Genomic DNA, 53,284 nt, shown 5'->3' with positions numbered 1-53,284 from the left:
GCTCGCGACGATCCTGATCGTGTTCTCGACGAGCCTGCTGCTCGCGCTCGAATGGCTGCGCGGGCGTCAGGCGCGGCGCGCGGTGGCGTAACGCGGAAGAGGCGAGGGACGCGGGAGACACAGGCGTCGAGCGCGGCGCGAACCCAGTGCGGCGCGAATGCGCCGGCCGCGCGTAACAGGCACCGCAGCACGCCGCACCTCGCGACGACAGTTGCGTGCGCAACGGCTACGATCGCACCGCGATCGCGCACAATCCTTTCGTTTCGCTGACGAGCGACGCGGCCGCCTGCACGTTTGATCGGGCTCTGCAACAATACGGGCCGCGACGCCGCGCGTCCTGCTGCTTCCACTGGAGTGCGGGCCCGACGTCGCGCCGTTCAATCCGCGACGCCATGCGTCGCCCGTCTGCCGAACCGATCGTGTCCGAACTCGCTTCTCCTGCCGGTGCCGCCGAACCGGCCGTCAACTGGCGCGCGATGGCCGCCGTGCTGCTCGCCGTCGCGCTCGCGACGCTCGATACGGCGATCGCCAACACCGCATTGCCCGCGATCGCGACCGACCTGCACGCGTCGCCTGCCGCATCGGTGTGGATCATCAACGCGTATCAGCTCGCGATGGTCGCGACGTTGCTGCCGTTCGCGTCGCTCGGCGACATCGTCGGGCACAAGCGCGTGTACGTCGGCGGTCTCGCGGTGTTTACGCTCGCGTCGCTCGGCTGTGCGCTCGCGTCGACGCTGCCGCAGCTCACCGCGGCGCGCATCGTGCAGGGCTTGGGCGCGAGCGCGATCATGAGCGTCAACATCGCGCTGATCCGCAACCTGTTTCCCGCGCATCGGCTCGGGCGCGGCGTCGGCTTCAATGCGCTCGTCGTCGGCGTGTCGTTCGCGGTCGGGCCGACGATCGCATCGCTGATACTGTCCGCCGCCGCATGGCCCTGGCTGTTCGCGGTCAACGTGCCGCTCGGCGTGCTCGCGCTCGCCGTCGCGATTCCGTCGCTGCCGGAAGCCGTGCGCGGCAAGCATGCCTTCGATCCGCTCGCCGCGCTGTTCAACGTGATCGCGTTCTCGGCGCTGATCTTTGCGCTCGGCGAATTCGCGCAGCGCGGCCCGCTGCGCGTCGTGCTCGCGGCCGCCGCCGTCGCGCTCGCATTCGGCGCGCTGCTGATCCGCCGGGAGGCCGGCCACCCGGCGCCGATGCTGCCGGTCGACCTGTTTCGCCGGCCCGTGTTCGCGCTGTCCGCGGTGACCGCCGTCTGCGCGTTCGCGGCGCAAGGGCTCGCGTTCGTGTCGCTGCCGTTCTACTTCGAGACGGTCCTGCACCGCAGCGCGGTCGACACCGGTTTTCTGATGACGCCGTGGTCGGCCGTCGTCGCGCTGGCCGCGCCGATCGCCGGACGACTGTCCGATCGCTATCCGCCGGGACTGCTCGGCGCGATCGGACTCGCGTTGCTCGGCGCCGGGATGGCGTCGCTTGCCGCGTTGCCGGCCGCCCCGAGCGCGATCGACATCGGCTGGCGGATGATGCTGTGCGGCGCCGGCTTCGGCTTTTTCCAGTCGCCGAACCTGAAGGCGCTGATGTCGAGCGCGCCGCCGGAACGCAGCGGCGGTGCGAGCGGCATCATCGGCACCGCGCGGCTGATCGGGCAGGCGACGGGCGCCGCGCTCGTCGCGCTGTCGTTCGGCATTGCGGGACATCACGGGCCGACGCTCGCGCTGGTGCTCGGTGCCGCGTTCGCCTGCGCCGCGAGCGTGGCGAGCGGACTGCGGCTGTTTGCGCGCTCGCATCGCGCGGGCGTTGCCGTCGCGTCGGAGCGCGCGTCGAAGTAGCCGCAATGTCGTGCGGCGCGCACGTGCGCGCCGCGTCCCGTGCCTGCGCGTCGCTCAGAAGCCGCCCGACTGGATCAGCTTGTTCAGGTTCGCGATGTTCAGGCTGCCGAAGCCGGTCGGGTAGTCCCATCCGGTGCCCGCGGTGTAGCCGTAGCCCTGATAGCCGTTGTTGCCCGACACGACGTCGTAGCGCACGAGCGACGGGTTCGCCGGAATCGCGCGATAGAGGTTCGCGGCCGGAAAGCCGAGCCCCGTGCCGTTCGCGGCGAGCAGCCGCGCCCAGAAGCCCGTAAAGATCGGCGCGGCGAGACTCGTGCCGCCGATCTGCTGCAACTGGCCGTAGTTGTAGATATACGCGCCGGTGCTTTGCGCGGCATCGAAGGACACGTCCGGCAAACGGCGGTTGCTGCCCGACTGCCATGCCGGCGCGGGCAGCAGCGTGCTGACGCCGCCGCCCGTTGCCCATAGCTTGCCGTTGCTGTCGAGTCCCTCGTTCCAGACGGTCTCGCTCGAGAACGCGCCCGCGGACGTGGTGTACAGCGTCGTGCCGCCGATCGCGAGCACGTGCGGCGACGAGGCCGGCCACGACACCGTGTAATTCGCACCGTCCGGATAGCCGCGGTTGTTGCATTCGTACACGCCCTCGTCGCCGGACGACACGGAGAACGTCTGGCCCTGCGCGGCCGCCGTCGTGAAGATCTGTTCCTCGGCATCGAGCGTGCCGTCCGCGTTCGCGTCGGTCTCGCACCAGCCGAGCGACACGTTGATCACTTTCGCCGTGTTGTCCGATACCGCGCGGTTGAACGCTTGCGTGAGGCCGGTGTTGCCGGGCGCGTTCAGATCCGCCATGTAGAACACGAGCTTGCCGACCTGGCCGCCGGCCGCGCCGACGATCGACTGGCTGTCGAGATCCCATTCGCCCTGACCGTCCGGGTCGTCGGCGTAGCTGCCGCTCGTGCCGGTGCCGTTGGTCTTGACGGTCTGCGTCGCGACCGTCGCGTAGCCGTTGCTCGACGCGAAGCGCTTCAGGTCCTGCAGCGTCTGCGATACGCCGCCGATCGTGATGATGCCGACCGTCACGCCGGCTGCGCTCGGCACGCCGGTCGCGTTGTACAGGCCCGGGAATTCCTTCGGATAGTGGCCGGTCGCGGTGCCGGCCGCGAGCGTCTGCGGCTTCGACACGTTGCCGATGCGCAGCATCGGATGGGCGCGCGCGACGTTCTGCAGCCCGAGCACCGAACCGACGACGTCGCCGAGCGCGCGCGGCACCTGTGCCGTCGATGCGTTCGCGAAGCCGGAACGGCCCGCGTACTGGAAGCGCACGAGCGACGTGTTGAACGCGGTCTTCACGGTGCCGGCCGTGCCGCGTGCGGAGACGAGCAGCCGGTTCGGCGCGACCTCGATGTTCACGAAGCCGCTCTTGCGCAGATAGTCGACGACCGACTTGACCTGCGCTTCGGTCGGCGCGTAGTCGGCGAGGAACCGTTCGGGCGTCAGATACTGGCGATAGCGGGCGCTGCCCGGACGGTTCACGTCGCGCGCGAGCTGCTTCAGCTGATCGGCGTTGCGCAGCTTCAGGCTGACGACGACGTCGGTCGTCTCGCCGGCCGCCAGTTCGAGCGACGAGGCCGCGCTGCGCGCCATCAGCTGCGGGCCGGTCAGAAAGGCCTTGGTATGGGTGTCGACCCAGTCGGTCGCCGCATGCGCGGCGCCGGCCGCGACGAGAAGCGGCCACGCATAGGCGATGCGGCGGGGCGACGGAAGGGGAAGGGCAAACCGCACGTTCCTTTTCATCGGGCATCCTTTTGAGGAGAGACGACGTTGCTGGAACCCCGACCCTTTTGGGGTCGCGAGCGGTGACGAGCGTAGGAGCGCCGATGCGATTCAGATAGCTGCCAGTTTCCATAGCTGTCAGTTCTGACATCGGCGGGCGCGCGCTCGCGCGAATCGCACGCGCGAGCGAGGCGCTGTGCGGCGCGCAAACGGAACCGGTTCGCGGTGCGCCATCGTGAGCCTGCGCGACGCCGATGCGCACGTGCTGCGCGCGCCAGCGACGGAATGCGCGCGATCGCGGCGGTCGGCGGCGTGCGCGCATGGCGCGCGTAGCGCGATCGCGTTCGGCATCGCGCACGGCCGTGTCGCACTATGTGATCACCGTCGACGCGATCGCATGCATGCCGGCGCACGGACGCACGCGCCGGTCGGCGATGCCAACGCGCGCGGCGCCGCATTTCCCGAACTGTGGAACGACGCGACGCGCAGCCTTGCAGCCGGCTTTCGATCGACGCGGCCGAACGCACGTTTGGAGCGCGTGCTCGAATCTGCCGCGCGCGGCCTGTCGACGTTCTCCTTGACTCTTGGCGATGGCCGGCTATGCTTCGACGCATAACCCGTGAGTTATGAATCTGAATGTCCGCTGCTCAAGACCTGCTGTTCAGGACGCTTGCCGACCCGACGCGCCGCGCGCTGTTCGAGCGGCTGTGCGAGGAAGGCGAGTTGACCGTCGCTGCGCTGACCGCGCATGCAGGCGTGTCGCAGCCGGCCGTGTCGAAGCATCTCGGCGTATTGAAGCAGGCCGGCCTCGTGATCGATCGTCACGAAGGGCGGCAGACGCATTACAGCGCGCGGCCGCATGCACTCGCGCCGCTCGCCGACTGGACGAACCGGATGGCCGGTTTCTGGCAGGACCGGTTCGACGCCCTCGAGGATCTGCTGAAAAGGATGGATCAATGAATGCCGATCGCCGCACCGAAACGCGTTCCGTCGTCGTCGAACGGGAACTGCCGCATCCGCCGGAGAAGGTCTGGCGCGCGCTCACGCAACCGCATCTGCTCGAAGCGTGGCTCATGGCCAGCGACTTCGAGCCGGTCGAGGGCCATGCGTTCCGCTTTCGCGCGGACTGGGGCGAGGTCGACTGCGAGGTACTGACGATCGAGCCGCAGCGTACGCTGCGCTACACCTGGGCTGCGTACGGTCTCGAAAGCATCGTCACGTGGACGCTCGCGCCGACGTCTGCCGGCGGCACGCATCTGCGGATGGAGCAGACCGGCTTCCGCACCGATCAGGAGCAGGCATACCGCGGCGCGCAGGCCGGCTGGCCCGCGTTTTTCGACGCGCTCGCGCAGCTGCTCGCGCGCGGCGACGACGACACGCAGGCACGCGCATGACGGCCGCGGACACGAGCGCGCAGGCGCGCATCGACGCACTGATCGCCGGCATCGCCGACTGGCGCGGCGCCACGCTTGCCGAACTGCGGCGGACGATCCTCGCGGCCGACGCCGGCATCGTCGAGGCATGGAAATGGATGGGCAGCCCCGTGTGGGAGTGCGACGGGACGATCGCGGTCGCGAACGCGCACAAGGGCAAGGTGAAGCTGACGTTCATGCACGGCGCGCAGCTGCCCGATCCGCACGCGCTGTTCAACGCAGGCCTCGAAGGCAATGCGCGCCGTGCGATCGATTTCGTCGAAGGCGACCGGATCGACACGCGCGCGCTGAAGGCGCTCGTGCGCGCGGCGATCGACTACAACCGCGCGCATCTGAAGAAGAACGCGCGAGCGGGCGCCGGCTCGGGCGCCGGCGCGAAAGCGGCGCGAAGCCGCAACGCGGCGTGATGCGCTAGCCGCAAGCCGGCGCGCGCATCGGCGCCATGTCGCGCGCGAAATGGGCAGGCAAAAAAAACGCCGACACGAGGTCGGCGTATCCAAATCGGCCGTCACCGCCCGCGAGGCGGCAACGGCACCTGCAAAGCGGCGCGCTTATGCGGCGAGCAGCGAGCGCAGCACGAACGGCAGGATGCCGCCGTGCTTGTAGTAGTCGACTTCGATCGGCGTATCGATGCGCAGCAGCACCGGCACGCGCTGCGTTTCGCCGTTCTTGCGATGGATCACGAGCGTGACGTCCTGCTGCGGCTTGAAGTCGTCGCCGAGGCCTTCGATGTCGTACGTCTCTTCGCCGGTGATGCCGAGCGACTGCACGCTGTCCGCGCCCTTGAACTGCAGCGGCAGCACGCCCATGCCGACCAGGTTCGAACGGTGGATGCGCTCGAAGCTGCGCGCGATCACGGCCTTCACGCCGAGCAGCTGCGTGCCCTTCGCGGCCCAGTCGCGCGACGAGCCCGTCCCGTACTCTTCGCCGGCGAACACGACGGTCGGCGTGCCTTCGTCGATGTACTTCATCGCCGCGTCGTAGATCGACAGCTGTTCGCCGCTCGGCTGATGGATCGTCAGACCGCCTTCGACGCGCGTGCCGTCTTCCTTCGCCGGGATCATCAGGTTCTTGATCCGCACGTTGGCGAACGTGCCGCGCATCATCACGTCATGGTTGCCGCGGCGCGAGCCGTAGCTGTTGAAGTCGGCCTTCTGCACGCCGTTTTCCTTCAGCCACTTGCCGGCCGGCGAGTCTTCCTTGATCGAGCCTGCCGGGCTGATGTGGTCGGTCGTGACCGAGTCGCCGAAGATGCCGAGCGCGCGGGCGCCCTTGACCGACGCGATCGACTCGGCCGGCTGCATCGAGAAGTCGTGGCCGAAGAACGGCGGTTCCGCGATGTAGGTCGACTTCGGCCAGTCGTAGACCTGGCCCGATTCGCCCTCGATCTTGCTCCACAGATCGCCCTTCTTCGTCAGATGCGCGTAGTTCTTCTCGAACTTTTCCGGATCGAGCGCGAACTTCAGCAGCGACTGGATTTCTTCGCTCGACGGCCAGATGTCGCCGATGTAGATGTCCCGGCCGCCCTTGCCCTTGCCGACCGGCTCGGTCATCAGGTCGCGCGTGATGTTGCCGGCGATCGCGTAGGCGACGACGAGCGGCGGCGACGCGAGGAAGTTCGCGCGGATGTTCGGGTGGATCCGCGCTTCGAAGTTGCGGTTGCCCGACAGCACGGCCGCCGCGACGATGTCGTTCTTCGTGATCGCCTCGTTCAGTTCCGGCGTCAGGTCGCCCGCGTTGCCGATACAGGTCGTGCAGCCGTAAGCGGCGACTTCGAAGCCGAGCTTCGCGAGATAGGGCAGCAGGCCCGTCTTCGTCAGGTATTCGGTCACGATCCGCGATCCCGGCGCGAGCGACGTCTTGATGTGCGGTGCGACGGTCAGCCCGGCCTCGACGGCCTTCTTCGCGAGCAGGCCGGCCGCGAGCAGCACGCTCGGGTTCGACGTGTTCGTGCACGACGTGATCGCGGCGATCAGCACGTCGCCGTTCTTCACGGTGATGCCGTTGCTCGTCTTGTACTCGGCGTCGAGATCCTCGGCCTTCTTCGCGAAGCCGTTTTCCGCGACGGGCTTCGAGAACAGCTCGCTGAACGTCGACTTCACGTTGCCGATTTCGATGCGGTCCTGCGGACGCTTCGGGCCTGCGAGCGACGGCGCGACCGTCGCGAGGTCGAGCGTCAGCGTCTTCGTGTAGTCGATGTCGCCGGCCTTCGGAATGCCGAACAGCTTCTGTGCCTTGAAGTAGTTCTCGAATGCAGCGATCTCCGCCTGCGTGCGGCCCGTGCCTTCGAAGTACTGGATCGTCTTCTCGTCGACCGGGAAGAAGCCCATCGTCGCGCCGTATTCGGGCGCCATGTTCGCGATCGTCGCGCGGTCCGGCACCGACAGCGACTTCGTGCCTTCGCCGAAGAATTCGACGAACTTGCCGACGACCTTCTCCTTGCGCAGCATTTCGGTGATCGTCAGCACGAGGTCGGTCGCCGTCACGCCTTCGCGCAGGCGGCCCTTCAGTTCGACGCCGACGACGTCCGGCGTCAGGAAGTACACCGGCTGGCCGAGCATGCCCGCTTCGGCCTCGATGCCGCCGACGCCCCAGCCGACCACGCCGATGCCGTTGATCATCGTCGTGTGGCTGTCGGTGCCGACGAGCGTGTCCGGGTAGTAGATCGTGTCCGCGCCGTCGCTCTTCTTGTGCACGCCGCGCGCGAGATACTCGAGGTTCACCTGGTGGACGATGCCGACGCCCGGCGGCACGACCTTGAACGTGTCGAATGCCTGCATGCCCCACTTCATGAACTGATAGCGCTCGTTGTTGCGCTGGAATTCCAGCTTCATGTTCAGGTCGAGCGCGTCCTTCTGGCGGAAGTAGTCGATCTGGACCGAGTGGTCGACGACGAGATCGACCGGCACCAGCGGCTCGATCTTCTTCGGATCCTTGCCCGTGCGCTGAGCGACGCCGCGCATGGCCGCGATGTCGGCGAGCAGCGGCACGCCCGTGAAGTCCTGCAGCACGACGCGCGACACCACGAACGGAATCTCGTCGACCCGCTTCGCCGTCGGCTGCCAGTTGGCGAGCTGCGCGATGTGCTCTTCGGTGATCTTCTTGCCGTCGTAGTTGCGCAGCACCGACTCGAGCACGACGCGGATCGACACCGGCAGGCGCTCGATCTTCGTCTTCAGTTCCTTGCCGAGCTGCGGCAGCGAATAGAACTTGCCTTTGCCGGAACCGCTGTCGAATTCCTTGAGGGTCTTGTGCAGATTGTGGGCCATGGTGATTTTCCTGGGTTAAGGCGAGGAAAGAAGAGCTCCTGTTTGTTCTGTACCTGACGGCTAGATCATATACAGATCGACGTATTCATTGACCGGCATCGCTTCGAGCTTTGCCTGGTCCAGCGACACGTCGAGAATCGCTTGTTGCTGCTTTGCCGGAAAGCGGCGCGCAAGGTTCGTGCGGAACTTGTCGACCAGCAGCGGGATGCCGTCGGCGCGGCGCCGCCGGTGGCCGATCGGATATTCGACCGCGACTTCGGCAAGCGTCGATCCGTTCGCGAACTCGATCGTCAGCGCATTCGCGATCGACCGCTTGTTCGGATCGTGGTAGTCCTTCGTGAACTGCGGATCTTCGACGCAGATCGTCTTCGCACGCAGCGCGTCGATGCGCGGGTCGGCCGCGACCGCGTCTTCGTAGTCGGCAGCGGTCAGCCGGCCGAACAGCAGCGGCACGGCAACCATGTATTGAATGCAGTGGTCGCGGTCGGCGGGATTCGCGAGCGGCCCCTGCTTGTCGATGATGCGGATCGCGGCGGCGTGCGTGCGGATCGTGATCCGCGCGATCTCGTCGGTCGAGCGGCCGGCCGCGGCCAGCGCATCGTGCAGTTGCAGCGCAGCCTCGACGGCCGTCTGCGCATGGAATTCGGCGGGAAACGCGATCTTGAACAACACGTTTTCCATCACGTAGGTGCCGTACGGACGCTGAAAGCGGAACGGCTTGCCGCCGAACAGCACGTCGTAGAAGCCCCACGTGCGCGCGCTCAGCGCGGACGGATAGCCCATTTCGCCCGTCTTCGCGATCAGCGCGAGGCGCACCGCGCGCGAGGTCGCGTCGCCGGCCGCCCACGACTTGCGCGAACCGGTGTTCGGCGCGTGGCGGTAGGTGCGCAGCGGATGTCCGTCGACGAACGCGTTCGATACCGCATTGATCAGCTCGTCGCGCGTGAGCCCGAGCAGCCGCCCGACGACGGCCGTCGAGGCGACCTTCACGAGCAGCACGTGGTCGAGCCCGACCGCGTTGAACGAATTTTCGAGTGCGAGACAGCCCTGGATCTCGTGGGCCTGAATCATCGCGATCAGCACGTCGCGCATCGCGAGCGGCGCCTTGCCGGCCGCGACGGCGGTGCGGGACAGCCAGTCGGCCGTCGCCAGGATGCCGCCGAGGTTGTCGGACGGATGGCCCCATTCGGCGGCGAGCCAGGTGTCGTTGAAGTCCAGCCAGCGGATCGTCGCGCCGATGTCGAACGCGGCCTTGACCGGGTCCAGCTGGAACGAGGTGCCGGGCACCTTCGCGCCGTTCGGCACGATCGTGCCGGGCACGACGGGCCCGAGCAGCTTGGTGCAGGCAGGGTAGGACAGCGCCTCGAGTCCGCAGCCCAGCGTGTCGATCAGGCAATGCCGCGCCGTCTCCAGCGCGAGTGCGCTGTCGATTGCACCGGCATTCAGCACGTAGTCGACGATGTCGACGAGTACCGTATCCGGAGCGGGGCGGACGTTGGAGACCGGAGCGGACATCGAGGCGCCTGTGCGGAGCGTCCTTAGTCGACGGCCGGCTTGAGCTCGTTTGCCTGCGTCGGTGCGGCGCCGCCTTGCGCCATTTCCGGCGTCACGCATTCGTCGGCGAGACGCTCGCCGCCGTTCGCGTCGGTAAACAGCATCGCCTTGCTCGGGATCACGACGAGCTTGAAGCCCGCTGCCGGATCGTAGAACGTGTCCGCGCCGGTCGTCGTCGCTTCGCGCGGCAGCTTGTAGTTCTTCTTCGCCCAGTGGACCGTGACGACCTGGTCGCGTTTCATGTCGCCGGCGAGGTCGAACGACAGCCCGTCCTTGCACGACCACTTGACTGCGCCGTCCGGCACCGGATCGACCTTGGCGGCTGCGCGTGCCTGCGCCTTCTTGCTGCGCGGGATGATGCGCTTGGCCGGCGCGGGGCGCTTGGCCGTCTTCTTCGCGGTCGTGCCCTGTGCGAACGCGCTCGGCGCCGAGACCAGCATCGTGGCGGACAGCGCGCCGATGACGGTGGCGATCAGGAGTTTCTTCATGGAGTCAGAACCTTTCGATAATCAGTTGACAAAGGCCGGCAGGTCGAGCTGCCGGCCGGTTTGAAACTGCACGCGCCCCGAAAGCGCGCAGCGGCCGCTATTTTCACCTATTTGGCCGCGCATATTTCAGGTTTTCGGGCTCCGTTACGTTTTTTGTCGTTTCGCAAACCGGCGGGCCGATCGTGCGCCGTCGACGCGCGGAAATCCGCGGGACGCGCGGGCCCGCGAGCGGCCGCTCACGTGGCGTCTCCGGCGGCCGACGAACCGAACAGCGGCGCGGCTTCGGGCGGCACCGGCTGGCCCGTCGCACGCGCGCGACGCAGCACCGACCAGTAATAGCGGTAGCTCGCGCGGTCGTGCAGCGTGTCGCCGTGGCGCGTCGGCCCCCAGTCGGCCGCCTGCGCGGCCAGCAGGATCTCGGCGGCGAGCGCGATCTCGTCGGTGCGCGGCGCGAACGCGTCGACGATCGGCCGGATCTGCGCGGGATGGATGCTCCACATCCGCGTGAACGCGAATTCGTCGCGCGCGCGGCGCGCATCGCCGGCGACGACGCTCATGTCGCGCACTTCGGTGGTCACGTTGTGGGACGGCGTCTTGCCGTGCGCATGGCATGCGGCCGCGATCTCGAGCTTCGCGCGGCGCACGAGCGGATGCTCGAACTGGCCGGGCGAGCGCATCGCGGTATCGGGAATCGCGCCGTGGTGCGCGGATACGAAATCCATCAGCCCGAAGCTCAGCGTGCCGACCATCGGCAGCGCGGCGAGCGTCGCGGCCTGCACGAGCGCGCCGTGCGTCTCGACCAGCACGTCGACCGGAATCGGCTGCGCGATGCCGAGCTCGCGACGCGTGCCTTCGATGAACGCGCACATTTCGGCCGCATCGGCGGCGTTCGCGATCTTCGGCAGCGTCAGGTAGGCGGGCGCACGCGCCGCGCGCAGGATGATGCGCACGTCGTCGCGCCAATGCGGATGGGAGAAGTCGTGGATGCGGGCGCCGACGCGCCCGAAGCGGTTCTCGGCGCTGCCGAGCAGCTCGGCGACGAGTTCCGCGTGCGCGGCTTCGTGGCCGACGGCCGCGCCGTCCTCGCAGTCGAGCGTGATGTCGAACACCGGGCCCAGCTCGGCCTGCAGCGCAAGCGACTTGCGCATCAGTTTCTCGCTGCCCGCGTAATGATCGCAGCATGGCAGGATCGCGGGCGGCGACGCACCGTCGTACAACACTTGTGCAGGAGTAAGCGCGGGCATCTCTTCTACGTCAGGAAGCGGGCAACGTGGAGAATATCGGATTCGGACGCGTTCTGCGCTGACGCGCGACGGCAAAACGCGTCCGGATCGGATGGCCGGCGCGGCGGCGTGCCGGCCGGCCGTGCCGGGCCGCGCGCACGCGGCCCGACAGGCGCTCGATGCCGCCTGCTTAGTTCTTCAGCAGGTGAGCGACGCCGTCGCGCTCTTCGAGCAGCTCGGCGAGCGTCGCGTCCATCTTCTCGCGCGAGAACGCGTCGATCTCGAGGCCTTCGACACGCTTGTATTCGCCGTTTTCGCAGGTGACCGGCACGCCGTAGATGATGTCTTCGGGAATGCCGTACGAGCCGTCCGACGGAATGCCCATCGTGACCCACTTGCCGTTCGTGCCGAGCACCCAGTCACGCACGTGGTCGATCGCCGCGTTGGCCGCCGACGCCGCCGACGACAGGCCGCGCGCTTCGATGATCGCCGCGCCGCGCTTGCCGACCGTCGGGATGAACGTGTTGCGGTTCCATTCGTCGTCGTTGATCAGCTTCAGCAGCGATTCGCCTTCGGCCGTCGCGAAGCGGAAGTCGGGGTACATCGTCGGCGAGTGGTTGCCCCACACGGCGAGCTTCTCGATCGACGCGACCGGCTTGCCCGACTTCGCCGCGAGCTGCGACAGCGCGCGGTTGTGGTCCAGACGCAGCATCGCGGTGAAGTTCTTCTTCGGCAGATCCGGCGCCGACTTCATCGCGATGTAGGCGTTCGTGTTCGCCGGGTTGCCGACGACCAGCACCTTCACGTCGCGGCTCGCGACTTCGTTCAGCGCCGCGCCCTGGACCGTGAAGATCTCCGCGTTCGCCGACAGCAGATCCTTGCGCTCCATGCCCTTCGAACGCGGACGTGCACCGACCAGCAGCGCGACGTCGGCGTCCTTGAACGCAACCTTCGGATCGTCGGTGATCACGACGCCCGCGAGCAGCGGGAACGCGCAATCGTCGAGTTCCATCACGACGCCTTTGACGGCGGCTTGGGCTTGCGGGAGGTCGAGCAGTTGCAGGATGACCGGCTGGTCCTTGCCGAGCAGGTCGCCGTTCGCGATGCGGAACAGCAGCGAGTAAGCGATTTGACCTGCGGCGCCGGTGACGGCAACGCGCTTTGCGGGCTTAGCCATTGAAAATCTCCAGGACGGGATGAAGCGATGGACGCTAGGTAAAACGCCATTCTATGCGCGTTACACGAAGCGTTGCTTTGAAAGCAGGGCGGAGGACTCGCGAGGCAGGCGCGGTGAACCTGGAGACGGCCGTGGCACGTAGCCGGGGACGCGCTGTCAGCACCCGCGAACCCTTGCTCGCCCCGGAGTGTAGGAGCCGACAGGCGCAAAGTCAAACGGTATCATATGTCTTATATAAGACAGATGTTTTGCGCAATTTGAGTGGACGGAAAACTGCGGTTTGTGATGAAATGCGCGCCATGACATCGAACCAGGCGAATACCGCGAATCCGACCGGCGCAGGCAGCCCAGGGCAGCCGGGCGCGAGCGATTCCGCGCCTGCATCCGCGGCCGCGCAGTCGCCGACGTTCAGCCCGTTATACCAGCAGATCAAGGCATTGATCACGCAGAGCCTCGAAAGCGGCGAATGGAAGCCGGGCGAGATCATTCCGAGCGAAGTCGAGCTCGCGGCGCGCTACAAGGTCAGCCAGGGCACCGTGCGCAAGGCGATCGACGAGCTGGCCGCCGAAAACCTCGTGGTCAGGCGGCAGGGCAAGGGTACGTTTGTTGCGACGCACAATGAGGAGCGCGCGCAATTCCGTTTCCTGCGGCTGCTCGCGGACGACGGCGCCGAGCACGCGCACGTGAGCCGGCTGCTCGAATGCCGGCGCCTGCGCGCACCGGCCGAGATCGCGCGCCAGCTCGAGCTGAAGCCGGCCGATCCGGTCGTGCAGGTGCGGCGCCTGCTCGAGTTCGAGGGCGAGGCGACGGTGCTCGACGAGATCTGGCTGCCGGGCGCGATGTTTCGCGGCCTCACGTTCGAGCGGCTCAGCGAGTACAAGGGGCCGCTCTACGCGATGTTCGAAACGGAGTTCGGCACGCGCATGATCCGGGCGTCGGAGAAGATCCGCGCGGTGGCGGCGGAGCCGACGGTGGCCGACCTGCTGCACGTGCCCGCGGGCTTTCCGCTGCTGTCGGTCGAGCGTGTGTCCTATACCTATGGCGATCGGCCCGTCGAAGTGCGGCGCGGCTGGTATGTCACGACCGGGTACTACTATCAGAACGACTTGAGCTGACGACGTATCGGCGCAAGCGCCGTGCATTCGCGTTCGACACGTTCGCGAAGCACGTTTCGGGCCGCCTTTGTTCTCGTTCGCGTAACGATCCAGAGCAGACTTTCGCTGCAGCGCGATATAAAAAGGCGCTAAAATTGCGGATTAGTGTGACAACATAAGTAGGGGTCTAGCATGACTGACGCAGTAAGAAAACCGAGGCCGGAATACCGGAACATCGGATTCGGCGACATCACGATGAATTATCGCCTGCCGCTGGCGGCGAAGTTGTCGATCCTCCATCGAGTCAGCGGCGCGCTGCTGTTCCTGTTCCTTCCGTTCCTGCTGTTCCTCTTCGATCAGAGCCTCACGTCCGAGCTCAGCTTCGAAGTCTTCAAGGCCTTCCTCTCCAACATCGTCGTCAAGCTGATCGTCCTCGTGTTGTCCTGGGCGTTCTTCCACCATTTCTGCGCCGGCATTCGCCACCTGCTGATGGACGTCAACCACGACGCCGTCTCGAAGGAAGGCGGCAAGCGGACGGCAGTCGTCGTCTTCGTCGTCTCGATCGCGCTGACGATCGCCATGGCACTCAAACTGTTCGGAGCATTCTAAGAAAATGGCAGCCAACAACCGAATCGGCTCGAAGCGCCTCGTCGTCGGCGCGCACTACGGCCTGCGCGACTGGCTCGCGCAGCGCGTCACCGCCACGATCATGGCGGTCTACACGGTCATTCTGCTCGTCCTGTTCTTCGGCGCGCACGACTTCTCCTACGAAGGCTGGGCGTCGATCTTCTCCGCACAATGGATGAAGCTCGCGACCTTCGTGACGCTGCTTTCCCTCTTCTATCACGCATGGGTCGGCGTGCGCGACATCTGGATGGACTACGTGAAGCCCGTCGGTGTGCGCCTGCTGCTGCAATCGCTGACCATCGTCTGGCTGCTCGCATGTGCGGGCTACGCCGCGCAGATTCTCTGGAGAGTGTAAAGAATGGCTGCAATCAAAACTTCCCTCCCGCGTCGCAAGTTCGACGTCGTGATCGTCGGCGCGGGCGGCTCCGGCTTGCGCGCGGCGCTGCAACTGTCGCGCGCGGGCCTGTCGGTCGGCGTGCTGTCGAAGGTGTTCCCGACCCGTTCGCACACGGTGGCCGCGCAAGGCGGTATCGGCGCGTCGCTCGGCAACATGAGCGAAGACAACTGGCACTTCCACTTCTACGACACGATCAAGGGCTCCGACTGGCTCGGCGACCAGGACGCGATCGAATTCATGTGCCGTGAAGCGCCGAACGTCGTGTACGAGCTCGAGCACTTCGGCATGCCGTTCGACCGCAACGCCGACGGCACGATCTATCAGCGTCCGTTCGGCGGCCACACCGCGAACTACGGCGAAAAGCCGGTCCAGCGCGCCTGCGCGGCCGCCGACCGTACCGGTCACGCGCTGCTGCACACGCTGTACCAGCAAAACGTCGAAGCGAAGACGCAGTTCTTCGTCGAATGGATGGCGCTCGACCTGATCCGCGACGCGGACGGCGACGTGCTCGGCGTGACGGCGCTCGAAATGGAAACGGGCGACGTCTACATCATGGAAGGCAAGACGACGCTGTTCGCGACGGGCGGCGCAGGCCGGATCTTCGCGGCGTCGACCAACGCGTTCATCAACACCGGCGACGGCCTCGGCATGGCGGCGCGCGCAGGCGTGGCGCTGCAGGACATGGAGTTCTGGCAGTTCCACCCGACCGGCGTGGCCGGCGCGGGCGTGCTGATCACCGAAGGCGTGCGCGGCGAAGGCGGCATTCTGCGCAACGCGAACGGCGAGCGCTTCATGGAGCGCTACGCGCCGACGCTGAAGGATCTGGCGCCGCGCGATTTCGTGTCGCGTTCGATGGACCAGGAAATCAAGGAAGGCCGCGGCGTCGGTCCGAACAAGGACCACGTGCTGCTCGACCTGTCGCACATCGGCGCCGAGACGATCATGAAGCGTCTGCCGTCGATCCGCGAGATCGCGCTGAAGTTCGCGAACGTCGACTGCATCAAGGAGCCGATCCCGGTCGTCCCGACGATCCACTATCAGATGGGCGGCATCCCGACCAACATCCACGGTCAGGTCGTCGGCACGTCGCGCGATCACAAGGAGCCGATCAATGGCTTCTACGCAGTGGGCGAATGCTCGTGCGTGTCGGTGCACGGCGCGAACCGCCTCGGCACGAACTCGCTGCTGGACCTCGTGGTGTTCGGCCGCGCGGCCGGCAACCACATCGTCGAGCAGGTGAAGAAGCAGAAGGAACACAAGCCGCTGCCGGCCGATGCGGGCGAATTCTCGCTGGCGCGCCTGAACAAGCTCGACAAGTCGAGCTCGGGCGAGTACACGCAGGACGTCGCGAACGACATCCGTGCGACGATGCAGAAGCATGCAGGCGTGTTCCGCACCTCGGCGCTGCTGAAGGAAGGCGTCGAACTGATGGACGGCCTCAAGCAGCGCGTCGAGCACATCCATCTGAAGGACAAGTCGAAGGTGTTCAACACCGCGCGCGTCGAAGCGCTCGAGCTGGAGAACCTGATCGAAGTCGCCCGCGCGACGATGGTCTCGGCCGAGGCGCGCAAGGAAAGCCGCGGCGCGCACGCGCACAGCGACTACGAGCACCGCGACGACGAGAACTGGCTGCGTCACACGCTGTGGTACAGCGAAGGTGACCGCCTCGACTACAAGCCGGTTCAAATGCAGCCGCTGACGGTCGAGTCCGTGCCGCCGAAGGCGCGTACGTTCTAAGCCGAATCAAAGGAATCTGAAATGGCAAAACGCATTTTTGAAGTCTACCGCTACGATCCGGACAAGGACGCGGCGCCGCGCATGCAGACGTACGAGCTCGAGATCAAGCACGAGCGCATGTTGCTGGACGCGCTGGTCAAGCTGAAGGCGCTCGACGAGACGCTGTCGTTCCGCCGTTCGTGCCGCGAAGGCGTGTGCGGTTCGGACGCGATGAACATCAACGGCAAGAACGGGCTCGCGTGCCTGACGAACCTGAACGACCTGCCGCAGAAGATCGTGCTGCGTCCGCTGCCGGGCCTGCCCGTCGTGCGCGACCTGATCGTCGACATGACGCACTTCTTCAACCAGTACCACTCGATCAAGCCGTACCTGATCAACGACGCGCCGCCGCCGGAGAAGGAACGTCTGCAGTCGCCGGAAGAGCGCGACGAACTCGACGGCGTGTACGAGTGCATTCTGTGCGCAAGCTGCTCGACGTCGTGCCCGAGCTTCTGGTGGAACCCGGACAAGTTCGTCGGCCCGGCCGGCCTGCTGCAGGCGTACCGCTTCATCGCGGACAGCCGCGACACGGCCACCGGCGAGCGCCTGGACAACCTGGAAGACCCGTACCGTCTGTTCCGTTGCCATACGATCATGAACTGCGTCGACGTCTGCCCGAAGGGCCTGAACCCGACGAAGGCGATCGGCAAGATCAAGGAACTGATGGTCCGCCGCGCGGTTTAATGATGATGACCCCCAAGCTCACTTCGTTCGCCGCCCCCCGACGGGGCGTCGACGCCCTTGGGGCTGCCCTGCGGGTGCCTTTGTGATGAGCGACCACTCGCACCAATCCGACCCGCACCGCCGCGCGCGCCTTCGCTGGCGCGCCCGGCGGGGTCTGCTGGAGAACGACATCGTCTTCGAGCGTTTCTTCAGCCGATACGAGCATGACCTCACCGATGCAGACGTGGGCGCGTTGTCGCGCCTGCTCGATCTGAGCGACAACGACCTGATGGACTTGCTCCTTGCGCGCAAGGAACCAGAAGGCGACCTTGACAGCCCCGACGTTCACCGGCTGTTGGAGATGCTGCGCAACGTGTAACGCGTTACGCCCGTTATCGAATCCCGTTTCTTTATTTCGATTGAGGATGTGCCATGACTCCGTCTGATGTTAAAGCCACGCTATCGTTCAGCGACAATTCGCCGAGCGTCGAACTGCCGATCTACAAGGGCACGATGGGCCCGGACGTGATCGACATCCGCAAGCTGTACGGCCAGACCGGCAAGTTCACGTACGACCCGGGCTTCATGTCGACGGCGTCGTGCAATTCGGCGATCACGTACATCGACGGCGACAAGGGCGAGCTGCTGTATCGCGGCTACCCGATCGACAACCTCGCGCAGAACGCCGACTTCCTCGAGACCTGCTATCTGCTGCTGAAGGGCGAGCTGCCGAACGCAGCGCAGAAGAAGGAATTCGTCGACACCGTCACGAAGCACACGATGGTGCACGAGCAGATGCACTTCTTCTTCCGCGGCTTCCGCCGCGATGCGCACCCGATGGCGATCCTGGTCGCCGCGGTCGGCGCGCTGTCGGCGTTCTACCACGACTCGCTCGACATCAACGATCCGCGTCACCGTGAAGTGTCGGCGATCCGCATGATCGCGAAGCTGCCGACGCTCGTCGCGATGGCGTACAAGTACAGCATCGGCCAGCCGTTCGTCTATCCGAAGAACGATCTGTCGTACAGCGCGAACTTCATGCGGATGATGTTCTCGAATCCGTGCGAAGAGTATCAAGTCAACGACGTGCTCGTCCGCGCGCTCGACCGCATCCTGATCCTGCACGCCGATCACGAGCAGAACGCATCGACCTCGACGGTCCGTCTCGCGGGCTCGTCGGGTGCGAACCCGTTCGCGTGTATCGCAGCCGGTATCGCGTGTCTGTGGGGCCCGGCGCACGGCGGTGCGAACGAAGCCGCGCTGAACATGCTCGAGCAGATCGGCACGCCGGAAAACATTCCCGAGTTCATCAAGCAGGTGAAGGACAAGAATTCGGGCGTGAAGCTGATGGGCTTCGGCCACCGCGTGTACAAGAACTACGATCCGCGCGCGAAGCTGATGCGCGAAACGTGCTACGAAGTGCTGAACGAACTCGGCCTGCACGACGATCCGCTGTTCAAGCTCGCGATGCAGCTCGAAAAGATCGCGCTGGAAGACGAATACTTCGTGTCGCGCAAGCTGTACCCGAACGTCGACTTCTACTCGGGCATCGTTCAGCGCGCGCTGGGCATCCCGACGTCGATGTTCACCTGCATCTTCGCGATGGCACGTACGGTCGGCTGGATCGCGCAGTGGAACGAAATGATCGCCGATCCGGAGCAGAAGATCGGTCGTCCGCGTCAGCTGTTCATCGGCGACACGCCGCGCGAAGCGAAGCCGCTGAACGCACGTTAAGCCGTGCACGACGCGAGCCGGCCGGCAGGCCGCTCGCGTCCGGCGTTTGCCGCATGCCGCACCCCGGTGGGTCATCCCGCCGGGGTGTTTTCATTTGCGCGGCGTGCGTTTGCGCCGCTCGAGCGACGGCGGGCGCGTGTCGAGCGGCGGTGCGTCGGCGTCGGTGTCGGGCGCGCGGCCGCGTTGCGCGAAGCACTGCCGGTACGCGCCGGGCGTCATGCCGCGCGCCGCGAGAAACTGGCGATTGAAGTTCGCCGGATTCGGAATCCCGCAGCGCGCGGCGACCGTCGCGATCGGCCAGTCGGTCGCGACGAGATGGCGGCACGCGTGCGCGATGCGCAAGCGCTGCACGTAGCGGCCGACGCTTTCGCCGAGATGGCGGACGAACATCCGCTGCAGCGTGCGTTCGGACAGATGCGCGACCGCGGCGAGCGCGCCGATGCGCAGCGGTTCGTGAAAATGGCGGTCGATCGCATCGAGCACGCGGTCGAGGCGTTCGGCTTCGGGCGCGTCCGCGTCGCTGGCCGCGCGGCCGTCGTGCCGCTCGTAGGCCTGCGCGGTCGCGAGCGGTTCGCCGCCGGCTTCGGCGAGATCGGCCAGCGTATCGAGCGCCGCGGCGAGGCGCACGCGCGGCGACGGATCGAGCAGTCGCGGCAGCCTCGCGCGCATCGCGCGCGCGGTCTCCGTATCGAAGCGCAGGCCCGGCGCCGCGCGCCGCAGCAGCGAGCGCAGCGGCACGTATTCGGCGCAGCAGTCCGCGAGGCGGCGTACCCAGTCGCCGTCGAACCAGACGACGAGCGCGACTTCGGGCGCATCCGGGTCGATGCGCGCGTTCGACGACCAGGTATGCGGAAGATTCGGCGGCACGAGGACGAGATCCTCGTCCGCATAGCGCGCGACGTGATCGCCGATGAAGCGCCGGCCGCGGCTGTTCAGCGTGAGCGTCAGCTCGTATTCCGGATGGCGGTGCCACTCGAACGGAATACGCGCGAGCTGCCGGTGATACACGCGGATCGAACAGCCCGGGGCGAACGTCACGTGTTCGTATTGCGGTTTCATCGCGGGCTCCGGGCGAGGGCGGTCGCGGCGTCGTGGCATGATCGGATCGATCGTCACGACGGAGCGAAGCCATGTTTTCACATGTTTGCGTAGGCGTCAGCGACACCGCGCGCGCGTACGACTTCTATGCGCCGCTGTGCGCGGCACTCGGACTGCGGCTCAAGTTTCGCGAGCCCGACGGCTGGTGCGGCTGGATGCCGGCCGATACCGCCCGTCCGCTGTTCTTCTTCGGCCGGCCGCTCGACGGCCGCGCGCCCGAACCGGGCAACGGCTACACGATCGCGTTCGACGCGCCGACGCGCGCGCACGTCGACCGCTGCCACGCACTCGCGCTGCGGCACGGCGGCAGCTGCGAAGGGCCGCCCGGCCTGCGCCCGCACTATCACCGCGACTACTACGGCGCGTATTTCCGCGATCCGGACGGCAACAAGCTCTGCGTGGTCTGTCATCGGCCGGCGTGACGCAGTGTTGTCAGGATTGTATCGATTGTTGGCCGGATAGCGGTGAACATCGCGCCGCGCCGGGCTTACGCTGACGACTCATCACGACACGCTTGAGCGAGGAGACAGCCATGCCCCTGACGATCGACGATCTGCCCGCCGCGATCCGCGCGGCAAAAAGCGCGCTGCGCGCGAAGCTGCCCGAGTACGCGTCGGCGTTTCGCGAACTCGAAGGCGACATCGCGCGCCAGGTCGACGCGATTCGACGTGCGCATGCACACGGTCGCGACGTGATTCCGGTGCTGCAGTACACCGACATCGCGAACGGCGCGGTCGATCCGCACGCGATCGCGGCGATTCGCACGCATGGCGCGGTCGTCGTGCGCGGCGTGTTCGATCCGCGGCAGGCGCGCGACTGGAACGACGAGATCGGCGCCTATCTCGACGCGAACCGCTTTGCCGAGCGGCTGCACGCGCGCGCCGAAGACCGCTATTTCGGCAATCTCGCGTCGGGCAAGCCGCAGATCTACGGCGTGTACTGGTCGAAGCCGCAGATCGCCGCGCGGCAGTCGCCGGCGCTCACGCAGGCACGCATTTTCCTGAACCGGCTGTGGCGCCATGCGGACGGCGCACGCGTGCACTTCGATCCCGACCGCGTGCCCGCGTATGCGGACCGGATCCGGCGCCGGCCGCCCGGCTCGACGTCGCTCGGGTTGTCGCCGCACGTCGACGGCGGCTCCGTCGAGCGCTGGCTCGGCGCGAATTTCCGGCAGGTCTATCGTCACGTGCTGGCCGGCCGCTGGCGCGACTACGATCCGTTCGATGCGGCGTTCCGGCCCGATGTCGAGGAGATTCCGTCGCCGGCCGTGTGCTCGATGTTCCGCACGTTTCAGGGCTGGACCGCGCTGACGCCGCAAGGGCCGGGCGACGGCACGCTGCAACTGATTCCGGTCGCGAACGCGATGGCGTATGTTGTGCTGCGTGCGCTGCAGGACGACGTCGCCGACGACGACCTGTGCGGTGCGCGCCCAGGCCGCGCGCTGTCGATCCTGCCCGAGTGGCACGCGCTGCTGCTCGATGCGCTTGTGCCGATTCCGCACATGGACCCGGGCGACGCGGTGTTCTGGCACGGCGACGTCGTGCATGCGGTCGAGGACGCGCATCGCGGCAGCGGCGACAGCAACGTGATGTACATCGCGGCCGCGCCCGGCTGTGCGATGAACGATGCGTACCTGCGGCGTCAGTGGCCCGCGTTCGTGCGCGGCGAGAGCCCGCCCGATTTTCCGGCCGATCATTTCGAGGTCGAGTTCGACGGCCGCGCGCGCGAAGCCGATCTCAGCACGCTCGGCCGCGCGCAGATGGGGGCCGATCTCGGAGCGTAGTCGGCGCGGCGCCGTCTCGTCCCGGCCGATCGTACGAATGCGCACCGCGTGTCCCGGACGGTGGCTGTTCGTCTCCGCCCGCCGTACCAGGCGGCGGGCGGGGCCCCATGCACAGGCACCCGCCGAATCGGCTGCGCGCCGCGCGCAATTCGACGCAATCGGCTGCGGGCGCGCGCCAAATCGACGCGAATTGCGCAATTTGGCTTCCGATAATGGTCCGACACAACGCAAGCCGTGCCGCGCGACGCGATGCGCGGCGATGACCCTGGAGAAGCCGATGCAATTCACGCAAGCGATCGTTCGCCGCCCCGCGCCGACCTGTGGCGCGGGTCTCACCACGGCCGCGCTCGGCGCGCCCGACTACGACAAGACGCTCGCGCAGTTCGACGCGTACTGCGACGTGCTGAGCGCGCTCGGCGTCGCGGTGACCGAGCTGCCGCCGTTGCCCGCGTTTCCCGATGCCCATTTCGTCGAGGACGTCGCGGTCGTGACGCCCGAGTTCGCGGTGATCACGCGCCCCGGTGCGCCTGCGCGGCGCGGCGAGACCGTGCACATCGAGGCGGCGCTCGCCGCGCATCGCGATCTGCTGCCGATGCGCGCCGGCCGCCTCGACGGCGGCGACGTGATGCTCGTCGGCAAGCGCTTCTATATCGGCCTGACGAGCCGCACCGACGCGGAAGGCATCGCCGAGTTCGAGTCGCTGGTGTCGCGCTACGGTTATTCGGTCGTCGCGGTGCCGGTGGCCGCGGGCCTGCATCTGAAGTCGGTCGTCAATGCGCTCGGCGACGACACGCTGCTCGTCACCGAAGCGCTCGCCGCGCATCCGGCCTTCGCCGGGTATCGACGGATCGCGATCCGCGCCGAGGACGAATATGCGGGCAACACGCTGCGCGTGAACGGCACGCTGATCACGCCGGCCGGCTATCCGCGCGTGCACGACGCGATCGCGCCGCTCGGCCTGCCGCTGCACGTGATCGACACGAGCGAATTCCGCAAGATGGACGGCGGCCTCACGTGCCTGTCGCTGCGGTTCTAGCCGATTGGCGCGCAGTCGCTTCGGCCGGATAATGTGGCCCGCGCGGGACCGGAGCAGGCGTTCCGCGCACCAGCCACGACCCGACCGGAGCGAATGCGGATGACCGACAAGAAGATGCAGCTCGACAAGATCGATCTCCGGATCCTCGACATCCTGCGCACCGACGGCCGGATTTCCTACCGGAAGCTGTCGGAACTCGTGAATCTCACGCCGCGTCCGTGCCAGGCACGTGTGGAACGGCTCGAGGCGCTCGGCGTGATCGCGGGTTACCGCGCGGTGATCAACGCGCCGCGCGCGACCAAGCCGATCGTCGTGATCGCGCAGATCGTGCTGGCCGATCACGGGCGCTCGCAGGCGCCGTTCGAGGACGAGATGCGCGCGAATCCGGCCGTGCTCGATTGCTGGCTCGTCAGCGGCACGTTCGATTTCGTCGTGCGGATCGCGTGCGAGGATCTCGACGAATACCGCCGAATCGCGAATGCGTGGCTCGACAGCCCGCGCTTCCGGATCGAGAAGATCGTGACGACGGCCGAGCTGCAGGCGATCAAGCGCAGCGTCGTTTGACGCGACCGTGCGCGCCGCGCCGTCGTGCATGGAGCGCGCGGCGGGATGGAAGCGCGCCGGGTTCGATTCGACCAACCGGCACGATCATCGATCTGCATTCCGAAGCGAATCGATCGGGGCCGAATTCAGTCAGGGTGAATACGATGGATGCGATACAAGCGGCGACGAAGGCGGCCGCGCCGGCCGCAGCGGGGCTCAAGCGCCGGTTGCAAAGCCGCCACATCGCGATGATCGCGATCGGCGGCTCGATCGGCACGGGGCTGTTCGTGGCATCGGGGGCGTCGGTGGCGCAGGCGGGGCCGGGCGGCGCGATCGCCGCGTATGTCGCGATCGGGATCATGGTGTATTTCGTCGTCACCGGCCTCGGCGAGATGGCCGCATTGATGCCCGTGTCGGGATCGTTCGCGATCTACGGCGAGAAATACGTCGACAAGGGTTTCGGCATCGCGCTCGGCTGGACCTACTGGTATAGCTGGGCGGTGACGATCGCGATCGAGCTCGTCGCCGCGCAGATCGTGATGCGCTACTGGTTTCCGGCGGTGCCGGGCGTGTGGTGGGGCGCCGGCTTTCTCGTGCTGATCTTCCTGCTCAACACGTTGTCGGTGCGCGGTTTCGGCGAATCCGAGTACTGGTTCTCGCTGATCAAGGTCGTTACCGTCGTCGCGTTCATCGCGGCGGGGCTGCTGATCGCGGCCGGCGTGATCGGCAGCGGGCATCCCGTGGGCTGGCGCAATTTCACGACGGGCGATGCGCCGTTCGTCGGCGGCTCGCATGCGATGATGAGCGTCGCGCTGATCGCGGGATTCTCGTTTCTCGGCACCGAGCTCGTCGGCATCACGGCCGGCGAATCGGCGAACCCGCGCCAGACGATCCCGCGCGCGGTGAAGCAGATCTTCTGGCGCATCATGCTGTTCTATGTGCTCGCGATCTTCGTGATCGGGCTGCTGGTGCCGTACACCGATCCGAACCTGCTCAAGAGCGACGTGACCGACATCGGCGTGAGCCCGTTCACGCTCGTGTTCAGCCATGCGGGCTTTCCGCTCGCCGCCGGCGCGATGAACCTCGTGATCCTCACGGCGGTGCTGTCGGCCGGCAACTCCGGCACCTATGCGGCGACGCGGATGCTCTACAACCTCGCTGCCGAGGGCCGCGCGCCCGTGATGTTCGCGACGCTGTCGCCGGGCGGCGTGCCGCGCAATGCGCTCTACGCGACGATGGCGGTCGGCGGGCTCTGTTTCCTGACGTCGCTGGCGAGCAACCAGAGCATCTATCTCTGGCTGCTCAATACGGTCGGCATTACCGGTTTCATCGCGTGGCTCGGCATCGCCGTCTGTCATTACCGGTTCCGCAAGGGCTTCGTGAAGCAGGGGCACCGGCTCGACGAACTGCCGTATCGCGCGAAGTGGTTCCCGTTCGGGCCGCTGTTCGCGATCGCGGTCTGCATCGCGATCTCGCTCGGGCAGGATTACCAGGCGTTCTTCGCGGCGCGCATCGACTGGATGGAAGTGCTATCGATCTATGTGTGGATTCCGCTGTTCGTCGCGATCTGGTTCGCGTATCGCCGCGCGCACAAGAGCCGGCTCGTGCGCTACGACGAGATGGAGATCGGCCCGTGGCTGACCCGCGCGGTGGACGAGCGCGCGGCAACGCAGGCGCGCGCGGACGGCGCGTAACGTTCGGCCGCCCGCCGGCAGCGCTACGCGTCCAGTTCCGGGTAGTGCCGGAAGATTCCCATGTCGTTGAACGGAATGCGGCGTTCCGACGCGAGATAGCGCGCAATCGGCGGATGCTGCTCGACGCGATCATGCAGCGCGACGAGCCCGGCGATTTTCTTCTCCTCGCGCTTCATCGCCTTCGGGAACGCATAACGCAGCCCTTCGATCAGCTGGAACGTCGACAGATCCGCATAGCTGAGCGCGTCGCCGGCGAGGTAGCCGCTCTGGTGCGGATTCTGCGCGAGTACGCGCTCGAAATAACCGAGAAACTTCGGCAGGCGATGCGCGAGGAAATCGGCCGAGCGCTCGGCGGCTTCCGCCTTCTGATCCTCGTAGTACAGACCGCTGCCGATCGGGTGGTGCGTATCGTGAATCTCGGTGACGAAGTCGGCGATGGTCAGCTGCAGCTGATGCACCCACAACCGTCCCGCTTCGTCGTCGGGCGCGAGGCCGAGCCGCGTGCCGAGAAACAGCAGAATGTTCGCGGTCTGCCCGATCACGACGTCGCCGGCCTTCAGAAACGGCGGCGCGAACGGCACGCATTCGGCTTTCGTGCTGTCCATCATCCGCATCATGGCCGACACGCCCATGCCGCGTCCCGACTCGCGCGCGACGTCGATGTAGTCCGCTTCGGCCGCTTCGAGCGCGAGCCGCACATATTCGCCTCGGCCCTGGATCTCGGGCCAGTAATAGAGTTCATATCGCATGCCGTTCTCCTGCCCGACGCCGCGGGCGTTGCGAAATCGTGATGGCGCGGCGCGCGTGCGCCCACGCCGTGCGAATAGACAGTCTAGGCAATCGCAAAAAAATTGCTGCACGCGCGACGACGTGCGATGCGTCGCGCTCGCCGCCGATGAAACGAATGCGCGCGTGCTCGCCATATGTGGAGCGCGTGTGTCCACCGGCGAAACGATCGAGCGATTGCACGCGTGGGATCGCCCGCTTCACCGCAATTTAACAAACGCCGACTACGATGCCGCGTCGTCGATCGAAAGAGGTGCAGCGATCCGGTTCGCCCTGCGCCTTGTCTTCCGTCGCTCGAACATGCGACTCCCCGATTGTCATTTCCCGTGGCCGCGAACGCGACGCCGACATCTATCCGGCCGGTGTCATTCGCACGACTTCGCATTTTTCATGAAGCAGAATCCATTGACTTCCTCACGCAGAAAATTCCTGGCGGTTGCGCCGGCCGCGGCGGCCGCGCCGCTGCTGAGCGCATGCGGCGGCGACGACGTCGCATCGGCGCCCGTCACCGATGCCGCGCTGGCTGCACAGATGTCCGCGAAGCTGAACGCGCAGCTCGGCGATGCCGCAACGGTCGACGCGATGCTGCCGGCGCTCGCCGACGCCGGCTTCGCCTGGGCACTGCCGACGATCCCGGCGGCGCAGGTCGGCGCGATCGTCGCGTACAGCTTCGGCAATCGCCCGAATGCCGCAAGCGGCAACACCTCGAGCACGGGCGGCAACCAGTCGGCGCTGCCCGATCCGGGGCCCGTCAACGAAGCGCTGGCGGACGCCGTCTACCGCATTCGCCAGCTCAAGCCCGTCAAGGTCTACGCGCAGTGGGAAATCGCGCGCTTTCTCGTGTCGAAGTACGGGATGGGCACCGATGTGCTGACGTCGATCGAACCGGTGATCGCGAGCGACGGCTCGATCGTCTACCTGAGCACGGCCGGTGTCGCGGCCGCGGCCGTGCAGCGCGCGGGCGGCGCGGCCGCGATGGGCAACGTCGCGGTGGTCGGCCATCGCGATCACGCGAAGCGCTGCATCCAGACGTCGCAGCAGGCGGGCATGCAGGCGGCTGCGGTCGCCGAGGTCGCGTTGCCGACCGTGTACGACCCGCAGTCGGGCCAGCCGTGGACGCGCAACCGCAGCCTCTATCTCGTGCACGACATGTACGCGCAACTGCTCGGCCGCGCCGCAGCCGCGACGATGCAGGCGTTTCCGAAAGGCTGACGCCTTGCGTTTTCCCACACGAATCTCACGACCATGACGACCCGCCGCCATTTCCTGACGTCCACTTCGTTGTTCGCCGCATCGTGCGCTGCCGCTGCGCCTGTCTTCGCAAGCGATGTCCCCGCTTCGGATGCGGAGCTGCAGCGCCAGATGCTCGGCAAGCTGACGAAGGAGCTGAACGATTCCACAGTCGCTGCCGACGAGACCGGTTACTTGTTCGACACGTTTTTCTCGTGGACGCCGCCGACCGTCGAGGCTACCGCCGTCAACACGATCACCGCGTTCAGCTTCGGCAGCCGCGCGGCGGCATCCGGCGCCGCGCCGGTGCCGGGCCCCGTGAACGAGGCGATTGCCGACGCCGTGTTTGCGCTCCGGCAAAAGCTGGCCGTGCCCATCTATGCGCAGCAGGAAGTCGCGAGCGTGCTCGCGTCGAAATACGGTCTGACGGCCGGCATCACGTCGATCGCGACGCCGGCTCCGAGCGCCGGCAACCCGATACCGACGCCTGACGGCGTTGCGGCCGCGATCGTCAAGCAGGCCGGCTCCGCCGCTGCGCTCGGCAAGGTCGGCGTGATCACGCATCTGGATCAGGCGTCGCTCGCCGTCCGCGTGTCGAAGGCGGCGGGCATGCAGGCTGCCGTGCCGGCCGGGCTGACGCTGCCGTCGCTCTACGACACGGCCGCGCAGGTGCCGGCCATGCGGCGCCGCGATCTGTACCTGCTGAGCAACGCGGGCGTGCAGCTCGGCATGCTGCGGCTCGAGCTGATCAATCGCGAATACCCGAACGGTTGAGATGCCGCGCAGATACGGCACATCGCTTTCCTCCACCCACTTCATCTCCGGAACCGTCATGTCCCTTCACCTTTGGATGCGTGCCGCACTCGTCGCCGCGCTCGGCTCGCTCGTCGCACTGATCGTCGCGGCGTGCGGATCGTCGTCGATGCAGGCGAGCGGCCAGCAGCAGATTCGCCACGTCTTCGTGATCACGCTCGAGAACGAGAACTACGCGACGACGTTCGGTGCGAACACGAAGGCGCCGTATCTCGCGACGACGCTGACCGCGCAGGGTGCATTCGTCCAGCAGTACTACGGCACCGGCCACGTGAGCCTCGACAATTACATCGCGATGATCAGCGGCCAATCGTCGACGGCCGATACGGCGAACGATTGCATGACGTACGCCGACCTGAAGCTGACCGGCATGACGTCTGACGGTCAGGCGATCGGCACCGGCTGCGTCTATCCGGCGAGCATCAAGACGCTGCCCGATCAGCTCACGGCGGCCGGCTTCACATGGAAGGGCTACGAGGAGGACATGGGCAACGATCCGTCGCGCGAAGCGGCGACCTGCGGCCATCCGACGCTGAACACGGTCGACCTGACGCAGGCCGCGCAGGCGCCGAGCGCCGCGGTGCCGGCCGGCGACCAGTACGCGACGCGGCACAATCCGTTCGTGTATTTTCATTCGATCATCGATTCGCCCGATTGCGCCAGGAGCGTCGTCAACCTGAACAATCTGGCGAACGACCTGAAGTCGATTTCGACCACCGCGAACTTCAACCTCATCACGCCGAACCTGTGCAACGACGGGCACGACGCGCCGTGCGTGGACGGCCAGCCGGGCGGTCTGACGAGCGCGGATGCGTTCCTGAAGAAGTGGGTGCCGCTGATCACGTCGTCGCCGGCGTTCCAGCAGGACGGGCTGCTGATCATCAACTTCGACGAAAGCAGCTACGCGAGCGTCACGCAACCGTCGCCCGGCGTGACCGACCTCACGTTCTCGGGCACCACCTGCTGCAGCCAGCAGCCGGGGCCGAATCTGCCGGCGTTCCCGCAGACCTCGTCGCTGAGCTACAAGGGCGCGACGATCAACCTGACGAAGCAGAGCTTCGGCGGCGACCAGACGGGTGCCGTGATGATCTCGAAGTTCATCAAGCCCGGCACCGTGTCGACGGTCGCGTACAACCACTACGCGATGCTGAAGAGCATCGAGGATATCTTCGGGCTCGATCACCTCGGCTATGCGGCGCAGCCGGGCCTGCAGGGTTTCGGCAGCGACGTGTTCACGAATCTGTGACGGCGGCGCGCATGGGATGGGCGGCAGCGGGGCGCAGCGGATGGCGAACGCTGGGCGTCGCGCTCGCGCTTGCAATCGGTTTCGGCGCGATGCAGGTCGCGCCGGGCGCGGCGGCGCCGTCGGCCGACGCAGACGGCGCAGCCGACGCACGCGAAATGGCCGCGCTCGGCAAGCTGATGTTCTTCGATCCGTCGCTGTCGGCGTCGGGCCGGATGTCGTGCGCGACCTGTCACAGCCCTGCGCACGCGTACGGGCCGCCGAACGGTCTCGCCGCCCAGTTCGGCGGTGCGGACCTGAAGCGGCAAGGCACGCGCGCGGTGCCGAGCCTGCGTTACGTGCTGAGCCGTACGCCGGCCTGGTCGCATGCGCAGGCGGCCAGCATGGCCGAGCGGCTGACGGAAACCGACAACGCGCCGATCGGCGGCTTCGGTTGGGACGGCCGCTTCAACCGGCTGCGCGACCAGGCGAGCTTTCCGCTGCTGAATCCGGACGAGATGGCGAACCCGAGTGCGGAAGCCGTCGTCGCGAAGCTGCGGCGCGCGCCGTATGCGGATCGCTTTCGCCGCATATTCGGCGCGCACGCGTTCGACGATCCGACCCAGGCGTTTGCGAACGCGACGCGCGCGATCGAGCGTTTCGAGCTCGACGATCCGAGCTTCCATCCGTACACGAGCAAGTTCGACTACTACCTTGACGGCAAGGTCGCACTGAGCGCGCAGGAACTGCGCGGCAAGCGGTTGTTCGACGATCCCGCGCGCGGCAACTGCGCGTCGTGTCACATCGATCAGCCGGGCGTGAACGGCGCGCATCCGCTGCTGACCGATTTCACGTTCGAAGCGCTCGGTGTGCCGCGCAACCGCGAATTGCGAGCGAATGCGAATGCCGCTTACTACGATCTCGGGCTATGCGGCCCGTTGCGGACGGACCAGACGGCCGACCGTGCGAACTGCGGGCTATTCAAGACGCCGTCGCTGCGCAACGCGGCGTCGCGCCGCGTGTTTTTCCACAACGGCCGCTTTCACACGCTGAAGGACGCGCTGCGCTTCTACGTGCAGCGCGATACCGATCCGGCGAAGTGGTATCCGGCCGACCGGCGGGGCCGCGTCGTCCAGTACGACGATCTGCCGCCGCAGTTGCGCGTGAACGTCGACCGGACCGACGAGCCGCTCACGCGCAAGCGCGGCGAGCGCCCGGTCTGGAGCGAGCGCGATATCGAGGACGTCGCGGCGTTCCTTGCGACGCTCGATGACGGATACGTGTTGCCGGTCCATACGGCGGGCCGGCGGCTGTCGCCGTGATGCCGGGGGCGCGCTGCGCGCGGCAGCGTCGGCTGCGTTGCGCGCTTCGCGCCCCGTTTGCCGGGTAATGCCGATACAGGTATTGGCACTACCATCCAAACCACTGTTTTTAATGGGTTTTTCGGCGTTTCGCGTGCGCCGTTGCGCGTTCTGCGTGGCATAATCGACCGCATCCGCAAGGCTTGATGTCACAACGACCCCGCATACCCATGGCACAGACTCTCTACGACAAACTGTGGAATTCCCACGTCGTCCACACCGAGGAAGACGGCACGGCATTGCTGTATATCGACCGTCAACTGCTGCATGAAGTCACGAGCCCGCAGGCGTTCGAAGGGCTGAAGATCGCGCAGCGTCCGGTGTGGCGCATCAGCGCGAACCTGGCCGTGTCCGACCACAACGTGCCGACCACCGATCGCAGCCACGGCATCGCCGATCCCGTCTCGAAGCTGCAGGTCGACACGCTCGACGCGAACTGCGATGCGTTCGGCATCACGCAGTTCAAGATGAACGACGTGCGTCAGGGCATCGTGCACATCATCGGGCCGGAGCAGGGCGCGACGCTGCCGGGCATGACGATCGTGTGCGGCGATTCGCACACGTCGACGCACGGCGCGTTCGGCGCGCTCGCGCACGGCATCGGCACGTCCGAAGTCGAGCACGTGCTCGCGACGCAGACTTTGCTGCAGAAGAAGAGCAAGAACATGCTCGTCAAGGTCGAGGGCGCACTGCCGCGCGGCTGCACAGCGAAGGACATCGTGCTCGCGATCATCGGCAAGATCGGCACGGCAGGCGGCACCGGCTATGCGATCGAATTCGGCGGCTCGACGATCCGCGCGCTGTCGATGGAAGGCCGGATGACGGTCTGCAACATGGCGATCGAAGCCGGCGCGCGCGCGGGCATGGTCGCCGTCGACGACACGACGATCGACTACCTGAAGGGCCGTCCGTTCGTGCCGACCGGCGCGGAATGGGATCAGGCCGTCGAATACTGGCGCCAGTTCAAGTCGGACGAAGGCGCGCATTTCGATCGCGTCGTCGAGCTGAACGCGGCCGAGATCGTCCCGCAGGTCACCTGGGGCACGTCGCCGGAAATGGTCACGTCGATCGACGGTCGCGTGCCCGATCCCGAGCGCGAGAAGGATCCGGTCAAGCGCGACGCGATGGAGCGGGCGCTCGCCTACATGGCGCTCGAACCGAACACGCCGATCGAATCGATCAAGGTCGACAAGATCTTCATCGGCTCGTGCACGAACGCGCGCATCGAGGACATCCGCGCGGCCGCGTACGTCGTGAAGAAGCTGAACCGCCGCGTCGCCTCGAACGTGCGGCTCGCGATGGTCGTGCCGGGCTCGGGCCTCGTGAAGGCGCAGGCCGAGCGCGAAGGCCTCGACAAGGTGTTCACCGATGCGGGCTTCGAATGGCGCGAGCCGGGTTGCTCGATGTGTCTCGCGATGAACGCCGACCGCCTCGAGCCGGGCGAGCGCTGCGCCTCGACGTCGAACCGCAACTTCGAAGGCCGGCAGGGCGCGGGCGGCCGCACGCACCTCGTCAGCCCCGCGATGGCGGCGGCCGCGGCGATCGAAGGCCATTTCGTCGACATTCGCAAGCTGGGGTAACGCGTGACGGCATCGAAATGGGTTGCGCGGCTCGCCGCCGCGCTGGCGCTCGCAGGGCTCGGCTTCGGTCTCGCGGGCTGCAACACCGTCCGAGGCTTCGGCGAGGACGTCAATGCCGCCGGCAGCGCACTGAAGCGCGCCGCGGAGTGACCCCGCCGAGAATTTGTCGATGTGCGCCGGCCGCGGGCCGGCCCTTCAACCGGATAGACGGATCATGGAAAAATTCACAGTGCATACCGGCGTCGTGGCGCCGCTCGATCGCGAGAACGTCGACACCGACGCGATCATTCCGAAGCAGTTCCTGAAGTCGATCAAGCGCACGGGCTTCGGTCCGAACGCGTTCGACGAGTGGCGCTATCTCGATCACGGCGAGCCCGGCCAGGACAACTCGAAGCGTCCGCTGAACCCGGACTTCGTGTTGAACCAGCCGCGCTACCAGGGCGCGTCGATTCTCGTCACGCGCAAGAACTTCGGCTGCGGCAGCTCGCGCGAGCACGCGCCGTGGGCGCTGCAGCAGTACGGCTTCCGCGCGATCATCGCGCCGAGCTTCGCGGACATCTTCTTCAACAACTGCTTCAAGAACGGGCTGCTGCCGATCGTGCTGACCGAGCAGCAGGTCGATCATCTGATCAACGAGACGGTCGCGTTCAACGGCTATCAGCTGACGATCGATCTCGAGGCGCAGGTCGTGCGCGCGCCGGACGGCCGCGACTATCCGTTCGAGATCACCGCGTTCCGCAAGTACTGCCTGCTGAACGGTTTCGACGACATCGGCCTCACGCTGCGTCACGCGGACAAAATCCGCCAGTTCGAAGCGGAGCGGCTCGCGAAGCAGCCGTGGCTCAACAACAAGCTGGTCGGCTGAAGTCGTCCTTCGGGCGGGCGCGCGCGCCGCGCGTTCGCCCGCCAGCCATCACCCCTTATTCAGTCAGGAACAACGCATGAAGATTGCAGTGCTGCCGGGCGACGGCATCGGTCCGGAAATCGTCACCGAAGCGGTGAAGGTGCTGAACGCACTCGACGAGAAGTTCGAACTCGAACAGGCGCCGGTCGGCGGCGCGGGCTACGAGGCGAGCGGTCATCCGCTGCCGGACGCGACGCTGAAGCTCGCGAAGGAAGCCGACGCGATCCTGTTCGGCGCGGTCGGCGACTGGAAGTACGACTCGCTCGAACGCGCGCTGCGTCCCGAGCAGGCGATTCTCGGCCTGCGCAAGCACCTCGAGCTGTTCGCGAACTTCCGTCCGGCGATCTGCTATCCGCAGCTCGTCGACGCGTCGCCGCTGAAGCCCGAACTTGTCGCGGGCCTCGACATCCTGATCGTGCGCGAACTGAACGGCGACATCTATTTCGGCCAGCCGCGCGGTGTGCGCGCGGCACCGGACGGCCCGTTCGCGGGCGAGCGCGAAGGCTTCGACACGATGCGCTATTCGGAGCCGGAAGTGCGCCGCATCGCGCACGTCGCGTTCCAGGCCGCGCAAAAGCGCGCGAAGAAGCTGCTGTCGGTCGACAAGTCGAACGTGCTCGAGACGTCGCAGTTCTGGCGCGACATCATGATCGACGTGTCGAAGGAATACGCGGACGTCGAGCTGTCGCACATGTACGTCGACAACGCGGCGATGCAGCTCGCGAAGGCGCCGAAACAGTTCGACGTGATCGTGACCGGCAACATGTTCGGCGACATCCTGTCGGATGAAGCGTCGATGCTGACGGGCTCGATCGGCATGCTGCCGTCGGCGTCGCTCGACAAGAACAACAAGGGTCTGTACGAGCCGTCGCACGGTTCGGCGCCGGACATCGCGGGCAAGGGCATCGCGAATCCGCTCGCGACGATCCTGTCGGCCGCGATGCTGCTGCGCTATTCGCTGAACCGCGCCGAGCAGGCCGACCGCATCGAGCGCGCGGTCAAAACGGTGCTCGAACAGGGCTACCGCACCGGCGACATCGCGACGCCGGGCTGCAAGCAGGTCGGCACGGCGGCAATGGGCGACGCGGTGGTCGCGGCGCTCTGAGCGGCCGGCAAGTCACGATGTAGAAAGGGCGCGAACGGGCCGAAAAAAATCGGTTCGTTCGCGCACGGTTGGCCGTTGTGCGGGCAACCGGCTTTGTGTAGACTCGAACGATGGCGCTGATTTCCCTGATCTCCCCGGTCCTGAAACTCCACGGCAACACTGCCCGTGCGGGTGCGCGCGCCATCGTCATCACGAAAACCATTACCACGAAAACGATCATTAAACGCTGATCGTCCGTCGTGCCCGCCTGTTTCCCCGCGCGGTCACGCCGGGGGCGGAAATGGCGGGGAAGCTCCATTCAAAGGGTTAGTCATGAACGTAGGTCTCGTAGGTTGGCGCGGCATGGTCGGCAGCGTCCTGATGCAGCGCATGCAGGAAGAGGGCGATTTCGACCTGATCGAACCGGTGTTTTTCAGCACCAGCAACTCGGGCGGCAAGGCACCGTCGTTCGCGAAAAACGAGACCACGCTGAAGGACGCGACCAACGTCGACGAACTGAAGAAGTGCGACGTCATCATCACGTGCCAGGGCGGCGACTACACGAACGACGTGTTCCCGAAGCTGCGCGCGGCGGGCTGGAACGGCTACTGGATCGATGCGGCTTCGTCGCTGCGGATGAAGGACGACGCGGTCATCATCCTCGATCCGGTGAACCTCGACGTCATCAAGGACGCGCTCGTCAAGGGCACGAAGAACTTCATCGGCGGCAACTGCACGGTCAGCCTGATGCTGATGGCGCTCGGCGGCCTGTTCCGCGAGAACCTCGTCGACTGGATGACGGCCATGACGTATCAGGCCGCGTCGGGCGCGGGCGCGCAGAACATGCGTGAACTGCTGTCGCAGATGGGCGCGCTGCACGGCGCGGTGCAGCAGCAGCTCGCCGATCCGGCATCGGCGATCCTCGACATCGATCGCCGCGTGCTCGCCACGATGAACAGCGACGCGATGCCGACGAGCCATTTCGGCGTGCCGCTCGCGGGTTCGCTGATTCCGTGGATCGACAAGGATCTCGGCAACGGCATGTCGAAGGAAGAATGGAAGGGCGGCGCCGAAACGAACAAGATCCTCGGCAAGCCGGCGATGGGCGAGCCGGGCTCGATTCCGGTCGACGGGCTGTGCGTGCGGATCGGCGCGATGCGCTGCCACTCGCAGGCGCTGACGATCAAGCTGAAGAAGGACGTGCCGCTCGACGAGATCAACGGCATTCTCGCGTCGGCGAACGACTGGGTGAAGGTCGTGCCGAACGAGCGCGAAGCGTCGATGCACGATTTGTCGCCGGCGAAGGTCACCGGCACGCTGACCGTGCCGGTCGGCCGTCTGCGCAAGCTCGCGATGGGCGGCGAATACCTGTCGGCGTTCACGGTCGGCGATCAGCTGCTGTGGGGCGCGGCCGAACCGCTGCGCCGCATGCTGCGCATCCTGCTCGACAAGTAAGACGAGATCGTGCGCCGGCCGGCGCGCGATGCGACGCGCCTGCGTGCCTTCAACGGGCTGCAGGCGCGTTTTTTATCGGCGGGCGCCGTGCCCGAAAATGCGAAAGCCCCGAACCGCTCTCCCGGCCGGGGCTTTCTTGCATCGATTCCTTTGGCACGAGGAAGTGACGCGGTGCGCAGTATAAGGCACGCAGTCGGTCTGCATGTTGATAATGTTGTCGGGATTTACATCAATTGATGCTCGGTTTTTGATAATGGCGTGCGGCGCGCAGCGGCGCATCGGTCGCCTGTTCCGGGTCGTGCGCGCCGACGAATTCGGCCCGAACGCGATCGTGTGAAGTAAACTACGCGGTTACGACGCGCAGACCGGCCGAAAGCGTCGCGTTCAGCGCGACGCTTTTGCATTTCTGCGGCGACTTTACTGACGCTTCCAAACGCGAATCCCAGCTGCGCACGCGCGCGGCGATAGAGCCAACGATGTCCCGAATTTCCTTGTTTCCGCGTCGATCCCGTCTGTCGCGCGCCGTCTGCGGCGCGCTGGCGGTGCTGGCGCTCGGCGCGGCCGCCTCGACGTGGGCGGCCGGCACCGGCGATGCGCCTGCGCCTGCCGTCGCATCCGGCAATCCGGCGCCGCTGACCGTGACGGTCCAGCCGGGCCAGTCCCTCAACGACATCGCGATCGCGGCGACGCAGTCGCACGATCCCGCCGTGCTCGCGCGCGCGGGCCGCGCGCTGTTCGACGCGAACCCGCAGGCGTTCATGAAACGCGATCCGAGCCGGCTGAAAGTCGGCGCGACGCTGACGGTGCCCGCGCTCGACGCGTCGGGGGCCGCGGTCGCGGCGGGCGTGGCCGCGCCGGCGGCGGCATCGGGGGCAGCGAGCGCCGCTGCCGCGTCGGGCGCTGCGGCGGCCGTGCAGCACGCTTCGGCCGCTACGCACGGTGCATCGGCGCCCGCAGCGGCCGCGCCGATTCAGCATCCGGCCGCATCGGGTGTCGCGCATGGCGCGAGCGCGCCGGCCGGTGCGTCGTTCATCGCGCCGTCGTCGGACGCGGCGGCCGCGCGTGGTGCGTCCGCGGCCGATACGGCTTCTGCGGCCGCGGCGGCGGCCGGCGCGAGCGGTCCTCACATGTGGAGCGGCACGATTCAGCCGGCGCCGTCGTCGGCGAGCGATGCGACCGCGCAATCGTCCCAATACGTGCCGCCGACGTCCGGCGCGCATGCGCCGGCCGGTGCGGCGCCTGTGGCCGCCGCGTCGCAGCCGCGGCCGTCCAGTCTGCAGCAGCTGCTTGCACTGAAAAATCGCGTGCTGATGGAACTGCAGAAGCACGGCATCGGCAAGCCGGCCGCGACGACGGCGCCGGTTGCCCCTGCACCGACCGCGCCCGTCACGCCGCGTGCGTCGGACGACGCGGGCGCGTCGTCGGCCGCTGCGGCATCGGGCGCGGACGCGGCGTCGGGCACGGCCGCGAGCGCGGTCTCGCCGGCGTCGACGTCCGTGCAGGCGAGCGCGCCGGTTGTCGCGACACCGCCGGCAAATCGCGGCGAGCCGATCGACTGGCGGCCGGCTGCACTGGCCGGCGCGGCCGTCGTCGTGCTCGCGGGCGGGCTCGTGTGGCGCAAGCGCCGCAAGCATCGTCACGCCGAGGCGGTAGCGGCCGGTTCCGCGGACGACGCTTCGCCGTCCGCCGAGCAGGCGCTGCCGATCGAACCGGAGACGCCGGTGTCGCGCGACGTGGTGTCGGACGTGGATTTCGCGGCCGTTGCTTCGGCAGCGGCGGAGGCGGTTGCGCCGACGAACGAGGTCGCGTCCACGCCGGAAGCGACGAAACCTGAAGGGCCGAACCGGGAAGCAGCAAAACTGGAAGCGACGAACCGGGAAGCGGTGAAAGCGGAAGCGTCGAACCGGGAAGCAGCGAACCGGGAACCGACGAGCTGGGAAGCGACGAATCGGGAAGCGGCTGAACCCCAAGCCTCGAACCTGGAAGCAGCGAATCCCGAACCGAAGAACCCGCTGGACGACCGACCGCAACCGTCTTCGTCCGCCCTCGAGCCGGCCCACCCGACGGACGGCGCACCGCTGCCGCACGACGCGAAACCGGCCTTCGACGCCGAACCGACCGCACCGCTCGCGTCCTCCGTCCCGGTCGCAGATGCCGCCGCGTCGTCGACTACCGATCCGCAACACGCCGCGCTGATGCAGAACGCGATCACGGCGCTCGGCAGTCTCGACATGCCGCTGCCGCCGCGCGCGGCGGGCGAGACGTCGTCATCGAGCGACGAAGCGGAAGCCGCCCATATCGCAACTAACGGTCAAACCGCGCCGCGCCCGCCAGTTGGCGCGAACGATACGTCCACCGACCATTCGGCCGACCACGAAGACGAGCTCGAATGGGACGACGACGCGCCGCATGCCGACACGTCCGCGCGCCCGGCCGCGCCGTCGCCGCTGTCGCCGCTCGGCGGCGCGCAGTTCGGCGCGCTGAATCTCGATTTCGACCTCGACCTGCCGTCGGCGCCGGGTGCGGAGCTGCCTGCGCTGACGCCCGAGGAGCTCGCGCGCATCGCACGCAACAAGCTCGATCTGGCGGCCGAATATGTCGAGCTGGGCGACCTTTCCGGCGCACGCACGCTGCTGCAGGAAGTGGTCGACGCGAACGATGCGGCGACGCGCGACGATGCGCGCGCGATGCTCGCGAAACTGTCGGAAGACGCGTGATGCGGATCGCGCTGGGCATACAGTACGACGGCGCCGCGTTCTGCGGCTGGCAGGCGCAGCCGCACGGCAACACGGTGCAGGACGCGCTCGAGCGCGCGCTCGCGGAGTTCGCGCGCGTGCCGCTGCATACGACGGTCGCGGGGCGCACCGACACGGGCGTGCACGGGCTCGGACAGGTCGTGCATTTCGACACCGAGCTCGACCGCGCGGACTTCTCGTGGGTGCGCGGCACGAACGCGTTTTTGCCGCCGACGGTCGCCGTGCAATGGGCGAAGCCGATGCCGGACGCGTTCCACGCGCGCTTCTCCGCGTTCGAGCGCACCTATTACTATGCGCTGTACGTGCATCCGGTGCGTTCGCCGATGCTCGACGGCCGCGCGGGCTGGATCCACACGCCGCTCGACGACGACGCGATGCGCGCCGCCGCCGCGCATTTGCTCGGCGAGCACGACTTTTCGGCGTTCCGGTCGTCGGAATGCCAGTCGAAGACGCCGGTGAAGCATGTGTACGAGATCGACATCCGCCGCGTCGGACACTTCCTGCATTTCCGGTTCCGCGCGAACGCGTTCCTGCATCATATGGTGCGCAACCTGATGGGCTGCCTCGTCGCGGTCGGGCGCGGCCGCTATCCGGCCGACTGGGTCGCCGACGTGCTGGCCGGCCGCGACCGCAACCGCGCAGCGCCCACCTTCATGGCCGACGGGCTGTATCTCGCGCACGTCGGCTACCCGGCGGAATTCGCCGTCCCGCCCGCGCAGCTCGGCAGCGTGCCGTGGAGCAGCGTCTGGGCCGACCTGGACCCGCAACCATGAACGATCCCGTTTCCTCCCGCTCGCCCGCCGAGTCAGCCGAATCCGCCGTGCCGTCGCGCACGCGCATCAAGCTGTGCGGGCTGTCGCGCCCGGACGACGTGCTGCATGCCGCCGCGCTCGGCGCCGATGCGATCGGCCTCGTGTTCTACGCGAAAAGCCCGCGCGCGGTGACGATCGCGCAGGCGGCCGAGCTCGCGCGTCTCGCGCCGCCGTTCGTGTCGGTGGTCGGCCTGTTCGTGAACGCGACGGCGGCCGAGATCGAAGCGGTCGTACGCGACGTGCCGCTCACGCTGCTGCAGTTTCACGGCGACGAAACGCCGGAGCAGTGCGATGCGCTCGGCCGGGCGGCGCGCCTGCCGTGGGTGCGCGCGGTGCGCGTCGGGCCCTCGACGCAGTCGGCCGATTTGGTAGAATCGTCACTTCATTACTCGAAAGCGCGCGGCCTCCTGTTCGACACACTGGTGCCGGACTACGGCGGCAGCGGCAAGGTCTTCGATTGGTCACTTATTCCCGCAGAGCTCGCGCGTCGGGCCGTTTTGAGTGGTGGCTTGAACGCGCAAAACGTCGGTGACGCGATCCGCCAGCTGCGTCCATTCGCTGTCGATGTCTCGAGCGGCATCGAAGTGGAGGGCGCAAAGGGCGTGAAGGATCACGCCCGAATGGCGGCGTTCGTGCGCGCGGTGCGCGACGCGGACGCCCGGTGATGCCAGCCGGTGCGACTCCCACAGCGGGGCGCACCGACCGATCGAGAGTGACACATCATGTACAACCTTCCTGACGATCGCGGCCACTTCGGCCCGTATGGCGGCATATTCGTCGCCGAGACGCTGATTCACGCGCTGGACGAACTGCGCGGCGCGTACGCGAAATACCAGAACGACCCCGATTTCGTCGCCGAATTCCAGCGCGAACTGAAGTACTTCGTCGGCCGTCCGTCGCCGATCTATCACGCGCAGCGCTGGAGCGACACGCTCGGCGGCGCGCAGATCTATCTGAAGCGCGAGGATCTCAACCACACGGGCGCGCACAAGATCAACAACGTGATCGGCCAGGCGCTGCTCGCGAAGCGCATGGGCAAGAAGCGCGTGATCGCCGAGACGGGCGCCGGCCAGCACGGCGTCGCCACCGCGACGATCTGCGCGCGCTTCGGGATGGAGTGCGTAGTCTACATGGGCGCCGAGGACGTGCGCCGCCAGGCCGCGAACGTGTACCGGATGAAGCTGCTCGGCGCGACCGTCGTGCCGGTCGAATCGGGCTCGCGCACGCTGAAGGACGCGCTGAACGAGGCGATGCGCGACTGGGTCACGAACATCGAGAACACGTTCTACATCATCGGCACGGTCGCGGGCCCGCATCCGTATCCGATGATGGTGCGCGACTTCCAGCGCGTGATCGGCGACGAATGCAAGGTGCAGATGCCCGAACTCGCCGGGCGCCAGCCCGACGCGGTGATCGCCTGCGTCGGCGGCGGCTCGAACGCGATGGGGATCTTCTATCCGTACATCGACGACGCGTCGGTGCAGCTGATCGGCGTCGAAGCCGCGGGCGACGGCCTCGACACCGGCCATCACGCGGCCTCGCTGATCGCCGGCAGCCCGGGCGTGCTGCACGGCAACCGCACCTATCTGCTGCAGGACGACAACGGCCAGATCATCGAGACGCATTCGGTGTCGGCCGGCCTCGACTATCCGGGCGTCGGTCCCGAGCACGCATGGCTGAAGGACAGCGGCCGCGCGCAGTACGTCGGGATCACCGACGAAGAGGCGCTGAAGGCGTTCCACGACTGCTGCCGGATCGAGGGCATCATCCCCGCGCTCGAGTCGAGCCACGCGATCGCGTATGGCGTGAAGCTCGCGCCGACGTTGCCGAAGGACAAGATCCTTCTCGTCAATCTGTCGGGCCGCGGCGACAAGGACATGCATACGGTCGCCGAGCGATCGGGCATCACGCTCTGACGGTCCGATGCGCGAACTGATCGAAGAGCCGGGCGGCGGTGCCGCGGCCGACGAACCGGCGGCGCAGGCCGCCGCCGTCGCGCCGCGCGCGCTGCCGCCCGGGATCGAACTGCACAACCGCGATTTCCTGACCGAGGCCGCACGGCTGCCGGACGCGTCGATCGACCTGATCGTCGCCGATCCGCCGTACGGGCTCGGCAAGGACTACGGCAACGACTCGGACAAGCGCTCGGGCGACGCGTTTCTCGAATGGACGCGCGAATGGCTCGAGCTCGCGATTCCGAAGCTCAAGCCGAGCGGCTCGATGTACGTGTTCTGCACCTGGCAGTACGCGCCGGAGATCTTCAGTTTCCTGAAGACGAAGCTCACGATGATCAACGAGATCATCTGGGACCGCCGCGTGCCGAGCATGGGCGGTACGACGCGCCGGTTCACGTCGGTGCACGACAACATCGGCTTTTTCGCGGTCTCGAAAGCGTATTACTTCGATCTCGATCCGGTTCGCATCCCTTACGACGCCGATACGAAGAAGGCCCGCTCGCGCAAGCTGTTCGAAGGCAGCAAGTGGCTGGAGATGGGCTACAACCCGAAGGACGTCTGGTCGGTCTCGCGCCTGCACCGGCAGCACGCGGAGCGCGTCGATCATCCGACCCAGAAGCCGCTCGAAATCATCGAGCGGATGGTGCTCGCGAGCTGCCCGCCGGGCGGCCGCGTGCTCGATCCGTTCATGGGCAGCGGCACGACCGCGGTGGCCTGCGCACGGCAGGGGCGCGACTTCGTCGGCTACGAGATCAACGAAAGTTACTGCGCGATCGCGCGCGAGCGCGTGCATGCGCTCGCGGCGCAGGCGTGCGCATGACGCACGTCGCCGCATCGCCGGTCGCACACTTTGCACGGACCCGGCCGGGGCGCTGATGCGCCGCGTCCGGATCGACACAGGAAAATTGCCATGTCGCGTATTCAGCAGACCTTCGCCGCACTCGCCCAGCAGGGCCGAAAGGGCCTGATCCCGTTCATCACGGCCGGCGACCCGGATCCCGCGAAAACGGTCGAATTCATGCACGCGCTCGCCGCCGGGGGCGCGGACGTCATCGAGCTCGGCGTGCCGTTCTCGGACCCGATGGCCGACGGCCCCGTGATCCAGCGCTCGTCGGAACGCGCGCTCGCGCGCGGCGTCACGCTCAAGCACGTGCTCGCCGACGTCAAGCGCTTTCGCGAGACCAACCAGACGACGCCCGTCGTGCTGATGGGCTATGCGAACCCGATCGAGCGGCACGGCGTCGACGCGTTCGCGGCCGATGCGCGCGCGGCCGGTGTCGACGGCGTGCTCGTCGTCGACTATCCGCCCGAAGAGGCGGCCGCGTTCGCCGAGAAAATGCGTGCGGCCGGCATCGATCCAATCTTCCTGCTCGCGCCGACGTCGACCGACGCGCGCATCGCGGAAGTGGGCAAGATCGCGAGCGGCTACGTGTACTACGTGTCGCTGAAGGGCGTGACCGGCGCCGGAAATCTGGATGTTTCGAGCATTGCGGGTAAAATCCCGGCCATCAAGTCGCGCGTGCCGGTTCCGGTGGGCGTCGGCTTCGGCATCCGCGACGCCGAAACGGCACGTGCGGTGGCCGAGGTGTCGGACGCCGTCGTGATCGGCAGCCGCCTCGTTCAGCTGCTCGAAAGCGCTGCGCCGGAAGGCGCCGTCGCCGCGCTGCAGGCCTTCATTGCCGAGCTGCGCGCCGCGCTGGACGGCGCGGCGAACACGGCGCGATAACCACAACACAGGAAGCGGAGCGGGCCGCACGGCCCGTCCCGCCACGGAACAGGAAACCATACGATGAGCTGGCTCGACAAACTGTTGCCGCCGAAGATCAAGCAGACGGACCCGAAAAGCCGCAAGGGCATTCCGGAAGGCCTGTGGGTCAAGTGCCCGTCCTGCGAGGCCGTGCTGTACCGCAACGACGTGGACGCGAATCTGCACGTCTGCCCGAAGTGCGATCACCACATGCGCATCGGCGCGCGCGAGCGTCTCGACGCGCTGCTCGATCCGGAAGGCCGCTACGAGATCGGCCAGGAAATCGTGCCGGTCGACTCGCTGAAGTTCAAGGACAGCCGCAAGTACCCCGACCGTCTGAAGGAAGCGATGGATGAAACGGGCGAAACCGACGCGATGGTCGTGATGGGCGGTGCGATCCACACGCTGCCCGTCGTCGCCGCATGCTTCGAGTTCTCGTTCATGGGCGGCTCGATGGGCTCGGTCGTCGGCGAACGCTTCGCGCGCGGCGCGCAGAATGCGCTCGAACAGCACGTGCCGTTCATCTGCTTTACGGCATCGGGCGGCGCGCGGATGCAGGAAAGCCTGCTGTCGCTGATGCAGATGGCCAAGACCACGGCCATGCTGACCAAGCTGTCCGAAGCGAAGCTGCCGTTCATTTCGGTGCTGACCGACCCGACGATGGGCGGCGTGTCGGCGAGCTTCGCGTTCCTCGGCGACGTCGTGATCGCCGAGCCGAAGGCGCTGATCGGCTTTGCGGGCCCGCGCGTGATCGAGCAGACGGTTCGCGAGAAGCTGCCGGAAGGCTTCCAGCGCGCCGAATTCCTGCTGAAGACGGGCGCGATCGACATGATCGTCGACCGGCGCAAGATGCGCGACGAGATCGCGCAACTGCTCGCGCTGCTGCAGCGACAACCGGCCGACGCGCTCGCCTGAGCGCAGCGCCCGGCATGAACCGCGCGCGTCGCCCGACCGGTCCGGCGGGCGGCGCGCTTCGTTTTTCGGCGTAGTGACGGTACCGATCCAGATTTGATCCGATGAGCACTTTTCCCACCCTCGACGCGTGGCTCTCGCACCTCGAGCGCGCACACCCGGTCGGCATCGACATGGGCCTCACCCGCATCGGGCAGGTCAAGGCGGCGCTGCAACTCGAATTCGCGTGTCCGGTGATCACGGTCGGCGGCACGAACGGCAAGGGCTCGACCTGCGCGTTCCTCGAGACGATCCTCGTGCGCGCGGGCTACAAGGTCGGCTGCCATACGTCGCCGCATCTGCTCGAATTCAACGAACGCGCACGCGTGAACGGCGAGGTCGTCAGCGACGCGGAGTTGTTGCCGCATTTCGAGGCTGTCGAAGCCGCGCGCACGTCGCTGCCCGAGCCGGTCTCGCTCACGTATTTCGAATTCACGACGCTCGCGATCCTGCATCTGTTCGCGTCGCGCGGGCTCGACGCGGTGATCCTCGAAGTCGGCCTCGGCGGCCGGCTCGATGCAGTCAACATCATCGACACCGACTGCGCGATCGTCACGAGCATCGACATCGACCACACCGAATATCTCGGCGACACGCGCGAGAAGATCGCGTTCGAGAAGGCCGGGATCTTCCGTCCGGGCAAGCCGGCGATCTGCGGCGACCCCGCTGCGCCACAGACGCTCGTCGATCACGCGGCCGCGATCGGCGCCGATCTGTGGCTCGTCGGCCGCGATTTCCGCTACGAGGCGCAGCCGGGCGCGGAGCGCCAGCAGTGGAGCTACATCGGCCGCGACAAGCGCTATCCGGCGCTTGCGTATCCGGCGCTGCGCGGCGCGAATCAGCTGATCAATGCGTCCGCCGCGCTGGCCGCGCTCGAGGCGTTGCGTCCGCAACTGCCGGTGTCCGCGCAGGACATCCGGCTCGGCCTCGCGAACGTCGAGCTGCCCGGCCGCTTCCAGGTGCTGCCCGGCAAGCCGGCGATCGTGCTCGACGTCGCGCACAACCCGCATGCGGCGGCCGTGCTCGAGCAGAACCTCGGCAACATGGGCTTCTTTCCGTACACGTACGCGGTGTTCGGCGCCATGCACGACAAGGACATCGACGGCGTGCTGCGTCACCTGAAGGGCGAGATCGACCACTGGTGCGTGACCGATCTGCCGCTGCCGCGCGCGGCGAGTGCGGAGCAGCTCGAAGCGGCGCTGCGCAAGGCCGGCGTGCAGGACGGGCCCGATTCGAGCGTCACGCGCTACGCGTCGCCGGCCGATGCGTTTAGCGATGCGCTAAAAAGAGCATCCGAGAATGATAGAATCGTGGTTTTCGGCAGTTTCCATACGGTTGCCGGCGTGATGGCCTACCGTAAATCGCAGCAACACTGACTGACGGGCAGTTTCGGACTCAGCCATTCATGGGAATTTTCTCGTTCGGCAAGAAAGACGACGACGCGCCCACCCGGCGCGGCGGTCGTACCGGGGCCTCCCGGACCGTGCGCACCGAGCGCACTGAACGCGTCGAGCGACGCTCGCGCCGCACCGAGCGTCCGGAATCGGACGCACTGCTCCTCGATCCGACCCTTCCAGAAAAGCAACGCGCGCGCCGTCGTCTCGTCGGCGCGATCGCCCTCGTCGTCGCGGCGGTGATCGTGCTGCCGATGGTGCTCGATTCGCATCCGAAGCCGGTCACCGACGACATCGCGATCGACATTCCGAACCGGCCCGCGCATCAGCCGGCGGCGTCGCGCGACGACGATGCGGCCGACGTGCAGGCCGGTGTCGCGCACGACGAGCCGCCGGCGTCGGAGGCCGTTGCGGCTGCACCGGCTCCCGCTCCCGCGCCGAAAGCGGCCGCGAAGCCGGCCCCGAAACCCGATACGACCGCGACGGCGAGCGTGACGCCGCCGAAGGCCGCGGCACCGGCCGCGAAGCCGGCTGCGCCTAAGCCGGCCGCGCCTAAGCCGGCGCCGGTCGCGAGCGCCGAGGCGGCGGGTGCCGACACGAGTGACGCGTCGTCGCCGTCGTCGCCGGCCGGCGCGCGCTTCGCGGTGCAGCTCGGCTCGTTCAAGGACGACGCGACCGCGCGTTCGTGGGCGACGAAATTGAAATCGGCGGGCGTGCCCGCATATGTCGAGCGTCGCAAGCAGGCGGACGGCAGCACGGCTACACTGTTGCGTGCGGGTCCGTTCGCGGATCGCGCGGCCGCGTCCGCCGCGATCGCGAAGGTGCGCGAAGCCGGGCTGACGCAGTAACGCACGATGCTGACGGCTTTCGACTACGCTGTATTGGCGGTGATCGCGTTGTCGGCGTTGCGCGGTGCGTGGCGCGGCTTCGTGTCGGAGATTTTCGGGCTGATCGGCTGGATCGCGGCGATCGTGATCGCGAGCCGCTACGTCGGGCTGGTCGTCCCGTACATCCCGGCGAACTGGCCGGGCGGCGCGCTGACGCAGTGGGTGATCGCGTTTACGCTGCTGGTGATCGGCGTCGTGCTCGTCGCGGGCGTCGCGAACGCGCTGCTGTCGCGGATCGCGCAGGCGACCGGCCTCGGCGGCGTCGATCGCTCGTTGGGCATGATGTTCGGCCTCGTGCGCGGCTGCGTGCTGGTGGTGTTGCTGGTCGCGGCGGCCGGGCTGACCGAGTTGCCCAAACAGGATTTCTGGCGCAATGCGCTATTGCGTCCGATTGCCGAGCAGGGCGTGCACGAGCTGAAGCAGCTCCTGCCCGACGGCATGGCCCAGTACGTGCGCGTGTGAGCGTACGCACGGGGCAGGACGGAACCGATTTTGTCATTCTGAAGGACATGCCATGTGCGGCATCGTAGGCGTTATCTCCCAATCCCCGGTCAACCAGCTGATCTATGACAGCCTGCTGCTGCTGCAGCATCGCGGTCAGGACGCGGCAGGCATCGCGACGGCGGACGGCAGCAATTTCCACATGTACAAGGCGAACGGCATGGTGCGCGACGTGTTCCGCACGCGCAACATGCGCAGCCTGCCCGGCACGTTCGGGATCGGCCAGGTCCGCTATCCGACGGCCGGCTCCGCATCGAGCGAAGCCGAGGCGCAGCCGTTCTACGTGAACGCACCGTTCGGGATCATCCTCGCGCACAACGGCAACCTGACGAACTGGCAACAACTGAAGGACGAGATGTTCCGGATCGACCGCCGGCACATCAACACCAATTCCGACAGCGAAGTGCTGCTCAACGTGTTCGCGCACGAACTGCAGCTGTCGACGACGGGCCTCGAGCTCGATCCGGCCGCGCTGTTCAAGGCGGTCGCGGGCGTGCACCGCCGCGTGCACGGCTCGTATGCGATCGTCTCGCTGATCGCCGGCTACGGTCTGCTCGCGTTCCGCGATCCGTTCGGCATCCGCCCGCTCTGCATCGGCAAGCTGGAGACCGAGCACGGCACCGAATGGATGGTCGCGTCGGAATCGGTCGCGGTCGAAGGCATCGGCTTCGAGTTCGTGCGCGACGTGCTGCCGGGCGAAGCGATCTTCATCGACCAGGCGGGCAACTTCCACAGCCAGCAGTGCGCGGACAATCCGACGCTGAATCCGTGCATGTTCGAGTACGTCTATCTCGCGCGTCCGGACTCGTGCCTCGACGGCGTGCCCGTCTACAACGTGCGCCTGCGCATGGGCGACTATCTCGCCGAGAAGATCAAGCGCGAGCTGCCGAACGTGCCGATCGACGTCGTGATGCCGATTCCCGATTCGTCGCGCCCGGCCGCGATGCAGGTCGCCGCGAAGCTCGGCGTCGAGTATCGCGAAGGCTTCTTCAAGAACCGCTACGTCGGCCGCACCTTCATCATGCCGGGCCAGGCAGTGCGCAAGAAGTCGGTGCGCCAGAAGCTCAACGCGATGAGCATCGAGTTCAAGGACAAGAACGTGCTGATCGTCGACGATTCGATCGTGCGCGGTACGACGTCGCACGAGATCGTGCAGATGGCGCGCGATGCGGGCGCGAAGTCGGTGATTTTCGCGTCGGCGGCGCCGCCCGTGAAATTCCCGAACGTGTACGGCATCGACATGCCGACGCGCGGCGAACTCGTCGCGCACGGCCGCAGCGACGAGGAAGTCGCGAAGATCATCGGCGCCGACCATCTGATCTATCAGGACGTCGACGATCTGCGCCGCGCGGTGCGCGACATCAACCCGAAGCTCGAGCGCTTCGAGGCGTCGTGCTTCGACGGCAACTACATCACCGGCGACGTGACGCCCGAGTATCTCGATGCGATCGAGCGCGCGCGCCTGACGCCGGCATCGCAGGCCGACCGCGATACGGCGAGCGATACCGCACGGTCGCAGATGAACCTGCAGCTGTCGGTCGAGTGATTGCCGGCGCACGCTTGTGCCGAAGCGTGCTACGATGTGGCCTTGCGTCGATTTGATTTCAGCTTGCGGACGCGGGGCTTCTTCCCAAAACAGCTAAAGCGAAGGCCGGCGGCAGCCGGCCCGAGTCGATCGCTGTCGTACCGCACCGAAGCCCGCTGATGCAGACGCATGGCGGGCTTTTTGTTTGGCCTGGCTCGCGCGTACGCGCAGCCATCGAATACGGAAAACGGACATGGACGACTCCCTCAACTTCGACACGCTCGCCGTGCGCGCGGGCACGCTGCGCACCGACTTCAACGAGCATTCGGAAGCGCTGTTCCTGACCTCGAGCTTCTGCTTCAAGAACGCGGCCGAAGCGGCCGAGCGCTTCGCGAATTCGGAAGACTACTTCACCTATTCGCGCTTCACGAACCCGACCGTCACGATGTTCCAGGAACGCCTGGCCGCGCTCGAAGGCGGCGAGGCGTGCATCGCGACCGCGTCGGGGATGGCCGCGATCATGTCGGTCGTGATGGCCGCGCTGCAGGCGGGCGATCACCTCGTCAGCTCGCGCAGCCTGTTCGGCTCGACGCTCGGCATGTTCTCGCAGATCTTCAGCAAGTTCGGCATCACGACGACCTTCGTCGATCCGACCGATCTGAATGCGTGGAAGGAAGCGGTGCGTCCGGAGACGAAGATGTTCTTCCTCGAGACGCCGTCGAATCCGCTGACCGAACTCGCCGACATCGAGGCGATCGGCAAGATCGCCAAGGACGCGAACGCGCTGTTCGTCGTCGACAACTGTTTCTGCAGCCCCGTGCTGCAGCAGCCGCTGAAGCTCGGCGCGGACGTCGTCATGCATTCGGCGACGAAATTCCTCGACGGCCAGGGCCGCGTGCTCGGCGGCGCGTTGGTCGGCTCGAAGGCATTCATCATGGGCAAGGTGTTTCCGTTCGTGCGCAGCGCAGGCCCGACGCTGTCCGCGTTCAATGCGTGGGTGCTGCTGAAGGGGATGGAAACGCTGTCGCTGCGTGTCGAGAAGCAGTCGGCGAACGCACTCGAGATCGCGCGCTGGCTCGATTCGCATCCGGCGGTCGCGCGCGTGTTCTATCCGGGCCTCGAATCGCATCCGCAGCATGAACTCGCGAAGCGCCAGCAGAAGGCAGGCGGCGCGATCGTCTCGTTCGAGCTGAAGGGCGACACGCCCGAACAGCAGCGCGCGAACGCATGGCGCGTGATCGACAACACGAAGCTGATTTCGATCACGGGCAATCTCGGCGATACGCGCACGACGATCACGCATCCGGCGACGACGACCCATGCACGCATCACGCCCGAAGCGCGTGCGGCGGCGGGGATTACCGAAGGGCTGATCCGGCTCGCGGTCGGCCTCGAGAACGCGGGCGACCTGCGCAACGATCTCGCGCGCGGCCTCGAAGGCTGAGCGCGGCGGCGGCCCAGCGCATCGACGACACGCGCCGTTCGCGCCGGCCTATGCCGGTGCGAACGGCGCGTTCGTTTATTGCGGGCTCGGTTGCGGCCGCGCGGCGCAGCGGCCGCGCGTCAGTCGAGGCGAGCCGGCGCGCCGGCCTGCGTGTCGCGCATCGCGTCGTACATCCATCGCAGCGTCTCGTCGAGCGGCGTGAGCGGCAGTTCGCCGATCGCGCGCCGCAGCTTGTCGCGCGATCCGCTCAGGTGCTTCACTTCGTTGTGCCGCACGAAACGCGGATCGACCGTCACGTCGATCACGTAGCCGGCGATGCGCGACAGCATCGCCAGCACTTCCTTCAGCGAATAAGCGCGCTCGGAGCAGACGTTGAACGTTTCGCCGGCCGGCGCGGCTTCGAGCAGCCGCAGATACGCGGCCGTCACGTCGCGCACGTCGGAGAAGTCGCGGCTCACGTCGAGATTGCCGAGCGAGATGCGCGGCGCGTTGCGCGCATAGTGCGCGACGAGCTTCGGCAGCAGATACGCTTCGCTCTGGCCGACGCCCGTGTAGTTGAACGGGCGCGCGATCACGATCGGCAGCCGGTCGGTCCATAACTTCGCCGCGTATTCCATCGCGAGCTTGCTGACCGCGTAGTCGTTCGCGGGCGCGGGCGGCGCGCTTTCGTCGAGCACGCCGGCCGTCGCGTTGCCGTAGATGTTGGCGCTGCTCGCGAGCAGCACCGCCGACGGCCGGCGATCGAGGCCGGCGAGCGCGGCGAGCAGGTTGCGCGTGCCCATGATGTTGACGGCATACGTCTGCGAGGGCTCGTCGTTCGCGACATGCGCGCGCGCAGCGAGATGCACGACGGCATCGGGCCGCGCGTCGGCGGCGGCCGCGCGCACGGCGTCGGCATCGAGCAGGTCGACGCTCAGCAGCGTGCAGCGCGCGAGCGCCGGATCGTCCGCGTGCGATGCGCCCGGTGCGACCGTGCCCCAGACTTCGTAGCCGGCGTCTTCGAGGCGTTGCGCGATGTAGCGGCCCGTGAAGCCCGTCAGGCCGGTGACGAACGCGCGGCGCGGCGCCGCGCGTCCGGCATCAGAACGTGTCATGGTGGGTGTTCCGCGTCAAATCCGCTTCGACCATCATCTGGCACAGTTGTTCGAGCGTCGTCTTCGGGACCCAGCCGAGCTTGCTTTTCGCCTTGTCGGCGCAGCCGATCAGCAGATCGACTTCGGCAGGCCGATAGAACTTCGGATTCACTTCGACGAGCACGTCGCCGGTTGCCGCATCGAGTCCGCGCTCCTGTTCGCCCTTGCCGGTCCATTCGATCTGGTAGCCGGCAGCGGCGAACGCCATCCGCACGAAGTCGCGCACGGTTTCGGTGCGGTTCGTCGCCAGCACGTAGGTGTCCGGCTCGTCGGCCTGCAGCATCCGCCACATGCCTTCGACGTATTCGAGCGCGAAGCCCCAGTCGCGCTTCGCATCGAGATTGCCGAGCTCGAGCCGCTTTGCTTTGCCGAGGCGGATCTTCGCGACCGTATCGGTGATCTTGCGCGTGACGAACTCGCGGCCGCGCAACGGCGACTCGTGATTGAACAGGATGCCGCTGCAGCCGAACAGGCCGTACGACTCGCGATAGTTGACGGTCGTCCAGTGCGCGAACAGCTTCGCGACGCCGTACGGGCTGCGCGGATAGAACGCCGTCGTTTCCGTTTGCGGAATCGACTGCACCTTGCCGAACATTTCCGACGTCGATGCCTGATAGAAGCGCGTGCGCGGGCTCACGACGCGAATCGCCTCGAGCAGGTTCAGCGTGCCGAGGCCCGTGACTTCGGCCGTCGTCGACGGCTGGTCGAACGACACGCCGACGAAGCTTTGCGCGGCCAGGTTGTACAGCTCGTCGGGCTGCGTGCGCTCGAGCAGGCGCAGGCTCGAACCGGCGTCGGTCAGATCGTGTTCGACGAGCGTCAGGTTCGGATGCGTGTCGACGCCGAGCTCGGCGATCCGCCAGAAGTTCACCGAGCTGGTGCGGCGGTAGGTGCCGGTGACCTGATAGCCCTTGTCGAGCAGCAGCTTGGTCAGGTAGGCGCCGTCCTGCCCCGTGATCCCCGTGATGATGGCCTTGCGAGTGTGGCTCATGGCGATGTCCTGGTAGAAACGATGGAAGATGAAAATCAGGCGGTCGTGCGTGCCGCGGCAGGCAGCGCGCGGCGTGCGGGGCCGCGCGTCAGGCGCCGCTCGAAGCCGTACCAGCTCAGCGTCGCGTAGGCGAGCGTGATCGCGAGCGCGAGCGCGGCCGTCACGAAGCGGTTCAGATGCAGCGGCCACAGCGCGTACAGCATGCTGAGGTGAATCAGATACACGGTGTAGCTGACGGTGCCGATATAGACGAGCACCGGGTTCGTCAGCACGCGCTGGACGAGCCCGCGCCCGCGCAGCGCGATCACGACGATCGACGTGCAGAGCAGCAGCGAGATGCTGTAGAGCGCGGCGTTCGACAGCGGCGTATTCGCGGCACGGAAACGCGGGAACGACAGGTGCAGCGCGCCGAGAATCGCGAGCGCGACGAGTGCGCCGACGATCGCGAGCGGGTAGAACGGCTCCAGCGCGCGACGGTCGCGGCGCAGCACGATCGCGAGCAGCGCGCCGGCGGCGAGCAGGTCCATGCGGAACGGCGTCAGGTAGTAGATGGGCCAGAACGAGTCGAACCACGGCGTCGCGATGGCGCGCAACACCGGCGCGACGACGATCAACGCGGCGGCGACCCACAGCAGCACGCGCTCCGAACACCACAGCACGACGAACGGCCAGAAGATGTAGAACTGCTCCTCGACCGCGAGCGACCACAGCACGTTCAGGCTGTCATGGCCGATGCTGCCGAGCGACAGCCCGATGTTCGTCGAGAAGAACGCGTACCACGGCCAGTGCGGCAGCCAGGTCGCGCCGAACAGCAGCGTCGACACGATCAGCAGCAGCACGTAGGGCGGCAGGATCCGGCGCACGCGGCGCGCATAGAAGTGGCTGAAGTACGACTGTCCGCGCGCCTTGCGTTCGAGCAGGATGCCGGTGATCAGCAGCCCGCTCAGCACGAAGAACAAATCGACACCCATCCACAGCGGCGCCTTCAGCGCGTGCTGCAGGAACACCGCGCCGACGGCGATCGCGCGCAGCCCGTCGAGCTGGACGATGCGGCCGTGCTGCGGCGGTGCGAGTTCGGCGGTGCGCGTCGGGCCCGTCATCGCGCCGCTCCTTCGCGACGCGCGCGGCATGTTGCCGGCGTCGCGCGTCGTGCATTCGATGCGTGAACGTAATGCATGCCTTTTAAGTGGAATATCGAATCGAAACCGATTCTAGGGAAAAGAAATCGGCAAAAAAACGCATGTCATTTATTCGACGGCGGCCATTCGAAGTGCATTGCGCGCAATCGAAAAATGAAAGCCGCTGAAAGGCGGGCGGCCGCATTGCCGCGCGCGGCGCACGTTGGCGGAATTTTCTACGCACCGCGCGCCTGAAAGGCGGTCGTTATTGCCGATTTTCACGTGCAGGCGCGCGCGTTCCGGTTCGATATTTCAGGCTGAAACATCCCCAAATATTTCCAAATTTCTTGTGATTATTTTTGCTTGTAACCTGCATCGCGACGTTTGAAACCCATTTAGGGAAACGCTGATCAATGGACCAACTTCCGAAGTTGCAGGCGAGATGGC

Annotated in this window: 50 protein-coding genes and 1 pseudogene; 39 read left to right on the top strand and 12 right to left on the bottom strand. The window is 66.9% G+C overall.

Annotation, left to right across the window (positions count from 1 at the left end; all coding sequences use genetic code 11):
• Positions 1-91, top strand: a pseudogene (locus ACSHSS_RS20460) (ABC transporter permease); the annotation flags it as partial.
• Positions 92-392: 301 nt separating this feature from the next.
• Positions 393-1,826: an MFS transporter gene (locus ACSHSS_RS20455; RefSeq protein ID WP_006399529.1), complete on the top strand. Its 1,434-nt coding sequence runs from the start codon at positions 393-395 to the stop codon at positions 1,824-1,826.
• 54 nt (positions 1,827-1,880) lie between these two features.
• Here ACSHSS_RS20455 and ACSHSS_RS20450 read toward each other — a convergent pair whose 3' ends face one another.
• Positions 1,881-3,620 carry a S53 family peptidase gene (locus tag ACSHSS_RS20450; protein WP_155817300.1) on the bottom strand — a complete coding sequence of 580 codons (1,740 nt, stop codon included), beginning with the start codon at positions 3,618-3,620 and terminating at the stop codon, positions 1,881-1,883.
• Between the two features lie 615 nt (positions 3,621-4,235).
• Between ACSHSS_RS20450 and ACSHSS_RS20445 the strand changes: the two genes are divergently transcribed.
• Genes ACSHSS_RS20445 through ACSHSS_RS20435 form a run of 3 tightly spaced genes read left to right on the top strand, consistent with a single transcriptional unit; the run spans position 4,236 to position 5,439 of the window.
• Positions 4,236-4,559: an ArsR/SmtB family transcription factor gene (locus tag ACSHSS_RS20445; RefSeq protein ID WP_006416366.1), complete on the top strand. Its 324-nt coding sequence runs from the start codon at positions 4,236-4,238 to the stop codon at positions 4,557-4,559.
• Positions 4,556-4,993 carry an SRPBCC family protein gene (locus ACSHSS_RS20440; protein WP_012217321.1) on the top strand — a complete coding sequence of 146 codons (438 nt, stop codon included), beginning with the start codon at positions 4,556-4,558 and terminating at the stop codon, positions 4,991-4,993. The genes ACSHSS_RS20445 and ACSHSS_RS20440 overlap by 4 nt, the downstream gene beginning before the upstream one ends.
• Positions 4,990-5,439, top strand: a complete 450-nt coding sequence (locus ACSHSS_RS20435; protein WP_060184019.1) for a DUF1801 domain-containing protein — start codon at positions 4,990-4,992, stop codon at positions 5,437-5,439. Before ACSHSS_RS20440 ends, ACSHSS_RS20435 begins: the two co-directional genes overlap by 4 nt.
• 144 nt (positions 5,440-5,583) lie before the next feature.
• Here the strand turns inward: ACSHSS_RS20435 and acnA are convergent, their stop codons facing one another.
• The 5 genes from acnA to ACSHSS_RS20410 all read right to left on the bottom strand — a co-directional run bounded on the left by acnA (position 5,584) and on the right by ACSHSS_RS20410 (position 12,743).
• Entirely contained in the window at positions 5,584-8,301 is a 2,718-nt protein-coding gene (gene acnA, locus ACSHSS_RS20430; RefSeq protein ID WP_048803867.1) for an aconitate hydratase AcnA, read from the bottom strand.
• 60 nt (positions 8,302-8,361) lie between these two features.
• Positions 8,362-9,816 carry a bifunctional 2-methylcitrate dehydratase/aconitate hydratase gene (locus tag ACSHSS_RS20425; RefSeq protein WP_105783371.1) on the bottom strand — a complete coding sequence of 485 codons (1,455 nt, stop codon included), beginning with the start codon at positions 9,814-9,816 and terminating at the stop codon, positions 8,362-8,364.
• 23 nt (positions 9,817-9,839) lie between these two features.
• Positions 9,840-10,343: a hypothetical protein gene (locus tag ACSHSS_RS20420; RefSeq protein ID WP_445545467.1), complete on the bottom strand. Its 504-nt coding sequence runs from the start codon at positions 10,341-10,343 to the stop codon at positions 9,840-9,842.
• Between the two features lie 236 nt (positions 10,344-10,579).
• Entirely contained in the window at positions 10,580-11,587 is a 1,008-nt protein-coding gene (locus ACSHSS_RS20415) for an HpcH/HpaI aldolase/citrate lyase family protein (RefSeq protein ID WP_059842834.1), read from the bottom strand.
• Between the two features lie 169 nt (positions 11,588-11,756).
• The gene (locus tag ACSHSS_RS20410) at positions 11,757-12,743 is read right to left on the bottom strand and encodes a malate dehydrogenase (RefSeq protein ID WP_006404038.1); all 987 of its coding nucleotides are present in this window, start codon (positions 12,741-12,743) and stop codon (positions 11,757-11,759) included.
• Positions 12,744-13,033: 290 nt separating this feature from the next.
• Between ACSHSS_RS20410 and ACSHSS_RS20405 the strand changes: the two genes are divergently transcribed.
• The 7 genes from ACSHSS_RS20405 to gltA all read left to right on the top strand — a co-directional run bounded on the left by ACSHSS_RS20405 (position 13,034) and on the right by gltA (position 19,034).
• A complete protein-coding gene (locus ACSHSS_RS20405; RefSeq protein ID WP_012217315.1) occupies positions 13,034-13,858 on the top strand; it encodes a GntR family transcriptional regulator in 825 nt (274 codons plus the stop codon).
• Positions 13,859-14,029: 171 nt separating this feature from the next.
• Positions 14,030-14,446 (top strand): succinate dehydrogenase, cytochrome b556 subunit, encoded by a 417-nt coding sequence (sdhC, locus tag ACSHSS_RS20400; RefSeq protein WP_006399545.1) that lies wholly within the window; start codon positions 14,030-14,032, stop codon positions 14,444-14,446.
• A 4-nt stretch (positions 14,447-14,450) separates the two neighbouring features.
• Positions 14,451-14,819, top strand: a complete 369-nt coding sequence (gene sdhD, locus ACSHSS_RS20395) for a succinate dehydrogenase, hydrophobic membrane anchor protein (RefSeq protein ID WP_006399546.1) — start codon at positions 14,451-14,453, stop codon at positions 14,817-14,819.
• 3 nt (positions 14,820-14,822) lie between these two features.
• Positions 14,823-16,598, top strand: coding sequence for a succinate dehydrogenase flavoprotein subunit (sdhA, locus tag ACSHSS_RS20390; protein ID WP_006399547.1), 1,776 nt, complete (start codon positions 14,823-14,825; stop codon positions 16,596-16,598).
• A 21-nt stretch (positions 16,599-16,619) separates the two neighbouring features.
• On the top strand, positions 16,620-17,321 hold the full coding sequence (locus ACSHSS_RS20385) for a succinate dehydrogenase iron-sulfur subunit (protein ID WP_006399548.1): 702 nt from the start codon (positions 16,620-16,622) through the stop codon (positions 17,319-17,321).
• Positions 17,322-17,406: 85 nt separating this feature from the next.
• Positions 17,407-17,679, top strand: a complete 273-nt coding sequence (locus tag ACSHSS_RS20380) for an FAD assembly factor SdhE (protein ID WP_012467863.1) — start codon at positions 17,407-17,409, stop codon at positions 17,677-17,679.
• A gap of 53 nt (positions 17,680-17,732) precedes the next feature.
• The gene (gltA, locus tag ACSHSS_RS20375; RefSeq protein ID WP_006399550.1) at positions 17,733-19,034 is read left to right on the top strand and encodes a citrate synthase; all 1,302 of its coding nucleotides are present in this window, start codon (positions 17,733-17,735) and stop codon (positions 19,032-19,034) included.
• A gap of 90 nt (positions 19,035-19,124) precedes the next feature.
• Here gltA and ACSHSS_RS20370 read toward each other — a convergent pair whose 3' ends face one another.
• Entirely contained in the window at positions 19,125-20,093 is a 969-nt protein-coding gene (locus tag ACSHSS_RS20370) for a helix-turn-helix domain-containing protein (RefSeq protein ID WP_039219194.1), read from the bottom strand.
• A 71-nt stretch (positions 20,094-20,164) separates the two neighbouring features.
• On the opposite strand from ACSHSS_RS20370, the gene ACSHSS_RS20365 reads away from it, so the two are divergent.
• The 5 genes from ACSHSS_RS20365 to ACSHSS_RS20345 all read left to right on the top strand — a co-directional run bounded on the left by ACSHSS_RS20365 (position 20,165) and on the right by ACSHSS_RS20345 (position 25,188).
• Positions 20,165-20,554 carry a VOC family protein gene (locus tag ACSHSS_RS20365; RefSeq protein WP_445545466.1) on the top strand — a complete coding sequence of 130 codons (390 nt, stop codon included), beginning with the start codon at positions 20,165-20,167 and terminating at the stop codon, positions 20,552-20,554.
• Between the two features lie 110 nt (positions 20,555-20,664).
• Complete coding sequence (locus ACSHSS_RS20360; protein ID WP_445545465.1) at positions 20,665-21,915, top strand: DUF1479 domain-containing protein; 1,251 nt, start codon at positions 20,665-20,667, stop codon at positions 21,913-21,915.
• A gap of 277 nt (positions 21,916-22,192) precedes the next feature.
• Positions 22,193-22,951 (top strand): dimethylarginine dimethylaminohydrolase family protein, encoded by a 759-nt coding sequence (locus ACSHSS_RS20355; RefSeq protein ID WP_006416385.1) that lies wholly within the window; start codon positions 22,193-22,195, stop codon positions 22,949-22,951.
• Positions 22,952-23,050: 99 nt separating this feature from the next.
• Positions 23,051-23,515 (top strand): Lrp/AsnC family transcriptional regulator, encoded by a 465-nt coding sequence (locus ACSHSS_RS20350; protein ID WP_006404029.1) that lies wholly within the window; start codon positions 23,051-23,053, stop codon positions 23,513-23,515.
• A gap of 143 nt (positions 23,516-23,658) precedes the next feature.
• On the top strand, positions 23,659-25,188 hold the full coding sequence (locus ACSHSS_RS20345; protein WP_445545464.1) for an amino acid permease: 1,530 nt from the start codon (positions 23,659-23,661) through the stop codon (positions 25,186-25,188).
• 23 nt (positions 25,189-25,211) lie between these two features.
• Here the strand turns inward: ACSHSS_RS20345 and ACSHSS_RS20340 are convergent, their stop codons facing one another.
• Positions 25,212-25,937 (bottom strand): glutathione S-transferase, encoded by a 726-nt coding sequence (locus ACSHSS_RS20340; protein WP_445545463.1) that lies wholly within the window; start codon positions 25,935-25,937, stop codon positions 25,212-25,214.
• Positions 25,938-26,364: 427 nt separating this feature from the next.
• On the opposite strand from ACSHSS_RS20340, the gene ACSHSS_RS20335 reads away from it, so the two are divergent.
• From ACSHSS_RS20335 to ACSHSS_RS20230, 22 genes are all read left to right on the top strand, one after another.
• Positions 26,365-27,186, top strand: coding sequence for a hypothetical protein (locus ACSHSS_RS20335; protein ID WP_006416362.1), 822 nt, complete (start codon positions 26,365-26,367; stop codon positions 27,184-27,186).
• 33 nt (positions 27,187-27,219) lie between these two features.
• Entirely contained in the window at positions 27,220-27,978 is a 759-nt protein-coding gene (locus ACSHSS_RS20330; RefSeq protein ID WP_445545462.1) for a Tat pathway signal protein, read from the top strand.
• A gap of 58 nt (positions 27,979-28,036) precedes the next feature.
• Positions 28,037-29,263 (top strand): alkaline phosphatase family protein, encoded by a 1,227-nt coding sequence (locus ACSHSS_RS20325; RefSeq protein ID WP_445545461.1) that lies wholly within the window; start codon positions 28,037-28,039, stop codon positions 29,261-29,263.
• Between the two features lie 11 nt (positions 29,264-29,274).
• Positions 29,275-30,561: a cytochrome-c peroxidase gene (locus ACSHSS_RS20320; protein WP_445545460.1), complete on the top strand. Its 1,287-nt coding sequence runs from the start codon at positions 29,275-29,277 to the stop codon at positions 30,559-30,561.
• A 209-nt stretch (positions 30,562-30,770) separates the two neighbouring features.
• Positions 30,771-32,180, top strand: a complete 1,410-nt coding sequence (gene leuC, locus ACSHSS_RS20315; RefSeq protein WP_006399578.1) for a 3-isopropylmalate dehydratase large subunit — start codon at positions 30,771-30,773, stop codon at positions 32,178-32,180.
• Positions 32,181-32,183: 3 nt separating this feature from the next.
• Positions 32,184-32,330: an entericidin A/B family lipoprotein gene (locus tag ACSHSS_RS20310; protein ID WP_006399579.1), complete on the top strand. Its 147-nt coding sequence runs from the start codon at positions 32,184-32,186 to the stop codon at positions 32,328-32,330.
• A 64-nt stretch (positions 32,331-32,394) separates the two neighbouring features.
• The gene (leuD, locus tag ACSHSS_RS20305; protein WP_059876094.1) at positions 32,395-33,045 is read left to right on the top strand and encodes a 3-isopropylmalate dehydratase small subunit; all 651 of its coding nucleotides are present in this window, start codon (positions 32,395-32,397) and stop codon (positions 33,043-33,045) included.
• A 76-nt stretch (positions 33,046-33,121) separates the two neighbouring features.
• On the top strand, positions 33,122-34,189 hold the full coding sequence (gene leuB, locus ACSHSS_RS20300) for a 3-isopropylmalate dehydrogenase (protein ID WP_006399581.1): 1,068 nt from the start codon (positions 33,122-33,124) through the stop codon (positions 34,187-34,189).
• Positions 34,190-34,299: 110 nt separating this feature from the next.
• Positions 34,300-34,419 (top strand): hypothetical protein, encoded by a 120-nt coding sequence (locus ACSHSS_RS20295; RefSeq protein WP_006756675.1) that lies wholly within the window; start codon positions 34,300-34,302, stop codon positions 34,417-34,419.
• Between the two features lie 82 nt (positions 34,420-34,501).
• A complete protein-coding gene (asd, locus tag ACSHSS_RS20290) occupies positions 34,502-35,623 on the top strand; it encodes an aspartate-semialdehyde dehydrogenase (RefSeq protein ID WP_012217299.1) in 1,122 nt (373 codons plus the stop codon).
• Between the two features lie 476 nt (positions 35,624-36,099).
• Complete coding sequence (locus ACSHSS_RS20285; protein ID WP_445545459.1) at positions 36,100-38,340, top strand: FimV/HubP family polar landmark protein; 2,241 nt, start codon at positions 36,100-36,102, stop codon at positions 38,338-38,340.
• Complete coding sequence (truA, locus tag ACSHSS_RS20280; protein ID WP_006399585.1) at positions 38,340-39,152, top strand: tRNA pseudouridine(38-40) synthase TruA; 813 nt, start codon at positions 38,340-38,342, stop codon at positions 39,150-39,152. Before ACSHSS_RS20285 ends, truA begins: the two co-directional genes overlap by 1 nt.
• Entirely contained in the window at positions 39,149-39,856 is a 708-nt protein-coding gene (locus tag ACSHSS_RS20275; protein ID WP_105756587.1) for a phosphoribosylanthranilate isomerase, read from the top strand. Before truA ends, ACSHSS_RS20275 begins: the two co-directional genes overlap by 4 nt.
• A gap of 57 nt (positions 39,857-39,913) precedes the next feature.
• Complete coding sequence (gene trpB / locus ACSHSS_RS20270; protein WP_060153203.1) at positions 39,914-41,107, top strand: tryptophan synthase subunit beta; 1,194 nt, start codon at positions 39,914-39,916, stop codon at positions 41,105-41,107.
• A 7-nt stretch (positions 41,108-41,114) separates the two neighbouring features.
• On the top strand, positions 41,115-41,966 hold the full coding sequence (locus ACSHSS_RS20265; protein WP_006399588.1) for a DNA-methyltransferase: 852 nt from the start codon (positions 41,115-41,117) through the stop codon (positions 41,964-41,966).
• Positions 41,967-42,056: 90 nt separating this feature from the next.
• Positions 42,057-42,872 (top strand): tryptophan synthase subunit alpha, encoded by an 816-nt coding sequence (gene trpA / locus ACSHSS_RS20260; protein ID WP_059842824.1) that lies wholly within the window; start codon positions 42,057-42,059, stop codon positions 42,870-42,872.
• 63 nt (positions 42,873-42,935) lie between these two features.
• Positions 42,936-43,808 carry an acetyl-CoA carboxylase, carboxyltransferase subunit beta gene (accD, locus tag ACSHSS_RS20255; RefSeq protein ID WP_006399590.1) on the top strand — a complete coding sequence of 291 codons (873 nt, stop codon included), beginning with the start codon at positions 42,936-42,938 and terminating at the stop codon, positions 43,806-43,808.
• 101 nt (positions 43,809-43,909) lie between these two features.
• Positions 43,910-45,220 (top strand): bifunctional tetrahydrofolate synthase/dihydrofolate synthase, encoded by a 1,311-nt coding sequence (gene folC, locus ACSHSS_RS20250; RefSeq protein WP_006399591.1) that lies wholly within the window; start codon positions 43,910-43,912, stop codon positions 45,218-45,220.
• Positions 45,221-45,249: 29 nt separating this feature from the next.
• Positions 45,250-46,086: an SPOR domain-containing protein gene (locus tag ACSHSS_RS20245; RefSeq protein WP_445545458.1), complete on the top strand. Its 837-nt coding sequence runs from the start codon at positions 45,250-45,252 to the stop codon at positions 46,084-46,086.
• A gap of 6 nt (positions 46,087-46,092) precedes the next feature.
• Entirely contained in the window at positions 46,093-46,587 is a 495-nt protein-coding gene (locus ACSHSS_RS20240) for a CvpA family protein (RefSeq protein ID WP_445545457.1), read from the top strand.
• 52 nt (positions 46,588-46,639) lie between these two features.
• Positions 46,640-48,172: an amidophosphoribosyltransferase gene (gene purF, locus ACSHSS_RS20235; RefSeq protein WP_006399595.1), complete on the top strand. Its 1,533-nt coding sequence runs from the start codon at positions 46,640-46,642 to the stop codon at positions 48,170-48,172.
• A 232-nt stretch (positions 48,173-48,404) separates the two neighbouring features.
• Positions 48,405-49,595 (top strand): O-succinylhomoserine sulfhydrylase, encoded by a 1,191-nt coding sequence (locus ACSHSS_RS20230; RefSeq protein ID WP_006404010.1) that lies wholly within the window; start codon positions 48,405-48,407, stop codon positions 49,593-49,595.
• A gap of 119 nt (positions 49,596-49,714) precedes the next feature.
• Here ACSHSS_RS20230 and ACSHSS_RS20225 read toward each other — a convergent pair whose 3' ends face one another.
• The 4 genes from ACSHSS_RS20225 to ACSHSS_RS20210 all read right to left on the bottom strand — a co-directional run.
• The gene (locus ACSHSS_RS20225) at positions 49,715-50,689 is read right to left on the bottom strand and encodes an NAD-dependent epimerase/dehydratase family protein (RefSeq protein WP_445545456.1); all 975 of its coding nucleotides are present in this window, start codon (positions 50,687-50,689) and stop codon (positions 49,715-49,717) included.
• Positions 50,676-51,719, bottom strand: a complete 1,044-nt coding sequence (gene gmd / locus ACSHSS_RS20220; RefSeq protein WP_006399600.1) for a GDP-mannose 4,6-dehydratase — start codon at positions 51,717-51,719, stop codon at positions 50,676-50,678. The genes ACSHSS_RS20225 and gmd overlap by 14 nt, the downstream gene beginning before the upstream one ends.
• Before the next feature lie 35 nt (positions 51,720-51,754).
• On the bottom strand, positions 51,755-52,819 hold the full coding sequence (locus ACSHSS_RS20215; protein WP_445545455.1) for an acyltransferase family protein: 1,065 nt from the start codon (positions 52,817-52,819) through the stop codon (positions 51,755-51,757).
• Positions 52,820-53,102: 283 nt separating this feature from the next.
• A partial coding sequence (locus ACSHSS_RS20210) for a hypothetical protein (RefSeq protein WP_445545454.1) occupies positions 53,103-53,284 on the bottom strand: 182 nt, incomplete at its 5' end.

This window comes from Burkholderia sp. BC1, from assembly GCF_052683555.1.
This window is presented reverse-complemented; position numbering and strand designations above follow the sequence as displayed.

Excerpts from the sequence above, each read along its gene's own strand:
- ACSHSS_RS20335 (WP_006416362.1), top strand. The coding sequence starts at position 26,365 with ATGAAGCAGAATCCATTGACTTCCTCACGCAGAAAATTCCTGGCGGTT.
- ACSHSS_RS20445 (WP_006416366.1), top strand. The coding sequence starts at position 4,236 with ATGTCCGCTGCTCAAGACCTGCTGTTCAGGACGCTTGCCGACCCGACG.
- truA (WP_006399585.1), top strand. The coding sequence starts at position 38,340 with ATGCGGATCGCGCTGGGCATACAGTACGACGGCGCCGCGTTCTGCGGC.
- ACSHSS_RS20330 (WP_445545462.1), top strand. The coding sequence starts at position 27,220 with ATGACGACCCGCCGCCATTTCCTGACGTCCACTTCGTTGTTCGCCGCA.
- ACSHSS_RS20325 (WP_445545461.1), top strand. The coding sequence starts at position 28,037 with ATGTCCCTTCACCTTTGGATGCGTGCCGCACTCGTCGCCGCGCTCGGC.
- ACSHSS_RS20355 (WP_006416385.1), top strand. The coding sequence starts at position 22,193 with ATGCAATTCACGCAAGCGATCGTTCGCCGCCCCGCGCCGACCTGTGGC.
- sdhD (WP_006399546.1), top strand. The coding sequence starts at position 14,451 with ATGGCAGCCAACAACCGAATCGGCTCGAAGCGCCTCGTCGTCGGCGCG.
- ACSHSS_RS20345 (WP_445545464.1), top strand. The coding sequence starts at position 23,659 with ATGGATGCGATACAAGCGGCGACGAAGGCGGCCGCGCCGGCCGCAGCG.
- ACSHSS_RS20295 (WP_006756675.1), top strand. The coding sequence starts at position 34,300 with ATGGCGCTGATTTCCCTGATCTCCCCGGTCCTGAAACTCCACGGCAAC.
- ACSHSS_RS20420 (WP_445545467.1), bottom strand. The coding sequence starts at position 10,343 with ATGAAGAAACTCCTGATCGCCACCGTCATCGGCGCGCTGTCCGCCACG.
- ACSHSS_RS20215 (WP_445545455.1), bottom strand. The coding sequence starts at position 52,819 with ATGACGGGCCCGACGCGCACCGCCGAACTCGCACCGCCGCAGCACGGC.
- leuD (WP_059876094.1), top strand. The coding sequence starts at position 32,395 with ATGGAAAAATTCACAGTGCATACCGGCGTCGTGGCGCCGCTCGATCGC.
- ACSHSS_RS20265 (WP_006399588.1), top strand. The coding sequence starts at position 41,115 with ATGCGCGAACTGATCGAAGAGCCGGGCGGCGGTGCCGCGGCCGACGAA.
- gltA (WP_006399550.1), top strand. The coding sequence starts at position 17,733 with ATGACTCCGTCTGATGTTAAAGCCACGCTATCGTTCAGCGACAATTCG.
- ACSHSS_RS20385 (WP_006399548.1), top strand. The coding sequence starts at position 16,620 with ATGGCAAAACGCATTTTTGAAGTCTACCGCTACGATCCGGACAAGGAC.
- ACSHSS_RS20450 (WP_155817300.1), bottom strand. The coding sequence starts at position 3,620 with ATGAAAAGGAACGTGCGGTTTGCCCTTCCCCTTCCGTCGCCCCGCCGC.
- acnA (WP_048803867.1), bottom strand. The coding sequence starts at position 8,301 with ATGGCCCACAATCTGCACAAGACCCTCAAGGAATTCGACAGCGGTTCC.
- purF (WP_006399595.1), top strand. The coding sequence starts at position 46,640 with ATGTGCGGCATCGTAGGCGTTATCTCCCAATCCCCGGTCAACCAGCTG.
- ACSHSS_RS20320 (WP_445545460.1), top strand. The coding sequence starts at position 29,275 with ATGGGATGGGCGGCAGCGGGGCGCAGCGGATGGCGAACGCTGGGCGTC.
- ACSHSS_RS20360 (WP_445545465.1), top strand. The coding sequence starts at position 20,665 with ATGCCCCTGACGATCGACGATCTGCCCGCCGCGATCCGCGCGGCAAAA.
- ACSHSS_RS20435 (WP_060184019.1), top strand. The coding sequence starts at position 4,990 with ATGACGGCCGCGGACACGAGCGCGCAGGCGCGCATCGACGCACTGATC.
- ACSHSS_RS20380 (WP_012467863.1), top strand. The coding sequence starts at position 17,407 with ATGAGCGACCACTCGCACCAATCCGACCCGCACCGCCGCGCGCGCCTT.
- ACSHSS_RS20370 (WP_039219194.1), bottom strand. The coding sequence starts at position 20,093 with ATGAAACCGCAATACGAACACGTGACGTTCGCCCCGGGCTGTTCGATC.
- ACSHSS_RS20285 (WP_445545459.1), top strand. The coding sequence starts at position 36,100 with ATGTCCCGAATTTCCTTGTTTCCGCGTCGATCCCGTCTGTCGCGCGCC.
- leuC (WP_006399578.1), top strand. The coding sequence starts at position 30,771 with ATGGCACAGACTCTCTACGACAAACTGTGGAATTCCCACGTCGTCCAC.
- leuB (WP_006399581.1), top strand. The coding sequence starts at position 33,122 with ATGAAGATTGCAGTGCTGCCGGGCGACGGCATCGGTCCGGAAATCGTC.
- ACSHSS_RS20410 (WP_006404038.1), bottom strand. The coding sequence starts at position 12,743 with ATGGCTAAGCCCGCAAAGCGCGTTGCCGTCACCGGCGCCGCAGGTCAA.
- ACSHSS_RS20365 (WP_445545466.1), top strand. The coding sequence starts at position 20,165 with ATGTTTTCACATGTTTGCGTAGGCGTCAGCGACACCGCGCGCGCGTAC.
- sdhC (WP_006399545.1), top strand. The coding sequence starts at position 14,030 with ATGACTGACGCAGTAAGAAAACCGAGGCCGGAATACCGGAACATCGGA.
- ACSHSS_RS20225 (WP_445545456.1), bottom strand. The coding sequence starts at position 50,689 with ATGACACGTTCTGATGCCGGACGCGCGGCGCCGCGCCGCGCGTTCGTC.
- trpB (WP_060153203.1), top strand. The coding sequence starts at position 39,914 with ATGTACAACCTTCCTGACGATCGCGGCCACTTCGGCCCGTATGGCGGC.
- ACSHSS_RS20230 (WP_006404010.1), top strand. The coding sequence starts at position 48,405 with ATGGACGACTCCCTCAACTTCGACACGCTCGCCGTGCGCGCGGGCACG.
- asd (WP_012217299.1), top strand. The coding sequence starts at position 34,502 with ATGAACGTAGGTCTCGTAGGTTGGCGCGGCATGGTCGGCAGCGTCCTG.
- ACSHSS_RS20245 (WP_445545458.1), top strand. The coding sequence starts at position 45,250 with ATGGGAATTTTCTCGTTCGGCAAGAAAGACGACGACGCGCCCACCCGG.
- ACSHSS_RS20275 (WP_105756587.1), top strand. The coding sequence starts at position 39,149 with ATGAACGATCCCGTTTCCTCCCGCTCGCCCGCCGAGTCAGCCGAATCC.
- sdhA (WP_006399547.1), top strand. The coding sequence starts at position 14,823 with ATGGCTGCAATCAAAACTTCCCTCCCGCGTCGCAAGTTCGACGTCGTG.
- trpA (WP_059842824.1), top strand. The coding sequence starts at position 42,057 with ATGTCGCGTATTCAGCAGACCTTCGCCGCACTCGCCCAGCAGGGCCGA.
- ACSHSS_RS20425 (WP_105783371.1), bottom strand. The coding sequence starts at position 9,816 with ATGTCCGCTCCGGTCTCCAACGTCCGCCCCGCTCCGGATACGGTACTC.
- ACSHSS_RS20455 (WP_006399529.1), top strand. The coding sequence starts at position 393 with ATGCGTCGCCCGTCTGCCGAACCGATCGTGTCCGAACTCGCTTCTCCT.
- ACSHSS_RS20415 (WP_059842834.1), bottom strand. The coding sequence starts at position 11,587 with ATGCCCGCGCTTACTCCTGCACAAGTGTTGTACGACGGTGCGTCGCCG.
- gmd (WP_006399600.1), bottom strand. The coding sequence starts at position 51,719 with ATGAGCCACACTCGCAAGGCCATCATCACGGGGATCACGGGGCAGGAC.
- folC (WP_006399591.1), top strand. The coding sequence starts at position 43,910 with ATGAGCACTTTTCCCACCCTCGACGCGTGGCTCTCGCACCTCGAGCGC.
- ACSHSS_RS20240 (WP_445545457.1), top strand. The coding sequence starts at position 46,093 with ATGCTGACGGCTTTCGACTACGCTGTATTGGCGGTGATCGCGTTGTCG.
- ACSHSS_RS20440 (WP_012217321.1), top strand. The coding sequence starts at position 4,556 with ATGAATGCCGATCGCCGCACCGAAACGCGTTCCGTCGTCGTCGAACGG.
- ACSHSS_RS20340 (WP_445545463.1), bottom strand. The coding sequence starts at position 25,937 with ATGCGATATGAACTCTATTACTGGCCCGAGATCCAGGGCCGAGGCGAA.
- ACSHSS_RS20405 (WP_012217315.1), top strand. The coding sequence starts at position 13,034 with ATGCGCGCCATGACATCGAACCAGGCGAATACCGCGAATCCGACCGGC.
- ACSHSS_RS20350 (WP_006404029.1), top strand. The coding sequence starts at position 23,051 with ATGACCGACAAGAAGATGCAGCTCGACAAGATCGATCTCCGGATCCTC.
- accD (WP_006399590.1), top strand. The coding sequence starts at position 42,936 with ATGAGCTGGCTCGACAAACTGTTGCCGCCGAAGATCAAGCAGACGGAC.